This window comes from Endozoicomonas numazuensis, assembly GCF_000722635.1.
Taxonomy (GTDB): domain Bacteria; phylum Pseudomonadota; class Gammaproteobacteria; order Pseudomonadales; family Endozoicomonadaceae; genus Endozoicomonas_A; species Endozoicomonas_A numazuensis.
The window spans coordinates 634,019-686,518 of the sequence record NZ_JOKH01000001.1 but is presented as its reverse complement, the minus strand read 5'-3'; the positions used below and the strand labels follow the sequence as shown (position 1 = coordinate 686,518).

At 47.1% G+C, this 52,500-nt stretch carries 52 protein-coding genes, 1 tRNA gene, 3 rRNA genes and 1 pseudogene; 30 read left to right on the top strand and 27 right to left on the bottom strand.

What is annotated here, in order from left to right; translation table 11 throughout:
* Window positions 1-655: 655 nt before the first annotated feature.
* From GZ78_RS03055 to GZ78_RS03035, 5 genes are all read left to right on the top strand, one after another.
* Window positions 656-3,620: ribosomal RNA gene (locus tag GZ78_RS03055) — 23S ribosomal RNA — on the top strand.
* Between the two features lie 214 nt (window positions 3,621-3,834).
* Window positions 3,835-3,950: ribosomal RNA gene (gene rrf, locus GZ78_RS03050) — 5S ribosomal RNA — on the top strand.
* An 80-nt stretch (window positions 3,951-4,030) separates the two neighbouring features.
* Window positions 4,031-4,146 (top strand): 5S ribosomal RNA (gene rrf, locus GZ78_RS03045).
* Between the two features lie 706 nt (window positions 4,147-4,852).
* A complete protein-coding gene (locus tag GZ78_RS03040; protein ID WP_034832683.1) occupies window positions 4,853-5,440 on the top strand; it encodes an acetate uptake transporter in 588 nt (195 codons plus the stop codon).
* 121 nt (window positions 5,441-5,561) lie between these two features.
* A tRNA-His gene (locus GZ78_RS03035) sits at window positions 5,562-5,637 on the top strand.
* A 48-nt stretch (window positions 5,638-5,685) separates the two neighbouring features.
* Here the strand turns inward: GZ78_RS03035 and GZ78_RS03030 are convergent.
* The 3 genes and pseudogenes from GZ78_RS03030 to GZ78_RS03020 form a co-directional block, all read right to left on the bottom strand.
* Entirely contained in the window at window positions 5,686-6,720 is a 1,035-nt protein-coding gene (locus tag GZ78_RS03030; protein ID WP_051785760.1) for an FGGY-family carbohydrate kinase, read from the bottom strand.
* Between the two features lie 124 nt (window positions 6,721-6,844).
* Window positions 6,845-7,762 (bottom strand): annotated as a pseudogene (locus GZ78_RS03025) (IS1595 family transposase).
* Window positions 7,763-7,861: 99 nt separating this feature from the next.
* Entirely contained in the window at window positions 7,862-8,311 is a 450-nt protein-coding gene (locus GZ78_RS03020) for an acetate and sugar kinases/Hsc70/actin family protein (protein WP_034832682.1), read from the bottom strand.
* Window positions 8,312-8,491: 180 nt separating this feature from the next.
* On the opposite strand from GZ78_RS03020, the gene GZ78_RS03015 reads away from it, so the two are divergent.
* Window positions 8,492-9,205 carry a glycerophosphoryl diester phosphodiesterase gene (locus tag GZ78_RS03015; RefSeq protein WP_034832679.1) on the top strand — a complete coding sequence of 238 codons (714 nt, stop codon included), beginning with the start codon at window positions 8,492-8,494 and terminating at the stop codon, window positions 9,203-9,205.
* Between the two features lie 35 nt (window positions 9,206-9,240).
* On the opposite strand, the gene yjgA is transcribed toward GZ78_RS03015, so the two are convergent.
* A complete protein-coding gene (gene yjgA, locus GZ78_RS03010; protein ID WP_034832678.1) occupies window positions 9,241-9,768 on the bottom strand; it encodes a ribosome biogenesis factor YjgA in 528 nt (175 codons plus the stop codon).
* Between the two features lie 200 nt (window positions 9,769-9,968).
* On the opposite strand from yjgA, the gene pmbA reads away from it, so the two are divergent.
* Window positions 9,969-11,324 (top strand): metalloprotease PmbA, encoded by a 1,356-nt coding sequence (pmbA, locus tag GZ78_RS03005; protein ID WP_034832676.1) that lies wholly within the window; start codon window positions 9,969-9,971, stop codon window positions 11,322-11,324.
* Window positions 11,325-11,404: 80 nt separating this feature from the next.
* On the opposite strand, the gene GZ78_RS03000 is transcribed toward pmbA, so the two are convergent.
* The 7 genes from GZ78_RS03000 to GZ78_RS02970 all read right to left on the bottom strand — a co-directional run bounded on the left by GZ78_RS03000 (window position 11,405) and on the right by GZ78_RS02970 (window position 18,972).
* Window positions 11,405-12,979 carry a hypothetical protein gene (locus GZ78_RS03000; RefSeq protein WP_152558520.1) on the bottom strand — a complete coding sequence of 525 codons (1,575 nt, stop codon included), beginning with the start codon at window positions 12,977-12,979 and terminating at the stop codon, window positions 11,405-11,407.
* A gap of 352 nt (window positions 12,980-13,331) precedes the next feature.
* Window positions 13,332-14,690, bottom strand: a complete 1,359-nt coding sequence (mgtE, locus tag GZ78_RS02995; RefSeq protein WP_034834073.1) for a magnesium transporter — start codon at window positions 14,688-14,690, stop codon at window positions 13,332-13,334.
* 202 nt (window positions 14,691-14,892) lie between these two features.
* Window positions 14,893-15,162, bottom strand: coding sequence for an HPr family phosphocarrier protein (locus GZ78_RS02990; RefSeq protein ID WP_034832672.1), 270 nt, complete (start codon window positions 15,160-15,162; stop codon window positions 14,893-14,895).
* Window positions 15,162-16,019, bottom strand: coding sequence for an RNase adapter RapZ (rapZ, locus tag GZ78_RS02985; protein WP_034832670.1), 858 nt, complete (start codon window positions 16,017-16,019; stop codon window positions 15,162-15,164). The genes GZ78_RS02990 and rapZ overlap by 1 nt, the downstream gene beginning before the upstream one ends.
* Before the next feature lie 572 nt (window positions 16,020-16,591).
* On the bottom strand, window positions 16,592-17,044 hold the full coding sequence (locus tag GZ78_RS02980) for a PTS sugar transporter subunit IIA (RefSeq protein WP_034832668.1): 453 nt from the start codon (window positions 17,042-17,044) through the stop codon (window positions 16,592-16,594).
* Between the two features lie 14 nt (window positions 17,045-17,058).
* Window positions 17,059-17,370 carry a ribosome hibernation-promoting factor, HPF/YfiA family gene (hpf, locus tag GZ78_RS02975; protein ID WP_034832666.1) on the bottom strand — a complete coding sequence of 104 codons (312 nt, stop codon included), beginning with the start codon at window positions 17,368-17,370 and terminating at the stop codon, window positions 17,059-17,061.
* Window positions 17,371-17,517: 147 nt separating this feature from the next.
* Window positions 17,518-18,972 carry an RNA polymerase factor sigma-54 gene (locus tag GZ78_RS02970; protein WP_034832664.1) on the bottom strand — a complete coding sequence of 485 codons (1,455 nt, stop codon included), beginning with the start codon at window positions 18,970-18,972 and terminating at the stop codon, window positions 17,518-17,520.
* 402 nt (window positions 18,973-19,374) lie between these two features.
* On the opposite strand from GZ78_RS02970, the gene GZ78_RS02965 reads away from it, so the two are divergent.
* Together GZ78_RS02965 and GZ78_RS30575 are read left to right on the top strand one after the other, a co-directional pair.
* A complete protein-coding gene (locus GZ78_RS02965) occupies window positions 19,375-19,596 on the top strand; it encodes a hypothetical protein (RefSeq protein ID WP_034832662.1) in 222 nt (73 codons plus the stop codon).
* On the top strand, window positions 19,586-19,717 hold the full coding sequence (locus tag GZ78_RS30575) for a hypothetical protein (protein ID WP_269078730.1): 132 nt from the start codon (window positions 19,586-19,588) through the stop codon (window positions 19,715-19,717). The genes GZ78_RS02965 and GZ78_RS30575 overlap by 11 nt, the downstream gene beginning before the upstream one ends.
* A 206-nt stretch (window positions 19,718-19,923) precedes the next feature.
* Here GZ78_RS30575 and lptB read toward each other — a convergent pair whose 3' ends face one another.
* From lptB to GZ78_RS02925, 9 genes are all read right to left on the bottom strand, one after another.
* Entirely contained in the window at window positions 19,924-20,649 is a 726-nt protein-coding gene (lptB, locus tag GZ78_RS02960; RefSeq protein WP_034832661.1) for an LPS export ABC transporter ATP-binding protein, read from the bottom strand.
* A gap of 191 nt (window positions 20,650-20,840) precedes the next feature.
* Complete coding sequence (gene lptA / locus GZ78_RS02955) at window positions 20,841-21,428, bottom strand: lipopolysaccharide transport periplasmic protein LptA (protein ID WP_051785759.1); 588 nt, start codon at window positions 21,426-21,428, stop codon at window positions 20,841-20,843.
* Window positions 21,412-21,984 (bottom strand): LPS export ABC transporter periplasmic protein LptC, encoded by a 573-nt coding sequence (lptC, locus tag GZ78_RS02950; protein ID WP_034832659.1) that lies wholly within the window; start codon window positions 21,982-21,984, stop codon window positions 21,412-21,414. The genes lptA and lptC overlap by 17 nt, the downstream gene beginning before the upstream one ends.
* Before the next feature lie 354 nt (window positions 21,985-22,338).
* Window positions 22,339-22,875 (bottom strand): KdsC family phosphatase, encoded by a 537-nt coding sequence (locus GZ78_RS02945; protein WP_152558519.1) that lies wholly within the window; start codon window positions 22,873-22,875, stop codon window positions 22,339-22,341.
* A complete protein-coding gene (locus GZ78_RS02940; protein ID WP_034832657.1) occupies window positions 22,872-23,846 on the bottom strand; it encodes a KpsF/GutQ family sugar-phosphate isomerase in 975 nt (324 codons plus the stop codon). The genes GZ78_RS02945 and GZ78_RS02940 overlap by 4 nt, the downstream gene beginning before the upstream one ends.
* Window positions 23,847-24,129: 283 nt before the next feature.
* The gene (locus GZ78_RS30570; RefSeq protein ID WP_269078729.1) at window positions 24,130-24,261 is read right to left on the bottom strand and encodes a hypothetical protein; all 132 of its coding nucleotides are present in this window, start codon (window positions 24,259-24,261) and stop codon (window positions 24,130-24,132) included.
* 2 nt (window positions 24,262-24,263) lie between these two features.
* Window positions 24,264-24,761, bottom strand: coding sequence for a hypothetical protein (locus GZ78_RS02935; RefSeq protein ID WP_034832655.1), 498 nt, complete (start codon window positions 24,759-24,761; stop codon window positions 24,264-24,266).
* 17 nt (window positions 24,762-24,778) lie between these two features.
* Window positions 24,779-25,384: a hypothetical protein gene (locus tag GZ78_RS02930; protein ID WP_152558517.1), complete on the bottom strand. Its 606-nt coding sequence runs from the start codon at window positions 25,382-25,384 to the stop codon at window positions 24,779-24,781.
* Window positions 25,385-25,532: 148 nt separating this feature from the next.
* On the bottom strand, window positions 25,533-26,483 hold the full coding sequence (locus tag GZ78_RS02925; protein ID WP_034832651.1) for a calcium/sodium antiporter: 951 nt from the start codon (window positions 26,481-26,483) through the stop codon (window positions 25,533-25,535).
* 478 nt (window positions 26,484-26,961) lie between these two features.
* On the opposite strand from GZ78_RS02925, the gene GZ78_RS02920 reads away from it, so the two are divergent.
* From GZ78_RS02920 to hisG, 8 genes are all read left to right on the top strand, one after another.
* Window positions 26,962-27,777: an ATP-binding cassette domain-containing protein gene (locus tag GZ78_RS02920; protein WP_034832649.1), complete on the top strand. Its 816-nt coding sequence runs from the start codon at window positions 26,962-26,964 to the stop codon at window positions 27,775-27,777.
* A complete protein-coding gene (gene mlaE / locus GZ78_RS02915) occupies window positions 27,774-28,568 on the top strand; it encodes a lipid asymmetry maintenance ABC transporter permease subunit MlaE (RefSeq protein ID WP_034832648.1) in 795 nt (264 codons plus the stop codon). Before GZ78_RS02920 ends, mlaE begins: the two co-directional genes overlap by 4 nt.
* A 1-nt stretch (window position 28,569) precedes the next feature.
* A complete protein-coding gene (gene mlaD, locus GZ78_RS02910; protein WP_034832647.1) occupies window positions 28,570-29,034 on the top strand; it encodes an outer membrane lipid asymmetry maintenance protein MlaD in 465 nt (154 codons plus the stop codon).
* 91 nt (window positions 29,035-29,125) lie between these two features.
* Window positions 29,126-29,794, top strand: coding sequence for an MlaC/ttg2D family ABC transporter substrate-binding protein (locus tag GZ78_RS02905; protein WP_161787293.1), 669 nt, complete (start codon window positions 29,126-29,128; stop codon window positions 29,792-29,794).
* A gap of 188 nt (window positions 29,795-29,982) precedes the next feature.
* A complete protein-coding gene (locus GZ78_RS02900; protein ID WP_161787292.1) occupies window positions 29,983-30,294 on the top strand; it encodes an STAS domain-containing protein in 312 nt (103 codons plus the stop codon).
* Window positions 30,295-30,630: 336 nt separating this feature from the next.
* A complete protein-coding gene (locus tag GZ78_RS02890) occupies window positions 30,631-30,870 on the top strand; it encodes a BolA family protein (protein WP_034834068.1) in 240 nt (79 codons plus the stop codon).
* A 26-nt stretch (window positions 30,871-30,896) separates the two neighbouring features.
* Window positions 30,897-32,159 carry a UDP-N-acetylglucosamine 1-carboxyvinyltransferase gene (gene murA / locus GZ78_RS02885; protein ID WP_034834067.1) on the top strand — a complete coding sequence of 421 codons (1,263 nt, stop codon included), beginning with the start codon at window positions 30,897-30,899 and terminating at the stop codon, window positions 32,157-32,159.
* 185 nt (window positions 32,160-32,344) lie between these two features.
* Complete coding sequence (gene hisG / locus GZ78_RS02880; RefSeq protein ID WP_034832641.1) at window positions 32,345-32,989, top strand: ATP phosphoribosyltransferase; 645 nt, start codon at window positions 32,345-32,347, stop codon at window positions 32,987-32,989.
* On the opposite strand, the gene GZ78_RS02875 is transcribed toward hisG, so the two are convergent.
* A complete protein-coding gene (locus tag GZ78_RS02875) occupies window positions 32,986-33,402 on the bottom strand; it encodes a hypothetical protein (RefSeq protein ID WP_034832639.1) in 417 nt (138 codons plus the stop codon). The genes hisG and GZ78_RS02875 overlap by 4 nt on opposite strands.
* 94 nt (window positions 33,403-33,496) lie before the next feature.
* Between GZ78_RS02875 and hisD the strand changes: the two genes are divergently transcribed.
* A complete protein-coding gene (gene hisD, locus GZ78_RS02870) occupies window positions 33,497-34,801 on the top strand; it encodes a histidinol dehydrogenase (RefSeq protein ID WP_034832637.1) in 1,305 nt (434 codons plus the stop codon).
* A 232-nt stretch (window positions 34,802-35,033) separates the two neighbouring features.
* On the opposite strand, the gene GZ78_RS02865 is transcribed toward hisD, so the two are convergent.
* Window positions 35,034-35,444 carry a CBS domain-containing protein gene (locus GZ78_RS02865; RefSeq protein WP_034832635.1) on the bottom strand — a complete coding sequence of 137 codons (411 nt, stop codon included), beginning with the start codon at window positions 35,442-35,444 and terminating at the stop codon, window positions 35,034-35,036.
* Window positions 35,445-35,633: 189 nt separating this feature from the next.
* Between GZ78_RS02865 and GZ78_RS02855 the strand changes: the two genes are divergently transcribed.
* Window positions 35,634-36,326, top strand: coding sequence for a TVP38/TMEM64 family protein (locus GZ78_RS02855; RefSeq protein WP_034832632.1), 693 nt, complete (start codon window positions 35,634-35,636; stop codon window positions 36,324-36,326).
* Window positions 36,327-36,829: 503 nt separating this feature from the next.
* Here the strand turns inward: GZ78_RS02855 and GZ78_RS02845 are convergent.
* The gene (locus tag GZ78_RS02845) at window positions 36,830-37,957 is read right to left on the bottom strand and encodes a S1C family serine protease (RefSeq protein ID WP_034832629.1); all 1,128 of its coding nucleotides are present in this window, start codon (window positions 37,955-37,957) and stop codon (window positions 36,830-36,832) included.
* A 195-nt stretch (window positions 37,958-38,152) separates the two neighbouring features.
* On the opposite strand from GZ78_RS02845, the gene GZ78_RS02840 reads away from it, so the two are divergent.
* From GZ78_RS02840 to GZ78_RS02805, 7 genes are all read left to right on the top strand, one after another.
* A complete protein-coding gene (locus GZ78_RS02840) occupies window positions 38,153-38,914 on the top strand; it encodes a Nif3-like dinuclear metal center hexameric protein (protein WP_034832627.1) in 762 nt (253 codons plus the stop codon).
* Window positions 38,915-39,333: 419 nt separating this feature from the next.
* Window positions 39,334-40,290, top strand: a complete 957-nt coding sequence (gene cysD / locus GZ78_RS02830; RefSeq protein WP_051785758.1) for a sulfate adenylyltransferase subunit CysD — start codon at window positions 39,334-39,336, stop codon at window positions 40,288-40,290.
* Window positions 40,290-41,909: a sulfate adenylyltransferase subunit CysN gene (cysN, locus tag GZ78_RS02825; protein WP_034832623.1), complete on the top strand. Its 1,620-nt coding sequence runs from the start codon at window positions 40,290-40,292 to the stop codon at window positions 41,907-41,909. The genes cysD and cysN overlap by 1 nt, the downstream gene beginning before the upstream one ends.
* A gap of 84 nt (window positions 41,910-41,993) precedes the next feature.
* Window positions 41,994-42,266 (top strand): MarC family protein, encoded by a 273-nt coding sequence (locus GZ78_RS02820; protein ID WP_034832621.1) that lies wholly within the window; start codon window positions 41,994-41,996, stop codon window positions 42,264-42,266.
* Between the two features lie 228 nt (window positions 42,267-42,494).
* Entirely contained in the window at window positions 42,495-43,694 is a 1,200-nt protein-coding gene (locus GZ78_RS02815; protein WP_034834063.1) for a glycine C-acetyltransferase, read from the top strand.
* 81 nt (window positions 43,695-43,775) lie between these two features.
* The gene (gene tdh / locus GZ78_RS02810) at window positions 43,776-44,801 is read left to right on the top strand and encodes an L-threonine 3-dehydrogenase (RefSeq protein WP_034832615.1); all 1,026 of its coding nucleotides are present in this window, start codon (window positions 43,776-43,778) and stop codon (window positions 44,799-44,801) included.
* Between the two features lie 185 nt (window positions 44,802-44,986).
* The gene (locus tag GZ78_RS02805) at window positions 44,987-45,661 is read left to right on the top strand and encodes an HAD family hydrolase (protein WP_034832613.1); all 675 of its coding nucleotides are present in this window, start codon (window positions 44,987-44,989) and stop codon (window positions 45,659-45,661) included.
* A gap of 243 nt (window positions 45,662-45,904) precedes the next feature.
* On the opposite strand, the gene GZ78_RS02800 is transcribed toward GZ78_RS02805, so the two are convergent.
* Together GZ78_RS02800 and GZ78_RS02790 are read right to left on the bottom strand one after the other, a co-directional pair.
* Window positions 45,905-47,236 carry a transposase gene (locus GZ78_RS02800; protein ID WP_051785757.1) on the bottom strand — a complete coding sequence of 444 codons (1,332 nt, stop codon included), beginning with the start codon at window positions 47,234-47,236 and terminating at the stop codon, window positions 45,905-45,907.
* Window positions 47,237-47,817: 581 nt separating this feature from the next.
* Window positions 47,818-48,468, bottom strand: a complete 651-nt coding sequence (locus tag GZ78_RS02790; RefSeq protein ID WP_034832610.1) for a class I SAM-dependent methyltransferase — start codon at window positions 48,466-48,468, stop codon at window positions 47,818-47,820.
* A gap of 194 nt (window positions 48,469-48,662) precedes the next feature.
* On the opposite strand from GZ78_RS02790, the gene GZ78_RS02785 reads away from it, so the two are divergent.
* Window positions 48,663-48,980, top strand: a complete 318-nt coding sequence (locus GZ78_RS02785; protein WP_034832609.1) for a hypothetical protein — start codon at window positions 48,663-48,665, stop codon at window positions 48,978-48,980.
* Between the two features lie 387 nt (window positions 48,981-49,367).
* On the opposite strand, the gene GZ78_RS02780 is transcribed toward GZ78_RS02785, so the two are convergent.
* On the bottom strand, window positions 49,368-50,705 hold the full coding sequence (locus GZ78_RS02780) for an IS1380 family transposase (RefSeq protein WP_034832607.1): 1,338 nt from the start codon (window positions 50,703-50,705) through the stop codon (window positions 49,368-49,370).
* A 142-nt stretch (window positions 50,706-50,847) separates the two neighbouring features.
* Between GZ78_RS02780 and GZ78_RS02775 the strand changes: the two genes are divergently transcribed.
* Window positions 50,848-51,036 carry a VOC family protein gene (locus tag GZ78_RS02775; protein WP_201772639.1) on the top strand — a complete coding sequence of 63 codons (189 nt, stop codon included), beginning with the start codon at window positions 50,848-50,850 and terminating at the stop codon, window positions 51,034-51,036.
* Window positions 51,037-51,154: 118 nt separating this feature from the next.
* On the top strand, window positions 51,155-51,472 hold the full coding sequence (locus tag GZ78_RS02770) for a hypothetical protein (protein WP_034832605.1): 318 nt from the start codon (window positions 51,155-51,157) through the stop codon (window positions 51,470-51,472).
* Window positions 51,473-51,493: 21 nt separating this feature from the next.
* Here GZ78_RS02770 and GZ78_RS29300 read toward each other — a convergent pair whose 3' ends face one another.
* A complete protein-coding gene (locus GZ78_RS29300) occupies window positions 51,494-51,640 on the bottom strand; it encodes a hypothetical protein (protein WP_161787290.1) in 147 nt (48 codons plus the stop codon).
* Between the two features lie 313 nt (window positions 51,641-51,953).
* Between GZ78_RS29300 and tnpA the strand changes: the two genes are divergently transcribed.
* Complete coding sequence (gene tnpA, locus GZ78_RS02765; RefSeq protein ID WP_034833922.1) at window positions 51,954-52,388, top strand: IS200/IS605 family transposase; 435 nt, start codon at window positions 51,954-51,956, stop codon at window positions 52,386-52,388.
* Window positions 52,389-52,500: the final 112 nt, after the last annotated feature.

Here is a 52,500-nt window from a genome sequence, read left to right as displayed (position 1 = left end):
GACTGCGTACCTTTTGTATAATGGGTCAGCGACTTATTTTCTGTGGCAAGGTTAACCGAATAGGGAAGCCGTAGCGAAAGCGAGTCTTAATAGGGCGTAAAGTCTTTAACGAGACAAAGAGTCGCAGTGAATAGACCCGAAACCGGGCGATCTATCCATGAGCAGGTTGAAGATCAGGTAACACTGATTGGAGGACCGAACCCACTGTCGTTGAAAAGCCAGGGGATGACTTGTGGATAGGAGTGAAAGGCTAATCAAGCCCGGAGATAGCTGGTTCTCCTCGAAAGCTATTTAGGTAGCGCCTCGTGTCTCACCATTGGGGGTAGAGCACTGTTTGGGCTAGGGGGNATTAATGATGTGTCGTTTAATGAAATTCTTGCTGAGACACTCTCAAGTAACTAACCGAAAGGTTATTGCTAATGTGTATGGCGATCTGAACATTCCTCGGAATGGATCAGATAAAGATCGTTAAAGGTAGTTATAGGATTTTTATAGCACTTTAAACATCGAATTTGGCAAAGAGTTTTTGCGTTTAGGCAAGGCGCAGGCTGAACGACCGAGGGAGCATACTTCACGTATGTGACTGACCGAGTTCTGACTGTAACGCAGCATAAACCAAAAAATCGAAGCCCAATTAGATCGTTTTGGGTTATATGGTCAAGTGACTAAGCGTACACGGTGGATGCCTTGGCAGTCAGAGGCGATGAAGGACGTGGTAATCTGCGAAAAGTCTTGGGGAGCCGATAAACAGGCCCTGATCCAGGAATGTCCGAATGGGGAAACCCACTCACACAAGTGAGTATCCTTTACCTGAATACATAGGGTTTAGGAGGCGAACCCGGGGAACTGAAACATCTAAGTACCCGGAGGAAAAGAAATCAATTGAGATTCCCCTAGTAGCGGCGAGCGAACGGGGATTAGCCCTTAAGCAATTTACGGCGTTAGTGGAAGGCTCTGGAAAGTGCCGCCATAGTGGGTGATAGCCCCGTACACGAAAACCCGTTTAGTGTGAAATCGAGTAGGTCGGGACACGAGAAATCTTGACTGAACCGTCTTCGGACAAGGGGGGACCATCCTCCAAGGCTAAATACTCCTGACTGACCGATAGTGAACCAGTACCGTGAGGGAAAGGCGAAAAGAACCCCGTTGAGGGGAGTGAAATAGATCCTGAAACCGTGTACGTACAAGCAGTGGGAGCAGAAACTCTCTTTTAAGAGAATGTTCTGTGACTGCGTACCTTTTGTATAATGGGTCAGCGACTTATTTTCTGTGGCAAGGTTAACCGAATAGGGAAGCCGTAGCGAAAGCGAGTCTTAATAGGGCGTAAAGTCTTTAACGAGACAAAGAGTCGCAGTGAATAGACCCGAAACCGGGCGATCTATCCATGAGCAGGTTGAAGATCAGGTAACACTGATTGGAGGACCGAACCCACTGTCGTTGAAAAGCCAGGGGATGACTTGTGGATAGGAGTGAAAGGCTAATCAAGCCCGGAGATAGCTGGTTCTCCTCGAAAGCTATTTAGGTAGCGCCTCGTGTCTCACCATTGGGGGTAGAGCACTGTTTGGGCTAGGGGGTCATCCTGACTTACCAACCCCATGCAAACTCCGAATACCAATGAGTGCAATCACGGGAGACACACGGCGGGTGCTAACGTCCGTCGTGGAAAGGGAAACAACCCAGACCGTCAGCTAAGGTCCCAAAGTAATAGTTAAGTGGGAAACGATGTGAGAAGGCCCAGACAGCCAGGAGGTTGGCTTAGAAGCAGCCACCCTTTAAAGAAAGCGTAATAGCTCACTGGTCGAGTCGGCTCGCGCGGAAGATGTAACGGGGCTCAAACTATTCACCGAAGCTACGGGTTCAACACTTTGTGTTGAGCGGTAGAGGAGCGTTCTGTAAGCCGTTGAAGGTCAACCGGGAGGTGGGCTGGAGGTATCAGAAGTGCGAATGCTGACATGAGTAACGATAAAGGGAGTGAGATCCTCCCTCGCCGGAAGACCAAGGGTTCCTGCGCAACGCTAATCGGCGCAGGGTGAGTCGGCCCCTAAGGTGAGGTCGAAAGACGTAATCGATGGGAAACAGGTTAATATTCCTGTACCCCTTTTGACTGCGATGGAGTGACGGAGAAGGCTAGGCCAGCCCGGTGATGGTTATCCGGGTTTAAGGTGGTAGGCAAGGGAATCAGGTAAATCCGGTTCCCTCTTTCAGAGAGAATGCCGAGAACTGATGACGAACTGACTACGGTCAGGAAGTGGTTGATGCCATGCTTCCAGGAAAAACTTCTAAGCTTCAGGTCAAAAGGGACCGTACCCGAAACCGACACAGGTGGTCAGGTAGAGAATACCAAGGCGCTTGAGAGAACTTGGGTGAAGGAACTAGGCAAAATGGCACCGTAACTTCGGGAGAAGGTGCGCCGCTATTGGTGATCGGACAGCTCTTTATGGGCTAATGCTCCGTAAGCTGATGGCGGTCGAAGATACCAGGTGGCTGCGACTGTTTATTAAAAACACAGCACTGTGCTAACACGTAAGTGGACGTATACGGTGTGACGCCTGCCCGGTGCCGGAAGGTTAATTGATGGGGTTATCTTCGGAAAAGCTCTTGATCGAAGCCCCGGTAAACGGCGGCCGTAACTATAACGGTCCTAAGGTAGCGAAATTCCTTGTCGGGTAAGTTCCGACCTGCACGAATGGCGTAACGATGGCCACGCTGTCTCCACCCAAGACTCAGTGAAATTGAAATCGCTGTTAAGATGCAGTGTATCCGCGGCTAGACGGAAAGACCCCGTGAACCTTTACTACAGCTTCACAGTGGATCTTGATGTTGCTTGTGTAGGATAGGTGGGAGGCTTTGAAGTGTGAACGCCAGTTTGCATGGAGCCAACCTTGAAATACCACCCTGGCAATATTGAGGTTCTAACTCAGGTCCCTGATCGGGATCGAGGACATTGTGTGGTGGGTAGTTTGACTGGGGCGGTCTCCTCCCAAAGAGTAACGGAGGAGCACGAAGGTTGGCTAAGCACGGTCGGACATCGTGCGGTTAGTGTAATGGTACAAGCCAGCTTGACTGCGAGACGTACATGTCGAGCAGGTACGAAAGTAGGTCATAGTGATCCGGTGGTTCTGAATGGAAGGGCCATCGCTCAACGGATAAAAGGTACTCCGGGGATAACAGGCTGATACCGCCCAAGAGTTCACATCGACGGCGGTGTTTGGCACCTCGATGTCGGCTCATCACATCCTGGGGCTGAAGCCGGTCCCAAGGGTATGGCTGTTCGCCATTTAAAGTGGTACGCGAGCTGGGTTTAGAACGTCGTGAGACAGTTCGGTCCCTATCTGCCGTGGACGTTGGAAGTTTGAGGAGAGCTGCTCCTAGTACGAGAGGACCGGAGTGGACGAACCACTGGTGTTCGGGTTGTGTCGCCAGACGCATTGCCCGGTAGCTACGTTCGGACGGGATAACCGCTGAAAGCATCTAAGCGGGAAGCCCCCTTCAAGATGAGACTTCCCTGAGCCCTGAGGCTCCATAAGAGACGTTGAAGACTACGACGTTGATAGGCTGGGTGTGTAAGCGTTGTGAGGCGTTGAGCTAACCAGTACTAATGACTCGAGAGGCTTGACCATATAACGCCAAAGCGATTTATGCAGCGAAGCTGCGGGTTTTAAAGTTTTAAGGCTGTAAAGCTTTAAGGTTTTAAGACAAGCCATACATAAAGAGTGTACAGCAAGAAAACAGCTGATTAAGTACAGGATTCCAGAATCGAGTTCAAAGCGAACTTTACAGCCTTACAGCTTTAAAGCCTTACAGCTTTTGAACCTTCGGTTCAAACCAGTTTTGCCTGGTGACTATAGAGTATTGGAACCACCTGATCCCATCCCGAACTCAGTAGTGAAACGATACATCGCCGATGGTAGTGTGGGGTTTCCCCATGTGAGAGTAGGTCATCGCTAGGCATTAATTTAAAAAACGCTGGAAGTGCTCCAGCGTTTTTGTTTCAAAGCAATCGATAAGACTTTGAAACAAACAGAATTTGTCTGATAGCCACAGAGTATTGGAACCACCCGATCCCATCCCGAACTCGGAAGTGAAACGATACATCGCCGATGGTAGTGTGGGGCTTCCCCATGTGAGAGTAGGTCACTGTCAGGCATTAAATATAAAACCCCAGCAAGGAAACTTGCTGGGGTTTTTTTATTGGTTTTTTGAAAACATAGCTAATAAAGCATAACGCCTGTGTGATGAGTCTTTGGGAATTGTTGTGTAGCACATTCTGTTGCTTATTTGTACATAGCATTGGTTTCAGAATGGCCAGAAGATATGCCATTCCTGATAAAAGTTTGGCCTAGACATTAAGACTGATTAGGTCGCTCCCCCTCTATTTACCTCCCGGCGATTCAAAAATTTGGATTGCTTTGTTATTCATATGAAAGCTACATTCCTTGATAAAATATTCAGTTTTCGTCGTTTTCTTTATTGAAGCATATATTCTTCGAGAGAAAAGTTGTTTCTAGAAAGTAGCACTGATGTAACGGCTTAAAATCTCGGTGATCTGAGAAGCTATAGAAATCAGTCACTGTAGGATTGTTGAATGGCGGAGAGATCTTATCTCAAAAGGGAAAATTGCTTTGGGCACAACAGATATAACATCATAAAAACTGTGTCGGGTTTTCAGAAAATACTGCCATGAAACTGAGGCCGCAAATCAATAAGCAAAAAAAAGTTCCGTAATACCATAGCTAATGACTGATCAGAGTTCATTGGAGCGAATCTTTATTCAAAATTTATCCAAGCTGTGTGGTTCAAACGGCTAGTTTGTAGAGGGTCTGTTTGTAATTTATCCGAAGTAGCAAAAAACATGAATACACAAGTTGATGCGAAGGTTGTTGAACCCACTTATGCCAATCCCGCTCCTCTGGGGCTGATGGGGTTTGGTATGACCACAGTATTATTGAATATTCATAATGCCGGTTTTTATCCCCTGGCAGCAATGGTTCTTGCAATGGGGCTTGCATATGGTGGTGCGGCCCAAGTGATAGCCGGTATTCTGGAGTTCAAGAAGGGGAATACTTTTGGGCTGACGGCCTTTACTTCCTATGGGTTGTTTTGGATTAGCCTGGTGCTGCTTATTGTTTTTCCTGAACAGGGAATTGGGGAGCCAACACCGGTAGGTTACATGGGTTGGTATTTGTTGCTCTGGGGTGTTTTTACAGCACTGATGTTCTTTGGCACTCTGAAAACCAATCGGGTGCTTCAGTTTGTATTTCTATCTTTGGCCGTACTTTTCTTTCTGTTGGCCGCCAGAGATTTCACAGGCTCAACAGAGATCGGGCATTTTGCAGGCTGGGAAGGTATTGTTTGTGGGGCGAGCGCTATCTACCTGGCAATGGCAGAAGTGATTAACGAACAGCTGGGAAGAACGGTATTGCCTATCGGAGAAGTCTGAGAAGGGGCAAAAGGTTTCGGTTTTTACCTGAAGTGCTATTTTTTTCTTGCAAGGAGGCCGGCTTTCCTTATAATCAGCCGCGTCTTCAGGGATGACATCTCTTCCCCGAAGCAAAGAAGTGGTGGGCGTAGCTCAGTTGGTAGAGCCCCGGATTGTGATTCCGGTGGTCGTGGGTTCGAACCCCATCGTCCACCCCACTTTTAAAAAGCCTGACTTTTAAGTCAGGCTTTTTTTTTGTATCTGCACTACCTGTTCATTATCTTCCTGTACTTCTGCTGATCTTCATACAGTTCAAGAAAAAACCTGTATTTTCTGTCGTAATATTCTTTAAGTGATGTATCTGGGTAAACGGTTTCTTTTTGATGACTCATGACTTGTATCGCGTCTTCTATGGAAGCGAACACTCCACATGCTACGGATGCTACCAAAGCACTTGACAGTAACATGCAATCAGGCTCTTGAGGCATTTTAGCTTGAATGCCTGCTATATTGACGTGTTCTTGTATAAACAGCGGATTCTTAGCCAGTCCTCCACAGGGGCGTAGCTCCGTAAAATGGTAACCATGCTGTGTAAGAAGCTCTATATTGTGTCTGGCACCCAATGCAATGGCTTGAATGCAAGCCAGGTATGTTAGCGCGAGGTTTTCGATGCTCTTATCAAGTTCCAATCCAATTACCATCTCTTTCAGGCTCATATCCATTTTGGGGCAGCGGTTACCAGCAAAATAAGGTAAAAGATGGATGTCGTGAGTTAACATGGATAGGCTCTGGCCTTTTTCAGCCATGCTTTTCAGTGTTTCGTTGAGGTAATGGGAAATGGTTTGCTGCCTTTCTACTGATTCATCTATGGCGATAGCGTGGGCAGGATGGCTGCTGACAATATGATCAATCAATGCGCCTGCCGCAGATTGCCCTACGATGTTGTGATAAATACCACCCAGAGCAGAAGGTATAGGTCCCCATGCCCCTTCTATCGTTTTTGCCGATTGGCTGCTGGCTATATAAATGGTCGAAGTACCTACCACTATACTGAGCCTGTTTTCTATAGGAACGGGGTTAGACTTTGCTTGTAAGGGATCCAGTGATGCCAGACTGCCGCCTAAGCCATCAACAATGCCGGTAGCTATGGGAGTTCCAACGGGCAGTTCCATAGCGCTGGCTGAGGATGGATTCAAGCCACCAGGAATGGGTGCTCCTATAGGAAGCATTGTGCCTTGTCTTATTTCAGGCTTATAAACATCCAGTGTCTTTAGAATGTCTATCGAGTCCTGCATAACCATTGAGTATGAGGTTCTGGTCAGCTTTCCACTGGGCTTCCAGCAAAGGAAATCATAAAGGTCAAGAATTAAACCGCATTGCGACCAGAGATCAGGGTGCGTTTGCTTAAGCCAAAGTATTTCCTGATTACCACTGTGCCTCAGCTATCTTGAGGAGTCTTTCTGGTATAGGGCACGTTCGTGCAGCTATATAACTCAAGCGGGATAGCATGGCTTTCATATCGTATCGTCGATTAAACCGGTAGCAGAACTCTGCAAGGTATCGTGGTAGGTGCTTCGGATTGATGCTGTGGTAGCTACCCTTAAGTGAATTCTTAACGTTACCAATCATCGTATTAACCCAGGTAAACAGCTCGTTGGTGACCGATTCGTGGCCGCCACCTGTCACGATAGCTGTGTGCTGATGCCCCGTATCAGCAATGCCTTTGAAGGCTCCCAGACCATCACTGACTACTCAGCAAGGGCTACCGGCGAGGTGTTTCTGTGCCCACAGCTCCAGCTCTTTCTTACGAAAGCGGGTGACCATACTGAGTCGCATGTACTGTGGGTGCCCGTCATCGTTTGTCTGTACTGCTGCCACAAAGGGATGCTTGTTTTCTGAGCCTTGACTGCGTTTGCCGCCATGCTTTTCACCTCCCCAATAGGCATCATCGATTTGTACATCATCTGTGAGTGGATGGCTGTCGTCACGCTCTTTCATCACTTGCATGAGCTTATGTTTCAAGCGCCATGAAGCGTTGTAAGAGATGCCCAGCTGGCGTGACAATTCCAAGGCAGAGATTCCATTTTTGGTCTGTGTCATGAGAAACATGGCCAGAAACCAGGTTTTGAAAGAGAGCTTGGTCGATTCCATGATGGTGCCAGTGGTCAGAGAAGTCTGGTGATGACAGCGATTGCACTGGTACAGTTCACGAGTCTTGAGAACACAATGTTCTTTTGACTTGCACATTGGACACTCAAACCCGGTAGGCCAGCGCCACTGAAAGAACTGATCCCGACATTTCGATTCTTCATTATAAAGTTCGAAAAACTGAATCAGACTCAACCCTTACTGAAACTGAATCTTATTCTTGGCCATGACACACCTCATACAGGCCGGAAACCATTGTCGTCAGTTTAGACGGTTATCTGGTTTTTAGTGGGCTTAGGTAAGGTGGTAATCAGGAAGTATTTTGGAAAGGCTCATTTCAGGTATCTGTTTGCTTGGCAGATCCTGATGTGTGTGCGACTTGAACCGTTCATTAATGATCACAGACTGCGGCTGTGCACGGTGGTCCATCCAGCCAAGAATATTGGCTTCGGGGTTGCCGGGTAGATGGAGTGGTTTTAGCGAATGGTTGAGTAAAACCTGAGACGCCGTGGCATCAATACCTATGGCCAGGGTGCGAACAGGCTCAGGGTGTTGGGAAATCAGTTGTTTGACGGAAAGAATAGGGCTGTTAAAGATATTATCAGACGATTGTTCCATCCTACCCGAGGACTGCCATAACCTAAGAGGGTGGATATCAATGGCCAGTATATGGCAGAAAGGGGTAACCAGAGCAGATCGTAAGCTGGCTGTTCCTACATCAATACTGAGTAGAACTTCTTGCATCGTGAGACCCCCAATAACAATTGTTCATAGTGCAAACGTTTTTCTGCTGCAAAATAGCCATGAGAAAAAATATTTTTCTCTACCCTCGAATACGAAAAATGAGAAAGCAAAATATTCTTTACGGTAAATAAAAGGATAATATTAGACGAGTAAATCGGCTGGTTTTGGAGAGTAAAACGTATGTACATGGATTCAGTGATTGGGCATCGTGGAGTGGCGGCACTGGCTCCTGAAAATACATTAGCAGGTATACAAAAAGCTGCAGATCTCGGGCTGAAGTGGATAGAGCTGGATGTCACCCTGTTAGGTGATGGCTCAGCTGTGCTGTTTCATGACCCGAAAATGGATCGAACTACATCGGGACAAGGTCATCTTAAGAAAAAGAGTCTGGATCAGGTAGGGGAGCTGGACGCTGGGAGCTGGTTCTCTGAAGCATTCAAAGAAGAGAAGGTTCCGACCTTGATTGAAGCCCTGATGCTGATCAAACAGTTGAAGCTGGGGTTGAATCTTGAGTTAAAACCTAATCGTTGTGATTTAAAACTTCTGGTTGAAAAGGTGGTTGCAGCACTGGAAGCGGCGAGTTTTCCCGAAGAGCAGTTGCTGGTTTCCAGTTTTAATCATAAAGCACTGGTTTTGTATCGGGCGAGGGCTGCTAGCCGGATTGGGTGTCTGTTTGAATCCTTACCACGAAACTGGAAACATAAAGCCAGACAAGTAGGTGCAACAACCATTCATGTAAATGCTAAAAAACTGAAAGAGGAAAAGGCTGGTGAAGTGAGTAAGGCTGGGTACGAGTTGTATTGTTATACCGTTAATGACAAAGCACTGGCCAGTCAGTTGAAGAGCTGGGGCGTTTGTGGGGTTTTTACGGATAACCCGGGTGTTCTGGAGTAACAAGGTGTCTCCTGACACCCTGTTGGATTATCGGGTCAATGCTCTTCGTCCACTTCTCTCAGGTATTTGAACAGTTTTCTGGAAGCAGCAGGCGATTTCTCCTGTTTTGCTTCTTTCTGAGCGTTACGCACCAGCTGACGGATATGCTGATGATCGGCTGAAGGATATTTTTCCAGGTATTCTGTCAAAACATCATGGCCTTCGTTAATCAGGCGATCCCGCCAGCGTTCCAGCTGGTGAAAACGACGATTGTACTCTTCGCTGTTAGAATCGAGGCTGTCGAGAAATTTCTGAATGGGCTCCAGATCCTGATCTCGCATCAGCTTGCCAATGAAACCTAAATGCCGCTTGCGGGCATTGTAGCTTTTTATGCGTTTACTTTCATCGAGCGCTTCCCTGAGTCTGTCATTCAGGGGCAGCTTATCCAGCATGACTGGCTTCATTTCCATCAAGCGGGAGCCAATAGCTTTGAGCTCATCCATATCGCGCTTGAGCTCAGATTTGCTGACAAAAATAATTTCTTCAGCGTCATCTTCAAATTCGTAGGGGTCTTGATCTGACATGATTGGGGTCTATTCAAAGAGATGCTGCCATTTTACTCCAGTTAAGATCATTCAGCCATGAGTGGCGTAGAGTCTTCGTTCTTGCTAAATAATGAGGCGATTCTTTCAAGGCAGTACTTTCATGGTAAATCGTTTGTTTTTTTATGACTGTGCACGGCACAATAGGATATACACGAATAATTCTGGAAGGCAGGAAGTTCATGGGTGATAAAACCAAGGCTGTACTTGATCCCCGCTCTGAAGAGGGCCGTTTGAAGACCCTCGTCAGTGATATTCTGGATGAGGCTCGTCGCCAGGGGGCTGATGCTTGTGAAGTGGGTGTTAGCCTGGATGCAGGGCTTTCGGTCGGTGTTCGGATGGGGGATGTAGAGACGGTCGAGTTTAACCGGGATCAAGGGTTTGGTATCACCGTTTATCAGGGCAGGAAAAAAGGTTCTGCCAGTACTTCTGACAGTACGCCCGAAGCTATTAGAGAAACCGTAAAGGCTGCCTGTGATATCGCAGGGTATGCTTCCGATGACCCCTGTGCAGGTCTTGCAGATGCTGAACTGATGGCAACTGAACTGCCTGATTTGGATCTTTATCATCCTTGGGGCGTCGATGCAGAAGAAGCCATAGAGTTGGCTTTAAAATGTGAAGACGCAGGTAGAACGTTTAGCAACAAGATCAAGAATTCAGACGGTGCTAATGTCGGTACACACCAAGGTTGTCGTGTTTACGGCAACAGTCATGGTTTTATGGGCAGTTATATTTCCAGTCGTCATAGTCTCAGTTGTGTCCTGATCGGTGAGCAATCCGGTGATATGCAGAGAGATTATTGGTACACCGTCGCTCGTGATGGTAATGATCTGGAGTCTGCATCAGAGGTGGGCCGCAAGGCGGCTGAAAGAACAGTTGAGCGTCTCGGTGCCAGAAAAGTGCCCACAGGCCAGGTACCGGTTCTGTTTTCACCTGAAGTGGCTTCAGGTCTTGTTTCGCACCTTCTTGGAGCGATCAGTGGTGGTAGTTTGTATCGACAGGCTTCATTCTTGCTCGATCACCTGGGGAAGCAGATCTTTCCAGATTGGGTGCGTATCCATGAACAACCACATTTGAAGAAAGCCCTGGGGTCAGCCAGTTTTGATAATGATGGTCTTGCGACCCGGTCCAAGGACTTTATCTCTGAAGGGATTTTGACCCACTATCTCCTGGGCACTTATTCAGCCCGTAAGCTGGGGATGGAGAGCACAGCCAATTCAGGAGGTGTAAATAATCTATTTTTGGATAGCAATGCCGATGGTAAGGAAGAGCTGCTTAAACAGATGGGAACAGGTCTTCTGGTCACTGAATTGATGGGGCAGGGGGTCAATACTGTAACGGGTGATTACTCCAGAGGAGCAGGTGGTTACTGGGTCGAAAATGGCATAATCCAGTACCCGGTTTCAGAAGTGACTATTGCAGGCTCTCTTAAGGATATGTTTATGAATATTGTTGCCGCAGGTAATGATTACGATCGAAGAGGCAATATTCAGACAGGCTCTGTTCTGATCAGTGAGATGACTCTGGCTGGGAAATAATGCCCATGTATTTATGAGGCATATCCTGGATATGCCTCATACTGTTTTTAAAATGCTGTTGTTTTTCGGCCCCTTTTCTTCTATTTAAATTCAACTGTATCCCACTCTTTAGGCCAGTGCCAAAGCTGATAAATGAAAGAAGTATTGGAAGGGTTTAAATAAAGTATCTCATACTTGGACAAATCCAGTTCTTCCAGAAATGAATCTCTGGGTGCAAGCATCATTTTATTATTGAAGTTTGATACCAGCTTCTTTTCATCGATGTAAAGTTTGTTCTCATTGATAAACTCGTTACCTGCCTGAGTTGCTCTTAATGAGTCACTGGCCTGGTGCCAGCTGTTGTAGTTATGCTGGTTGATTGAGTTTTCTATCGCTATAAGCGCATTTTTTATTTGAACCAGTTCTTTAATAGAGCTGACATTCAGTAATGAGAATAAATAATTAATCAAATCAGGGTTGCTTTCAGCAATAGCGCTGTTGATCATATCGGAAAAAAAGTGTTGTGAGAGAAGCTCCTGAAGGGTGTCTGGAGAGCTGCCTAAAACAGGGTTGTAGAAAACAATGCTCTGCTCTTCTGACAAAGTAAATCTGGCTGCAGAGTGCCAAAGTGTGGCATTCTTTTTTTCGAACATTCGTCCCCAGCAACGATGATTAAAGTGCGGTAGGGCCTGTTGAGGAAAATTGTGTTGCTTCAGCTGAGCTAGTTGCAATACATGAGAGAAGTAGCCATGAACAAACTGCCCGCCCAGAATGTCGTAATCAAAAAAACCACCACTGCTGGCATATACGTCGGCTATTTCAGGCTCGATATGACCAACAAAGACAGGGAGAGGGTATCGATGCCAGTCTCTGAAGACAGAGCGATGGATGACATAGATCAGTTGTTCTGTAATATCTCTGGAAATATTGGGTGTGCTTTTTCGTTGCTCCAGACTTAATGAAACACCGGACTCTTTGGTCTCTGCCTCGGTTTCTACGGGAAGTCTTACATATCTGGGCGAAGTGATGTTTAAGTCATTCATCCAATCCGAAAAGGCTGTACTGATGATTGAGGTAGAATCTCTCTCTTCTGAACTCACGGCATAAACCGGATACAGATAAGTGAGTTCATGGGTATTGCTTAAAAAGAGTGGCGTGAAATGTGTATGATCATAGAGTCGTACCAGGTTTTGACCCAGCCTGGCTAGTAAAGGTAAATATTTCCTGACATCAGAAACGGCTATCACCCAGTCTTTAAAATGTTTTCTGCCAACTTCTTGTACGATATCTTCGCAGGCTTCAACATGCCCCTGGAATGCTTTGGAAAAGTAAGCTGCAGCCATCGGGTCAGACGTTTTTTCAGGAAATAACAAGGGCAGAAGCTTTGTGTAGTAAAAAAGTCTGTTCGCCGGGTTACGCAAGCTGATGAAGAGTTGATCTGGTTTTAAAAAATCTTCGCGATAAGCAGGGAGCTCTGATGAATTGGCACACTCTTCAGTATTGGTAACACAGGCAGATTTAAGGAACTGATTCAGAGTCTGGTTGAGCTTTTTATATCGATCCGAGTCTATTTCCAAAAGTTTGTAGGGTTTGGTTTGATTATCGTATATGTAATCAATAGTAACCATTTCTGAAACAGCAGAAAGAGAGATCAGAGCCAATATCAAACTCAGCAATAAGTTTCTGAAATAATGCATTTTTTTATTTTTTGCCTGGGCTTTAGATGAGGTTGTAAAGTGGCTTTGAGTATATAAGCACGATAAAGTTCAAAATGAATATAAATTATTGTTTGTATAATGGGCTGTAGAATTCTTACAAATACGAAGAAGGGGCGGGATAGTTAATTTAGGGAGCTGACACGTTACTAGGAGGCTGACCGAGAATAGACAGCCCGGCCTAAAATCCAGAAAGAACGGCCATCTTTTCCACTGAATTTGCTTAAATAGGTCAACTATTCGCACAAATTCAGTAAAAAAGCTGACTCGTTCTACTGAATTTTATGCTCGGACGCTATTCTCGGTCAGCCTCCTAGCTATAAAATAGAGTCGCCAAACCAAGAAAAGAAAGGAAGCCGACCACGTCAGAAACGGTAGTTAGTATTATGGTACCAGCTAAGGCGGGATCGATTTTCATAGACTTGAGAATCACTGGCAGACTGGCACCGACGATAACCGCTGTACTGAGATTAATAACCATTGCACAGGCGATGACCATTGAAATAATAGGGTCGCGAAACCATAAATATGCGATCAGCGAAACCAGTGCTGCCCAGAGTATGCCATTGAGAAACCCTGCCATTAGCTCACGACTGAGCAACCATTTCAGGTTGGTTCGACTGATCTGGCCAAGAGCCATCCCTCGTATCACGAGCGTTAGAGCCTGGCCGCCAGCGTTGCCGCCCATTCCTGCAACAATAGGCATGAGCACGGCTAATGCGACCACTTTGTCTATAGTCGCTTGAAACATGCCTATTACTGAAGCCGCTATAAATGCAGTAATAAGGTTGATGCCCAGCCAGACCGCGCGTCGACGGGCTGTTTTTAATGCAGGGGCAAAGGTGTCTTCATCATCATCCAGACCTGCCATGCTCATCATTGAGTGTTCGGCTTCTTCCCGGATAACATCGACAACGTCATCAATTGTAATACGCCCCAGTAACTGGCCATTTTCTGAAATGACGGGAGCGGATACCAGGTCTCGCCGTTCAAATACCTGGGCTACCTGACTGTCTTCCATGTCGGCTGCAATAGGTTTCAGGTCAGTTTGCATCACTTCAAAGACGGTTGCTGAGGGGTCCGTGGTCAGAAGCACTGATAAAGGCAGCGCACCAATGTATTCGTCCCTGCGGTTGACGACAAAAAGACTATCCGTCATTTCAGGTATATCCTGATGCCGCCTTAGATATCGCAGAACTACATCAAGGGTACTGCTAGGACGGATCGTGATGACATCGGTATTCATCAGGCCGCCAGCAGTATCTTCAGGATAAGAAAGGACTACTTCAACCCGTTGCCTATCCTGACTGTCCATAGAGTCCAGCACTTTACGGGTGATAGTGCCAGGCAGCTGTTGAAGGAGGTCAGCAATGTCATCGACATCCTGCCCTTCTGTAATGGCTTTCAGTTCGGCGACATTCATTCTGTCCAGGAAAAACTGCCGAACCTCATCACTCAGTTCCTGTAAAACATCGCCTTCCATCTCTCGATCGATGAGGCGCCAGAGCAGGCTTCGAAGTTTAGGGGGAGAGGATTCAAGCAAATGAGCTGCATCAGGGGCTGGGAGGCCGTTCAGCATACGCCTGAGTTCAGGAGAAACACCGTGCTCCAGGGCTTCATTAAGTTCCTGAAATGCCTTGTCTCCGATACTCAGTTGTAGCTGTTGTACCATAGATGCGTGCCCGGTTTTTTCGGCAGAAGTATCTGAGTATCGACCTTCTGTTCTGGAAACAATCAAGTCTGCATAGTCAGACTCAGGAAGTTGGTATGCAATGGTTCATTGTCTGTTTGCTTTCAGTTTAAAGGGTTTTCACAATCAGCCAAGACTGTGTGAGTTACCAGTATAAACTGAGATTGAATGTAGAGAAGGCTGGCTATTCACCTTCTTCAAAAAAATCATTGATCAGATTGCACAGAGCGGTACAGGCTTCTTCTTCATCATGGCCTTCGAAGGCTAAATCAAGGACAGAGCCTTTTCCTGCAGCCAACATCATCACTGCCATAATGCTTTTACCATCCACTTCCCGGCCATTGAAACTGACTTTTACTTGGCTGGCAAAAGCAGAAGTGGTGGAAACGAATTTGGATGCCGCACGTGCGTGTAGGCCGAGTTTATTAATTATGGTGATCTGCTTCTGGATCATTATTTGGAAAGCTCCCGATGCCTGACCTGTACACAGTCAAAACGCTCTTTGAGCCATTCGCCCAGTCGTTCGCTGACAAATACAGAACGGTGTTGTCCTCCAGTACATCCGATCGCTATGGTCAGATAACTGCGTTGCCCGGATTCAAACCGTGGTAACCATTTTTCCACGAATGAGCTGAGGTCTTCAAACATCTCGTCGACCATGGGTTCTGCTGACAGAAAGTCTTTAACAGGTTGATCCTGACCGGTATAGGGTCTCAGGGCTTCAACCCAGAAAGGATTAGGCAGGCAGCGAACATCAAATACGTAGTCGGCATCCACTGGCATGCCGTGTTTGAAACCAAAAGACTGAATCATCAGCGTCATGCTTTTGCTGTTGGAGCCACAGACCCGCTGACGAATTTGCTCTCGGATTTCATGAACGGACAGAGGAGAGGTGTCTAGCCTGATATCCGCTTCTTCGGCCAGAGGCGCCAATAGTTTCTTTTCCAGATTAATCGCTTCAGCCAGGGATACGTCATCATTGCTAAGAGGGTGGCGACGCCGCGTTGAGCTGTATCGTTTCATCAAGCTGTCGCCGTCTGCATCCAGAAAGACAACCTGGCACTCTACGCCTTGTTTTTTCAATTTATCCAATAGTTTTGGAAAGCGTTCCAGGGCGCCTGGTACATTACGGACATCCAGGCTGACTGCCATGCGAGGTGGTTCGCCCAGACTGCTCTTGAGATTGGTAGGCAGATCATTGAGCATGCTGGCGGGCAGGTTGTCTACACAGTAAAAACCTTCATCTTCCAGAGCGTGCAGGGCAGAGCTTTTTCCAGAGCCCGAACGTCCACTGATAATGATCAACTTCATGGTGTGTCCTTCCCGATTGTTTGACCGTGTAAACAGGTTGCCTGATTGTTTTTCATAATGGTGGCTGAGCTGAATCTGGTTTGCGTCGTGTTTTAATGACTGATATTGCCTGTTGGATACCTTTTAAGGTCGGCTATACCCATCGCCTTTCAAGATGCTACGTTGTTGCCAGCGTTCGCTCACCCTGATCACTTACTATTTGTAGGCTCACAGGGCTTCTTGTAGGCTCACAGGGCTTCGCTCACTTGTCGCCTAGTAGCATCTTGAAATCCAATGGGTATATATCGGTCATATTCTGACTCATGGGTATGCAGGATTATGGAAACTCCTGAACAGGCTTCTCACCTGATTCCGAGTGAGGCAAGTCTATCAAAACCCAATGAGATTAGAACCAGTCGCTTTCTTTTATTTCAAGCATAGTCCGGATCTGTCTATCGCATGCAGTTTTGACGGAGAAATATAGGTTGAGGTGTTGAACGGGTAGGGATAAAAAAGAGGTTTTACAGAGTGGAAAACATTTTGCCTGTCCCTGTTGTCAGAGGAACCTGCAAAATGTTTTTCACCTGCTTCCATTAGACAGGGCGACAGATGATGCTGTAAAGGGCTTGGGGGGTTTCTGCAGCCCGCATCTGGCTCAGTAAAACTTCTGAATGAAAGCGTTCAGCCAGAGCCTGCAGTATGTTCAAGTGCTCCTGAGTATTTTCTTCCGGGACTATGAGTGCAAACACGAGGTCTACAGGCTGCTTGTCCACAGAATCAAAGTCGATCGGTTCAGACAGCTTGATCAGAAGTCCGGTCGGATGCTGACAAGCACTGGAGCGACAGTGAGGCAGGGCAATACCTTTGCCTAACCCGGTAGTACCGAGTCGCTCTCTGTTGATCAGACTGTTAAATAGATCCTTGGTGTTTATAGCGGGAACATGTTCACTGATGATTTCCGCGATGGTTTCCAGGACTTTCTTTTTACTGGCCCCCTGCACACCGCAAAGGGTGCGCCCGGGGGTAAGGATGTTTTCGATAATCATACAGCGATTGATGCTTACAGGCGGCCGCTGGCACCCTGAAGCCGGTCAAGCGTCTTCTCTTTGTGTTTAACCAATTGTCGGTCTAGCTTGTCCGACATGTCATCGATGGCAGCGTACATATCTTCAGCCTCAGCGGTTGCATTGATATCCGCCCCACGTATGTGCAGAGTTGCTTCCACCTTGTGATTCAATTTCTCAACGCTCAGGGTGACTTGGACGTTAGTAATTTGATCAAAGTGGGCGGCAAGGCGGTCGAGTTTCTTGGTGACATAATCTTTCAGAGCTTCAGTCACCTCTACATGATGTCCACTGATGTTGACTTGCATGTAACGCTCTCCTGCTGATCCCGATTCTCGACATTGGACTGCCCCCGGGATTGTACGGGCAGCCATGATTGAAAGTCTATCACTGTCATTGACAGTTAGCGCTGTTCTGAGACAAAAAATCTACTGGTCGATTTGTGGTATAAAGGCTCAGATAAGTTGCTTGCGCTCATTTGAGGGCGGAATATTCATCGATTCGCGATATTTGGCGATGGTTCGTCTTGCAACTTTTATACCCTGATCTCCCAGTAGTCCGGCAATCTTGTTGTCACTCAAAGGTTTTTTAGAATTTTCCTCTGATACCAGTTTTTTGATCAGAGCTCTGATGGCTGTAGATGAACATTCTCCCCCTGAGTCAGTGCTGACATGGCTGGAGAAAAAGTATTTCAGCTCAAACACGCCTCTTGGCGTATGCATGTATTTTTGGGTCGTGACCCTTGAAATAGTGGATTCATGCATCTCTACAGCTTGAGCAATGTCTGCCAGTACCAAGGGCTTCATAGCCTGTTCACCCTGTTCCAGGAATTCTTTCTGGAACTCGACAATTTTACCAGCCACTTTAAGCAGGGTTTCATTGCGACTCTGCAAATTTTTGAGGAACCATCGGGCTTCCTGTAGCTGGTTTTTCATAAACACGTTGTCGCGGCTATTGTTTGCACGCTGCACCATAGAAGCGTAGCTGTTATTGATGCGAAGTCTGGGTAGAGATTCAGAATTCAACTCAACGACCCAGCGATCTTTAATTTTGCTAACCGATATATCCGGGGTGACGTATTCTGTTTCAGTCTGCCCAATCTCGGATCCAGGCCTTGGGTTGAGACTCTGAACCAGATTAAGTGCTTCTCTGAGCTGATGTTCCTTAAGGCGGGTTCGGCGCATGATTTGTGCGTAATCCCGGCTACCCAGAGCTTGCAGGTGGTTCTGAATTAACAGGCGGGCTTCTTTCAGGAAGTGGGTTTCTTCAGGTAGCTGGTTTAGTTGGACTTCAAGGCATTCTTTCAGGCTGGCACTGGCACAGCCAACCGGATCAAAATGAAGAATACGCCGCTGCATCACCTGAAGCTCTTCAAAATCCAGTTCTTCTATCTGTGCCTGTAATGACTGGTAAATATCTTGCAGGGGGTGGGTTAAATAGCCGTCGTTGCTGGTAGCTTCTATTATCGACAGTCCCATCAATCTGTCGCGGTCTGTCATAGGCGTCAGGTTTAACTGCCATTCCAGATAGTCTTGAAGAGATTCAGAGGCACGAGATCGAGCAAAAGGATCATGCTCTTCATCGCTTGAGGCTGGCAGGCTGGAATAGACGTCATCCCACCCGGAGTCTACTGGCAGATCGTTGGGAATGCTTTCAGTCCACTCAGGTTCTTCAGGCTCTGGCGTTTGTTCAGCTTTTTCATTGAAGTCAACGGGCTGCTCTCCCTCGTCACGGGATGCAGACGGTTCTTCTGCGGATTCTTCAGACTCCAGCATCGGATTGGATTCAAGAGCTTCCTGGATTTCCTGCTGAAGGTCCAGAGTGGAAAGTTGAAGAAGCCTTATGGCCTGTTGCAGCTGAGGAGTCATGGTCAGCTGCTGGCCCATTTTTAGCTGTAAGGATGGCTTCATAGGGCAACCGTATACCTTTACTTCGATGTCTGCACTGAGGGTGCCAGAATAGGTGGCATGAACCCTCGGCAGTTATTACTCAGTGCCTGCTCATTATTATGATTAGGCTACTCTCCATGTCATCGCGATTATAATCACATCTGAAGCTTCGGGGGAAGTGGATTCATCATGGCGACTATGAAAAGAAGCTTTATGTTGATGGCAGGTTTGCTCGTGTTTTAAAGGCTCGGATGAAAAAAGCGAAAGGGTTTTGTGTGTCATGCAGGCATGGCAAATCCTATAGAGGGAGTAGAGGGTCGATAAACAATTTTAGAGAAAGTCGATTATTTCAAAGGCTGTGTCGATGCATCTCATAGGTAGACACTGTTGAGCGATTTTCATGAATATAGGTGGGCCGGGGGGATGCAGCGTCGTCGACTTCCTCCTCAACTTCAAGCCAGCCAACTATGGCAACAGGACCCGCATACACATCGACTGCTGGGCAGATGGGGGCATGCCTTTAAGACAATCAGGATACCTGCTGGTAGCGATACAGGTCAGATACAGGAACTGGAAGCGCATCCTGAAGCTATGATTTTGCATCGTGGCAGCTCGATTATGGGGGCATTTCGTTATGCTGATTAATGACCGTGGTCGTTGGATTTTACTCGATAACGATCAAGAGCCGCTGGTGCTTGAGAATCCGGAGGATGTCCTGAGAGAGAATAAGCTTTATCCGTATCTGATTCATTACCGATTTGCTTGATAGGCAGTAAGGGTGACTTGTTTTAAGAGGGAATCTTCTACTGACAGGTCGCTTGCCAGTAGAAGTAAGGCTATGAAGAAAGAAGTGATTAGGGCTTGTCTCGAAATGATTTTCCGATTAAAACGTGGGCTCCGTTCACCCTGAGCTTCGACAGGCTCAGGCCGAACGGGTTTTGCTCAAAAAGAACGTTATTTCCTGACTATTCCTTAGAGGCTGAACTGATGCCCAAGGTATACGTCACGGACCTTTTGGTTGGTCAGTACGGTTTGACTGTCACCTTCAGCAATAATAGTGCCTTCGCTGACTATGTAGGCCTTCTCACAGATATCCAGGGTTTCCCGGACATTGTGGTCTGTGATCAGGACGCCAATACCCCGGGTTTTCAGGTGCGTAATAATAGCCTTGATATCACCAACAGAAATGGGGTCAACACCAGCGAAGGGCTCGTCCAGCAGAATAAATTGTGGGTCAGTGCATAGCGCACGGGCAATCTCCACTCGACGCTTTTCACCACCGGAAAGACTCATACCCAGGTTGTTTCTGATATGAGTAATATTGAACTCTTCCAGCAGGGACTCCATTTTGTCTATTCGATCTTTCTTGGAAAGATCGGGACGGGTTTCCAATATTGCAAGAAGGTTGTCAGTCACGGTTAACTTTCTGAAAATAGAAACTTCCTGCGGTAGGTAGCCAACGCCGGCTTTGGCACGGCCATGCATAGGCTTATGAGTCAAATCCTGACCGCTGAGATTGACATGGCCACCGTCAGCCTTAACAAGGCCTACAATCATATAGAAGCAGGTTGTTTTGCCTGCACCATTGGGACCCAGAAGTCCGACAATCTGGCCACTGTCAACAGCCAGAGATACATCTTTGACGACCTGTCTGCTCTTGTAACTTTTACTGAGATGTTCAGCCTTAAGCGTTGCCATCCGGAATCTGTTATCCTATTTAAAGGTAAACTGTCGTTTTCATGACAGCTATTTTAAACGTTTACTATAAAAAGGCAGCCTGTTCAGACTCTGTAGCTTTTTCCAGTTACGGAATGGGTAACATTGCCGATTCTTGACTGCTCGCCTGCCTGAGTGATTGAGCCGTATATGAGGTGGATGTCAGATACGATCTACTGTTTTTGTTCAGGCTTAGGCTGATAAATCATTTTTACGCGGCCATCAGGGCTGCTTTTGTTTTCACTGCTTTTGGCGTTTACAGTTTGTTTGGTCAGGTCGTAATCAATACGTTCACCTGTAAAGGTATCACCCTTTTGGGTCAACTGAGCCTGTTTGACCAGTTTAATCTTGTCGCCCGCCACTTGGTAGTCAATGGTATGACCCCAGGCCTGCAGAGTGCCTTGATCTTCGGGCTGCTGTTCTTCGTAGTAAGCTCTTTTCTTGTAGCCTTCTGCTACGATTTTTTGAACTTCCTGCTTAAAGGAGTAGACGGTTACCTTATCGCCGGTAATCCGTGTTGTGCCCTGAATCATAACGACATCACCTTTATAAATAGAGATGCCTTTTTTGTTGTCGATATCAGCCGTGTTAGACTCGATTTCAATAGGCTTTTGCCGGTCAGATGGCAGGGCCTGAGCCATGGTAGGAAGCAACAACATGGCTCCCAGCATCAGGTAATGTTCGACTCCTTTGCGTCGACTCCGTTTATCTGGCCGCGCATTCGGATCAAGGTGTTTGGTCTGTTCATGGCTTTGGCTCATGAAATCCTCTTACCCTAGACTTGAGTTTAACCAGACTCTCCTTGTAGAAAGCCTCCATTCCAATGGCGCGCGTACGGCCGGTATCGTTGGTGATGAGTACCGGTCGGTCGGTAACGGCCAGCCCCTTTTCAGAGTATATGGTGATGAAATCAGTGTCCATGCGCACCTTGCTGCCATTGTTGAGATCCGCCTGAGTCATCACTACATCATCCCAGAGCTCTATATCCTGATTGCCAGGCAACAGTTTGCCATTGAGTGCGTCTGCAACCAAAGGTTTCTGAGGGTCACTGAAACTTTCCACATGAGGGGTCTGCAGCAGTGTTGTATCGTTATGGGGGTAATGAGTAATGCTGTTGGAAGTCAAGATATAGTCCAGCTCGCCTGCTTTATCGTACTGGGTAATTTGCGTATCAATAAGGTAATAGTCAGCATTCTCCCGAACCAGAGGCGGCTTTTTCTGAGCCCCCACATGGAGGTTGCTGTCATAAGCCCAATAGCCAATACCGATCAGTGTCAGCATCAGGAAAGCAATCAGTATAGAGTTCCGATTGGGCATCAGGTATCAGGCTCCGGGTCACAATCAGGTCAGACATCTTAATATGTAGGGTCTGACTAAATAAGGCTACGGGGGAGGATTGGCAACACTCTGTCTCCCGGGAAAATGATGCTCAGTTTATGCTGTCGGCAGCATTTTCGTAGCAAATGAATACAGTCTATCATGATTTTTTTTGATCATCAGGGACTGCCAGCGAATGTTTTCAAATGCTAGACACTAGCTGTCGGCCTACTGTAATTAGAGTTGAACAATCGTACTTGGCTTGTCAGAAAACTTTTGAATATATCTGAATATAAAAGTGTCGCTGGAAATGCAGACAGGCAATACAGCGACACCTTTTAATAACCTGAAGTCTTATTTCAGATAGCTGGCCAGCATATCATCCAATTTGCCTTTGGCTGCCAGAATGAAGTCGCAGAACTCTCTTGCAGCTCCCTCGCCTCCACGATTCAGCGTTACAGCTGAAGAGTGTTCGCGGACATAATAATGCCCATTGGGTACCGTGCAACCAAAGCCTACCTGGCGTATGGCAGGAAGGTCAGGCAGGTCGTCACCGATGTAAGCGACTTCTTCCAGGGTGATACCCTGACCTTCTTCCTGCAGTAATTCGTTAAGAGCAACAAACTTGTCTTCACGGCCCTGATAAAGAAAGTCTACTCCCAGGTCAGAGGAACGCTTTTCAACAAAGACAGAGCGACGGCCTGTAATAATGGCAGTCTTGACCCCGGCTTGTTTGAGCATTTTCAGACCATGACCATCCAGAGTGTTGAATATTTTCAGCGCTTCACCGTTTTCACCAAACAGTAATTTACCGTCAGTGAGGACACCGTCGACATCAAAGACTGCCAGGCGAACATTGGCGGCGGCAGATTGTAAGGATGAACTGATCATACTACGCCTGCCTTCAGTAGGTCGTGCATATTGATAGCACCAATCAGTTTGTTCTCGTCATCGACACAGATCAGGGCGTTGATTTTCCGGTCATCCATGATCTTCAGTGCTTCTGCTGCAAGAATTTCGGGGTGGATGGTTTTGCAATGGCCGGTCATGACGTCATCAATACGGGTGGACTTGGGATCAACCCCTTTATCCAGGGCCCGGCGAAGATCACCGTCTGTGAAAATGCCAATGACATGACGCTGGTCATCGACAATGGCGGTCATGCCCAGACCTTTTCGAGTGACTTCCAGCAAGGCATCACCCATGGGGGTGCCCAGAGTGACTTCGGGGACCCGACTGCCGCTGTGCATAATGTCTTTGACTTTCAGAAGAAGTCGTTTGCCCAGAGAACCGCCAGGGTGTGAGAAAGCAAAGTCTTCGGCGGTAAATCCACGGGCTTCCAGCAAGGCAATTGCCAAAGCGTCTCCCATTACCAGAGCTGCAGTCGTGCTGGAGGTGGGAGCCAGATCTAGAGGACAGGCTTCTTTTTCAACACTGGTGTTGAGGTGGGCTTCAGCATCTTTGGCCAGTGTGGAATCCGGGTTGCCGGTCATGCTGATCAGGGGCGTTCCCAGTCTTTTCAGCAGAGGTAGCAGGGTAATGACTTCGCTGGTTTCGCCAGAATTGGAAAGCGCCAGAACCACGTCTTCCCTGGTGACCATTCCCATGTCACCATGACTGGCTTCCCCCGGGTGTACAAAGTAAGCGGGCGTTCCGGTGCTGGCAAGAGTGGCGGCGAGTTTACGGGCAATATGCCCTGACTTGCCCATGCCAACGACAATAACACGGCCACGGCACTCCAGCATGACCCGGCAGGCTTTGGCAAAGCTACTGTCGATCCTGTCGATCAGGCTCTGAACAGCTTCCAGTTCCATGGTAATGGTGCGGCGACCAATTGAGATAAACGGCTCGTCAGTAGTCATATTGCATACAGATTGGTTGTGACACGGCTATTCTATAGTGCCTTGTGCCACAGTAACAGCTTAGGGCACGATCTCGATTAATCATTGAACTCAGTTCTTTATGGATGTACTCAGGGCAAGGGTACAACAGTGCAGGAATACTGAGTGCTTTTCATTCTGTTGAAATACTGCAATGGGGGGCATAAAAGAGCCCTGACGGCAAATGTTAAGCCCGACCTTTAATAAAGAGTGCATTAGAGCCCTGATATGGCAATGAGTTCCCTGACTGAATGTCACTGGGGGCTTAAGGTCCCTTCAAGGAAATAGCTTCTTCAGCTGTGTTGGCTAAAAAGAGTACGGTTGCCACCAGACCAGGCCAGAGTTGTGCTACTGTCTGCTCTTGCCCCGAAACCCAGTGGTCGAATTGTTGTTGCATGGTCACATCCATGGGGCTTTGCACTCTTGGTTGAAAAAAACAGGGGGAGAGTCAGGGTCGTCATCCGGGGGCGAGCCGAAGGAGCAAACCAGAGGTTGGTTCAACGATTGTTTGCAGGCAGGATTGTCAATCATGTAAGTGCTTAATACGGCGGGTATGCAAGTATCTTCACTGCAGTGAGCCAGTTTGATTCGGCTGTGTAGCCGATAGTTATGAAGCCTGCTGGCTACCAGTAGCTTGATGCTGGAAATATCAGAAAGTGGCCAGCTGATATGATTGACGGTACAAACGGCTGCTCTCATATAAGGAAGAATGTCTTTTTCAACACCATTCCCCCAAGCTCTGATAACTTTTACGTTGTTTTTCAGGTGTTGAAGAACCTTGAATTTAAAATCTTCACCCTTATCGGGACAGCAGCGAGCTCGAGGCATTAAAATAGGGCCAGGAGGTAAACCGTGTTCTCTGAACCAGTCTCTTATAATATGTCTGTCTTCTTGCATTTTACCGGTCAGGAATACTACGAGCAATCCAGCTTGAATATCTGCATGAATGGCTCTGAAAACTGGGTCAAACGGGTCTCTGAGGTTTTTTGCTTTTTCGCTGCCAGTTTGTATTTGGCCTGGACGGTACCCCCTATGTCGTAAAAGACTGCTTGTCGGGCTTCGCCGTAAGGTAGAACGGTGACCAGTTGTCGACTTTCATGAACTCTATTGTGTCCTGTTAAACGGGTTCTGAACACGATTCGTTGCAGGTCGTTGCTGGGTGCGAGTTTGGGCAGGCTTACTTGAATATGACCTGTTGTTCCGGATCTTATACTCTCTTTATCGAACTCTGCATTGTACCAATGGGTTCCATCTGTGGACCATTCTATTTGACCCTCAATGGGCTGAAGCTCGGGCCCGTTAAGAATCATTAATACGGTGAGGTGTTCAGTTGCCAGATTTTTCTGGCTGACGAGCAGATCAGAGCCTGCAGAGTAAAATTCCATGCTTTTATCAGAAACAGTGCCGGGTGACAGCGTCATGAGCTGGTCAAGTAACTTGAGGTCGTTTTGGGGCCAAGCATTATTTATCATGATCAAGGCTGACAGTAATAGCCAGAGTGTACTTGTTATTAATTTCATCTGTCCGTAAAGGGCTCTTTGAGTTGGCCCGAATGTTTTAAAATCAGCTAAGCATAGACAGATATAAGCAGGTTGATGGAAAAAACAATCAGTTATGAAGAAAGGGAGGTGGTTGGAAGGGCTCAGGGTTGGCCCTCCCAAAAAGAAATCAGTGTTGAATAAAGAGCCAGGCCCCGTAAAGGCAATAAATCGATAGCAGAACAATGCCCGTCACTTTACCCAGATGTTTAGGCTTCTTACCTATCAGGCAGACCAGTGCCAGTAGGATTGTCATACCCAACATGACTGGATAGTCTCTCAAAATCACCGCTTGATCCAGTGCTCCTGGAGCGACCAGTCCTGGCATGGAGAGGACGGCCAGCAGATTGAATATGTTTGAGCCAATTACATTGCCCAGGGCAATATCATGGTGGCCTTTCAGGGCGCTGGTAACTGAAGCTGCCAGCTCGGGCAGGCTGGTACCAATGGCAACGATGGTCAGTCCGATCACCAGGTCGCTGATACCCATCATTTGAGCAATTTCGGTGGCTCCCCAAACCAGTAATTGTGAACTGCCTAACAGGAGTAAAAGACCGGAGCCCAGCATAAACCAGGCTTTTGAAGGAGATAATTCAGGAATATCTTCATCATCACCCACAGGCTCATCCGGGTGCTGCTTTTGCCAGCGAATCATCAGGTATAAAGTGATGATCAGCCCTGAGAGCAGGATCAGGCCATCTATTCTGCCCAGATAGCCATTAGCAATACAGACGCCAGCAATAATCGTAATAGCCAGAAGCAGGGGGATCTCTCTTTTAGCCAATGCAGCCTTGACGGGTAGGGGCGCTATAAGAGCTGTAACACCCAGTACCAGACCCATATTGGCGATATTGGAGCCCATGGCATTACCCACTGCGAGTCCCGGAAAGCCCTGCAGGGCTGACATCAGGGAGACCAGAATCTCAGGCGCAGAAGTGCCAATAGAGACGACTGTCAGGCCGATCAGCATTCTGGATACGTTCATGTTGCTGGCTGTGGCAGCTGCACCGGCTACGAAACGGTCAGCGCTCCAAGTCAGGATGATGAAGCCAACCAGAATGGCAGCAAGGGCGATGAGCATAGGGCAAATTCTCTTTTCTTATTCAGGGTGATTGGGTGAGATGTTATTTACATAAACAGCGGCAAAGTATTTATCTTCAGTAAGCAGTCATGGGCGAAGAAATATATTTTTCATGACCCCCACTCAGAAAAGGGAATACATAAAAAATGCTTTTCACGGTAAACACTGTGAAAAAACTGTCATTAGAAATGAAACAGTCATTCCCCAGGCGGACTAGTTTATTAGGCATTGTTCAAGCAATCCAGACTTAACCTGGAAATATACAGCTTAAGACTCTTGAGAGTGAAATAAGGGTAAATAGCCAGTAAATAACCGATAGATCATCCATTTGGATATCGAGACTCTAATAAGGATATGTTCTGATGGTTCAAAAGAAAGCCGAAAGCCGCCATAATTAGAAACAGGTCAGTAGTAAACTGTCAGGGAACAACAGTTACTAGTGAGTGCAGTCCATACAGATGCAAGGAATCGCCTTCCAATGACTGAGGCAAGTGATAATTTTATAGAGATTCGCGGTTTGACGTTTCATCGCGGCAATCGAACTATTTTTAATAATGTTGATATCACCATTCCCAGGGGGAAGGTGGTGGGCATCATGGGTCCATCTGGTACAGGTAAAACAACATTATTACGCTTGATTGGACGTCAGCTCCGGCCTGATTCCGGACAGATCTTTGTTGATGGGCAAAATCTTGATCTGCTTTCCCGCGAAGAACTGTTTCGTACCCGCCGTAAAATGGGCATGCTTTTTCAGAGTGGCGCGCTTTTTACCGATCTGTCGGTATTTGAGAATGTTGCTTTTCCTTTACGTATCCATACCCAGCTGGCTGAGCCGATGATCAGGGACATCGTTTTTATGAAGCTGGAAGCGGTAGGGCTGAGGGGGGCATGGTCTTTAATGCCTGCTGAATTGTCGGGAGGCATGAATCGTCGAGTGGCGCTGGCCAGGGGGATTGCGTTGGATCCGGCCATGGTGATGTACGACGAGCCTTTTGTAGGGCAGGACCCTATTGCAATGGGCGTTCTTGTGAAGCTGATCAGAATGTTGAATGACGCACTGAATATCACCAGTGTCGTGGTTTCTCATGATCTGCATGAAACGGCGTCGATTTCGGACTATCTCTATCTTATTGCGGATGGAGAAGTGATTGGACAGGGGGATCCTGACAGTTTGATGAGTTCGAATGATTCCCGGGTTAAACAGTTTATGAACGGGCTGTCCGATGGTCCGGTGCCATTCCACTACCCGGCACCCGATTATAAAGAAGCATTGCTGGGTGGGGAGATCGGATGAGTACAGGTATTCTTGACAGGGTTGCGCAACTGGGTCGTTTTGGGCTGGATCAGATTCAGTCTATCGGTCGTGCAGGTGTCTTTCTGATACTGGCTATTTTTTCCAGAGCCGGGTTTAGCAATCGATTCTCCCTGTTGATACAGCAGCTCTACAGTGTCGGCGTTATGTCGCTGATTATTGTCACAGTGTCAGGGTTGTTTATCGGGATGGTTCTAGCATTGCAGGGCTATAACATTCTGATTCGATACGGTTCTGAAGACGCGGTTGGTCAGATGGTCGCTCTTAGTCTTTTGAGAGAACTGGGGCCGGTTGTAACGGCGTTGTTGTTTGCCGGACGAGCAGGTTCTGCCCTGACGGCTGAAATTGGATTGATGAAAACCACCGAACAGCTTTCCAGTATGGAAATGATTGGTGTTGATCCGCTTAAAAGAGTGATTGCCCCACGGTTCTGGGCGGGCGTTATCTCTATGCCGTTGCTGGCCGCTATTTTCAGTCTGGTTGGTATATTAGGGGCTGTTATGGTCGGTGTTGACTGGCTGGGTATTTACGAAGGTTCTTTCTGGGCCAGTATGCAGGCTTCGGTCAATCTGGTGGCGGATATCGGAAATGGCCTGATTAAAAGTCTTGTTTTTGGTTTTGTGGTGACCTGGATAGCTGTATTTCAGGGGTATGATGCCATTCCCACGTCCGAAGGGGTCAGTCGGGCCACAACAAGGACTGTTGTTTATTCTTCGCTGGCCATTCTGGGGCTGGATTTCATTTTGACCGCTGTCATGTTTGGAGAACTCTAAGATGCGGATGAGAACTATAGAGATAAGTGTCGGCGGTTTTATGTTGGCCGGGATGCTGGCGCTGGTGGTTCTGGCACTGAAAGTCAGTGGTCTCTCACTGGAAAGTGGTCAGCAGACTTATACAGTCAGTGCCATGTTTGATAACACCGGAACACTCAAGCCCAGAGCCAAAGTGGCCCTGGCCGGGGTTATTATTGGCAGGGTGACCAGGGTTGAACTTGATAAACAGACCTATATGGCCAAGGTCGAGATGGAAATTGATTCCCATGTTGATAACATTCCTCTGGACAGTACGGCGTCTATCGTGACAGCAGGCCTGTTAGGTGAGAAATATATTGGTATCAGCATTGGAGGCGATATTGATTACATCAAGGACGGTGGTCGTTTCGAAGACACTCAGTCAGCCGTTATACTGGAAGAGTTGATTGGCAAGTTCCTTCTGGGTTCAGTCAATAATGACGAATAAAGAAGGTCTGAAAACCGCATGGGTTTTATAGAGTGCAGTGCAAAGCAGTACAAACCTGGATAAAAGCCTGCATAGGAGGATGGAAGCAAGAATGAAAATGGTAAAGTCTGTTCAACCGTTTCTGATAGCTCTGGCATGCCTGATGATGGCGGCCGTGTCTTATGCTGCACCTGTGTTGCAGCCACCTGAAGAAGAAGTTAAAAAAATCACTACTGAGCTGTTGGATACGTTCAATAAGAACAAGGAACAGTACAAGAAAAACCCCGATGGTTTTTTCAAAGAAGTGGATCGTCTTTTATCACCGGTAGTGGCTTTTGATCAGGTAGGTCGATATGTCATGGGCAAATATGCCCACCGTAACCCAGATCAGGTTGTTAAATTTGAATCGGAATTCAAAGACAGTCTGATTCGTTTTTACGGGAAGGCATTGTTGTCACTGGATGACACCAGTCTGATTATTGACAGTGTGGATAAAACCTCTCCTGAGCTATTGAAGAAATATCAGGAAGGTAAAACCAGTCGTATACCCGTTAAAATGAAGATTCGTACCAGCAACAGTACTGTAGAGATCTTTTACTCTATGGTGCATGTTGATGGTCGCTGGAAGTTGCGCAATGTGACCATTGAAGGGATCAATATTGCCAAGCAGTTCCAGAGTCAGTTTGCTGATGCCGTCGACAGACACAAAAAAGTGCCTTATGTGGTGGAGAATTGGACAGCGATCATGTCGTCTTCTACCGATAAAGGCAGCAAGAAGTAATCTTTCCCATTTTTTATTGGCTAAGGATTTGTCTCGAAATAAATTCCCGATTAAAACGTAGGTTCCGTTCACCCTGAGGCTGTCGAAGGGTGATGGTTCTGGTCTTCGACAGACTCGGCGAGAACGGGGTTGGGTCAAAGGAAACTATTTCCGGACTTTTCATTAAGGGCTTTCAGGAATCCGCTATTATGCAGCTTGAACGATTGGCACCAGGACACTTTTCCCTAAACGGAATTGTCAACTTTGATAATGCGGTTGAGGTCGAAAGCGAGGGGCGAAAGTTACTGGAAAAAGACATCAGCCCTGACGGTGTCCTGAAAGTCAGTCTCGGCAATCTGCTTAAAGGTGACAGCTCGACTCTTTCCGTTTGCCTGTCCTGGATTCGGTTAGCTCAAGATAAAGGGGGGCATCTTTGCCTTTCTGATATGCCTGAGGAACTTGCTGCCTTAGCCAAGGTCTGTGGTATAGCACCTATTCTGCAGGAAAATTCTTGCTCGTAAGCTTTGTGAGCTATTGGTGAGACACACTGCAGGCTGTCTATTTGCGACCAGTCCCATTGCTGGGGGTGGTCAGTGCAGTCAATGTCCGATATGATTCATCGGTTTGCCCGCAAGCACACTCGAGTGGTGTCAGCTTGTTGAATGGCTGTTGGCTAAGACTTGGTGGCCAAGGGGAGCAGAGCGTCATGCTCAAAAGCATGAGTCCGGCAGGCTCCTGATTGCCATCATATCCACTATTTTTTTCATGGAAATACCGCTGTTCGGCGGTGTTTTTGTGTTTATGCTTTAGGCATGGGGCGGCTTCTCCGCCTTATGACTGTTTTGAGAGGTGAATGCATGCAAGCCACCGAAGTGAAGGCGCTGCTGGAAGAGAGTATCCCCGGATCAGAGGTTCTGGTAGAAGGGGAAGGCTGTGACTTTCGGCTGACCATTATCAGTGACCAGTTTGAAGGGGCTCTGCCTGTCAAACGTCAGCAGATGGTGTACAAGCACCTGAATGAACTGATCGCCAGTGGTGCCATTCATGCGGTGACCATGACCACCCTGACACCTTCAGAAGCCCAACGCCAGGCCTAACCAGCGGATCACAGGTGAATATTATGATGGATAAACTGATCATCACTGGTGGTACGCGTCTGGATGGCGAGATCCGTATCTCTGGTGCTAAAAACTCTGCACTGCCTATTCTGGCAGCAACCCTGCTGGCGGATGACCCTGTCACCGTTTGCAACCTTCCTCATTTGCACGACATTACCACCATGTTTGAGCTGTTTGGCTGCATGGGTATTGATCTGATGGTGGATGAGCGGATGAACGTAGAAGTTCATGCCAGTACTATCAAGCAGTTGAGAGCCCCGTATGAACTGGTGAAAACCATGAGGGCTTCCATTCTGGTATTGGGTCCGCTACTGGCTCGGTTCGGTCGGGCAGAAGTCTCTCTTCCAGGTGGTTGTGCCATTGGCAGCCGTCCGGTCGATCTGCACATTCGTGGCCTGCAGGCCATGGGGGCAGATATTGTCGTTGAAGATGGTTATATCAAGGCCAGCGTCAAAGATCGCCTGAAAGGGGCTCGTATCTTTATGGATACCGTCACAGTAACCGGTACTGAGAACATTCTCATGGCGGCTTGTCTGGCTGATGGCGAGACCATTATTGAGAATGCTGCCCGTGAGCCCGAAGTGGTGGATCTGGCGGAATGCCTGATGACCATGGGCGCCAAAATAGAAGGTGCCGGCACGGATGTTATCCGGGTTCAGGGTGTTGAGCGTCTTCATGGGTGTACTTACTCTGTTCTGCCTGACCGTATTGAAACCGGTACTTACCTGATTGCTGCTGCAGCAACCGGAGGTCGCGTTCGACTCAAGGATACTCAGCCCGATCTGCTGGACGCCATTCTGATCAAACTTCGCGAGGCAGGAGCTTCTGTTGAGTGGGGTGAAGACTGGATTGAGCTGGATATGAGAGGAAAGCGTCCGGGTTCTATTGACCTGAGAACCGCACCTTATCCAGCCATGCCTACCGATATACAGGCTCAGTTCACTGCTCTGAATCTGATTGCAGAAGGTGTAGGCAGTATTACTGAAACCGTCTTTGAAAACCGTTTCATGCACGTACAGGAAATGAGGCGCATGGGCGCTGACGTGAAAGTGGAAGGCAACACGGTTGTGATCAAGGGGGTTGATTCTCTGAAAGCTGCGCCGGTTATGGCAACGGACCTCAGAGCATCTGCCAGTCTGGTTATTGCTGGTTTGATTGCTGAAGGTGATACGGTGGTTGAGCGGATCTACCACATCGATCGTGGTTACGAATGTATTGAAGAAAAGCTTCAGCAGCTGGGTGCGAAAATTCGTCGTGTCCCTGCCTGATTGATTGACTTTTTTGGGGGGGCTGTTTCAGCCTCCCATTGCTTCTGATTCCCCTTCTTCACCTTTTCCTGATGTTTTTCCTGATTAAATTGCAAAATTCCCTGTCTGCGCTGGCTTGTACCCCCTCACGTTATCTTCTGTTTGGTGTAAACTACGCACCTTAACGCGAAGGAAGCCTGTCCCAGATGTCCAGCCAGATCACAATAGCGCTTTCCAAAGGGCGCATACTTAAAGATACGTTACCTCTGCTCAAGGCAGCCGGTATTGAATTAGCTGAAGATCCTGCCAAGAGTCGGAAACTGATCATTCCAACGACTCATGCAGACGTCAATCTGCTGATTGTCAGAGCCAGTGATGTGCCTACCTATGTTGAATATGGTGCGGCGGATGTGGGTGTGGCAGGAAAAGACGTGCTGCTGGAACATGGCTCGACAGAACTTTATGAGCCACTGGATCTTCAGATTGCACAATGCAAACTGATGACAGCAGGTAAAACCGGGTATGAAGAGCCGGCAACGGGTCGGGTTAAGGTCGCTACCAAATTTGTGAATGTCGCCAAACGTTACTATGCCTCCCAGGGGCGTCAGGCTGATATTATCAAGCTCTATGGCTCAATGGAGTTGGCACCTCTGGTCGGCCTGGCAGACATCATTATTGATGTTGTAGATACCGGTAATACACTCAGGGCCAATGGACTTGAGCCAAGAGACCTGATCACCGATATTTCTTCCAGACTGGTTGTAAATAAAGCTTCTATGAAAGTGAAATTTGAAGCCATTAATGCATTGATTCAGCAGCTGAGTGCTGCAGTAGATGCCCAGACTAATTAAACAGCCATGAGCGGAAAATGCTGCTCATCCCAAAACATGAAAATGGCTACAAAGTCTGTTATAGCTGCATTTTCATAGTAAACAGCCATGAGCGCAAAGTGCTGCTCATCCCAAAACATGAAAATGGCTACAGAGACTGAATAAGCGGCATTTTCATAGTAAACAGCCATGAGCGGAAAATGCAGCTCATACCGAAATATGAAAATGACTACAGAGCCTGAATAAGCGGCATTTTCATAGTAAACAGCCATGAGCGGAAAATGCAGCTCATACCGAAATATGAAAATGACTACAGAGCCTGAATAAGCGGCATTTTCATAGTAAACAGCCATGAGCGGAAAATGCAGCTCATACCGAAATATGAAAATGACTACAGAGCCTGAATAAGCGGCATTTTCATAGTAAACAGCCATGAGCGGAAAATGCAGCTCATACCGAAATATGAAAATGACTACAGAGCCTGAATAAGCGGCATTTTCATAGTAAATAGTGCGACGGAGTAATTCGATGACTGTGAACCCTGTACAACTGAGCTACGAGAACCAGGATTTCAATGAGCAGCTGGATCATCTGCTGGCCTGGGACAGTGTCTCAGATGAAGAGGTTCAGCATCGGGTTAAGCATATTATTGCGCAAGTGCGTGCCCGGGGAGACGAGGCTTTAATCGAATTCACTCATCGCTTCGACCGCCTTTCAGTATCGAGTATGAAAGAGCTGACGCTGGGAGAAGATCAACTTCAGAAAGCTCTGGAAACTATCCCCCAGGAGCAAAGACAGGCTCTTGAAGTGGCTGCCAGCAGAATCAGAAGTTATCACGAGCGTCAGGTGCAATCTTCCTGGACCTACGAGGAAGAGGACGGAACCTTACTTGGGCAACAGGTGTTGCCTATGGATCGTGTGGGTCTCTATGTACCGGGTGGTAAGGCTTCCTACCCTTCATCTGTCTTGATGAATGCCATCCCTGCTCATGTTGCGGGTGTGAAAGAAATTATCATGGTGGTGCCTACTCCGGATGGTGTCGTCAATGACATGGTTCTGGCTGCTGCTGCGGTGGCTGGTGTTAAGAAAGTATTTACTGTGGGTGGTGCCCAGGCAGTAGCCGCTTTGGCTTATGGTACAGAAACCGTTCCAGGCGTAGACAAAATTGTTGGCCCGGGCAATATCTATGTTGCTACCGCCAAGCGTGAAGTATTTGGTCAGGTGGGTATCGATATGATCGCAGGCCCATCTGAAATTATGGTAGTGTGCGATGGTCGTACAGATCCAGACTGGATTGCCATGGATCTGTTCTCCCAGGCCGAACATGATGAAGACGCTCAGGCGATTCTGGTGTCTCCGGATAAGGCATTTCTTGATCAGGTTCAGGAAAGCATGCGTCGATTACTGCCTGAAATGGAGCGTAAGAAGATCATTGCCGAATCTGTGAACAACAGAGGTATTATGATCCATGTTCCGGATATGAAGGCCGCCTGTGAAGTCACCAATCGAATTGCTCCTGAACACCTGGAGTTGTCAGTAGAAGACCCCAAGGCTCTGCTGGCGGATATTCGTCATGCGGGCGCTATTTTCATGGGGCGTTACACTGCAGAAGCTCTGGGTGATTACTGTGCCGGCCCGAACCACGTATTACCTACTTCCGGTACTGCCCGGTTTTCTTCCCCGCTGGGTGTTTACGATTTCCAGAAGCGCTCTTCACTGATTCACTTCTCACCAGAAGGCGCTTCAGAAATGGGTAAAGTGGCTTCTGTACTGGCGCGAGGGGAGTCCCTGACGGCTCACGCCCGTTCAGCAGAGTACCGTATAAAAAAATAAACGATGTAAAGTAATCGGCTTTGGAGGCTGCTGTATTCAGTGGTCTCTGGGCGTTTTCTGTTAATGAGTAGTACCGATTCTATAAGTCATCGAATGCTGTCCCAGTAGAGACCTTACTTCAAAATCAGCTTTTCCTGAAAGGAAGAAGCCACCATGACCCATTGACCAGAAGAGCTTATATTATTCGTCCTGCTTCAAGACTTTGAATAATATAAACTTCTGGTTTTTCATCTTAGGCATGACTCGGGCTATCAATGCGCTCCATGATTTCGGCAAGAACCTTGGTTCGTGTTAGCAGCCCCACAACTTTTCCCGATTCTACCACGGGTAGTACACGACGCTTGTTATCCAGCATGATTTTGGCCGCACTGACCAGGTCGGTATCGGGTGTAACGGTGCAGACTGTTGTGCTCATCCGGTGGCTGACCAGTTCGCCAATTTGTTCAAAATAGCCTCCGAGCAGTGTGCCTTTCATGCAGTCAGCTTCTGAGAGAATACCCTGAAGTTCTCCCTCATCATTAACAACGGGTGCTGCGGAGAGCCCCTTCTTTAGCAATTGTCTGAGGGCAACGATAACTCCGATGTTGGCGCTGACAGTAAGGGGCTGGTGGTCCATTAAGTCGTTAACTTGAAGTGAGTTCATGTACGCCTTCCTTAAAAGTATCTCTGCTCTGACTTGGTGCATGGATTTCGTGTTGCACCGTTTTTAAGCGCGTTATTATTCTGAATGATCTGAAATTGGGCGCTATGACAGATACTTTGCACAAAGAGTGCCAGTTTGGTTCCACCCCTGGATCTGTTAGTCTGTCGTTTTATAGAATCTTCTCTCCACATGTCGTTTTCATCCATTCTCAGGGAAAACAGAAAGTCTGTTATTGGTGCCGGTTTACTGAGCAGTATTCCTTTACTTTTCAGTTCCTGGACAGTCTCTCTGTTAATTCAGTATCAGGCAGATTTATCCGCTTTAAGTATTGGGCAGTGGCTTCCTTTTTTTATCCTGAGCGCATTGACTATGGCTCTGGCTTTGACACCCAGCACGTTTATTGCTTTGGTGGCAGGTTTTTTTCTGGGCTGGAAAGCTATCCCATATATGTTACCAGCCTATCTGTTGGCATCGGCTATGGGCTATCTGGTGGGGGCGATTTTGGATGGCGGACACTTGATGCATTCCATTCAAAACAGCCCACGAGTCAAAAAAGCACTGGAAGTCCTCAATGCCAGTAGTTGGAGCTTGATGTTTCTGGTCAGGCTGTCACCCGTTCTGCCTTTTGCATTAATGAATCTGTTAATGCCTGCACTGAAAGTCCGTTTTTCGGTTTTCCTGCTGGGTGGGTTCCTGGGTATGCTCCCCAGAACCCTGTTTTCCATCTGGCTGGGGCTCAAAGCTCAGGACATTGTTTCCCTGATGAATGGCGAAGTGTCAGCGCCTCACTCAAGCTGGCTGGTGATACTACTGATCATCGTATCTGTTGGGGGGCTGTTCTATCTGTTGAATCGTGCTTTAAAACAGGCGCTGACTGTCTAACTGGGCAGTTAACAGACAAGTTCACTGAACAACTGCTATGTTTTTCTGTCTGAGTTCAACAGATTGAGGCAAGCATGTGCAGAGTAGTTCGGTGGTCATTGTCTGCGAGTGTATATCTGATTTTGCTCTGTCTCAGTGCCTGGGCTGTGGGGGATCCTGAAACAGAAGCGGTTTGTCATGCTTCCGGCAAGAAAGTCTGTGTTTCAGTGGAACAGTCTGTGTATGAAAAATGGCTGTGGTTTTCCACGGAATGCAACTCTGACTGTGGTTTCTATCACGACTCCTTTGTTGATCAGTTTTTTCCTATTGAGCATCTGGCCGATTTTAATGGCTTTGGCTTTGGCTTCAGTCTTCGCAACAAGACAGAAGGCAGAATGGTCTTGAGCCATTATCAACTGGGCAAGCAAAGTAAAAAGCAGGCATTGGCTGCTGCAGCTGATAAAAATGAAACAGTCAGCCTGAAAATCATGAGCAGATATTCTGCTTTCAGGCTTGAACCGCAATCAGTTGACCATATTGGGACGAGTGGCGACCACCGCCTTCATTTCCAGCGGTTTGTTGTTTCGCAGAATCTGTAAGGTGACTTCACTGCCCGGTGGCTCCTGAGCAACCATGTTCATGACTTTCTTGCCATCACTGGTGCTGATGTTATTAATAGCTGTCAGAATGTCCCCACGTCTCAGGCCTGCTTTATCGGCAGGGCCATTGTCGTAGACTCCAGAAATCAGAATACCTGCATTGTTTTCTACCCCGTAAGCTTCTGCCAGCTGGCTGGTGAGGGGTTGTGACTCGATCCCCAGCCATCCCCTGACAACACGACCGTATTTGATGATGGACTGAGTAACAAATCGAGCCATGCTGGACGGAATAGCAAAGCCAACACCTTCGTTGCCACCGCCTCTGGAAAACAGCAGAGTATTGATGCCCAGTAACTCACCCCGTGCACTGATCAAGGCTCCACCAGAGTTTCCGACATTGATGGCGGCATCTGTTTGAATAAAATCTTCGTAGGTATTCAGGCTCAGGTCATTCCTGCCGGTGGCGCTGATAATTCCCATGGTGACGGTCTGGCCCAGTCCAAATGGGTTGCCTATAGCCAGTACCACATCACCCACCTCGGTTTGGCCAGAGTCTACCAGGTCCAGGCTGGGAAGGTCTTTCAGGTCGATCTTTAAAACTGCCAGGTCCGTTTCCGGATCCCTGCCGACTATGGAGGCCGATACTTCCCGGCCATCTTTCAGAACCGCAACGATTCTATCGGCTCCTTCAATAACGTGATTGTTGGTCAGCAGGTAGCCGTCATCGCTGATAATGACACCGGAACCCAGACTGGTTTCTACCTTGGCACGGCCAAGGTTATTTTCTGTGAAGGGGCTCTTGGGCATTCTGGAACGGCTGGACTCATTCACCAGAGTTGCCGTAGCAATGTTAACCACTGCAGGTGCGGCAATCTTGACGGCTGAGCTATAGGAGACCTGACCAATGCCCAGCAGCTGTTCTCCTTTGTTGAGCACATTATTGAAGTTCAGTTGGGGTAAGCCCAGCCAGTTCGGAGCCAGCATTATTACCAGAAAGGCCACAATCAGACCAGACAGGGCGGGGTAGATGAACTGATTGAGGAATTTCTTCATGGTTTGCTTATCGATGATTGTGGGCAGAGATTTTGTTGTTGCTGGAAATAAAAACTCTTGAAACCCGAAAACCAGCAGTATAATCCCTTAATATACCTGTATTTTGTGGCTGATAGATAGCCCCCGAACCTGCAAGAAGCGGGTCATGATCATGATGAGGCAGGCTCTCGGATTTGATAAACAGTGGAGTGTAAGATGAGCGTCACCCTGAAACAGCTGGTGAAAATTCTGGAAGATGAACTACAGCCCGGGCTGTTCAAAGATTACTGCCCTAACGGTCTTCAGGTCGAAGGTACTAGCCAGGTCAAACGCCTGGTCACCGGCGTAACGGCTTGCCAGGCTCTGATCGATAAGGCTGTAGAGCTGAAAGCGGACGCCATACTGGTTCACCATGGTTACTTCTGGAAGGGTGAAGATTCGGCCATTGTCGGTATGAAGAAGCGCAGGATTGAAACTCTTCTCAAGCATAATATCAGTTTGATCAGTTATCACTTGCCTCTGGATGGGCATCTGGAACTGGGTAACAATGCTCAGTTAGCCAAACTCCTGGGCTGGAAAACAGAGGGCGGAATGGAGCCCGGTAAAGCACGCTCTGTAGGCAGCTGGGGCAGACCTCAGGCTCCTGTTTCTCTGGAAGAGCTAGGAGGTCAGATTGAAGAGAAACTGGGACGTAAGCCCTTGCTGATTTCAGGCGGTGATCACAAAATAAAAACTCTGGCCTGGTGTACAGGCGGTGCTCAGCGCATGATTGATCTGGCTCTTGATCTGAATGTAGATGCTTATGTCAGTGGCGAAATCTCCGAATCCACGGTTCATTTTGCCCGCGAAAATGGTATTCACTACATCAGTGCCGGACACCACGCGACGGAACGTTATGGTGCCAAAGCGTTAGGGGAGTGGCTACAGGCCAAGTATGGTATTGAGCATACTTTTGTCGATATCGATTCTCCAGTCTGATTGATGCGGCCAGCTTCCCGCTGGCCCCTTCCATGTCCAACACTTTATCTCTTTGATCTTTTTTTGCTGTTGATGTAACAGATATGATAATGAACCTGGGATGAAACATCGTGGATGCAATAGGTGGTGCAGGAAAAGCTCATGGTTCGGAAAACAGCTTTCAGCTGCGTCAGACTATGAAAGTATTGATCCCATTTATGACACTATCCCTGAGCAAAATGTGGCGGAGAGGGAGACATCTAATTCTGAAAAGCCCAGAAGCGGCTTGCGCGGTAGATTCTTTGGACGTGGGCGTAAGGACAGGTAACGATCAATATAATGTTATGAATTATTGATATAGTTTTATTGTTTTATATTCCATTAGTGCTGCTAGTATTCGAACTAAGAACAATTCTAAGCCAGCTTCGGGTCTAGCATTCATGTCTGAAACAGTCACCCAGGAGAGCACCCAAGAGCGTGCTAACGAACTTTCTGGAGAGCGCCTCAACCATTTGAAGCAGCTCGAAGCAGAAAGCATCCAGATAATCAGGGAAGTCGCTGCCGAGTTTGATAACCCGGTTATGCTTTATTCCATCGGTAAAGATTCAGCAGTCATGCTGCATCTGGCCATGAAAGCCTTTTATCCAGGTAAACCTCCTTTCCCACTTATGCATGTGGACACCACATGGAAATTCCGTGAAATGATTCAGTTCCGTGATCAGATGGTTGACGATTTGGGTCTTGAATTGATTGTCCATATCAACCAGGAAGGGGTCGAGCAAGGTGTGGGGCCTTTCTCTCACGGCAGTGCCAAGCATACCGACATTATGAAAACCCAGGGCTTGAAACAGGCGCTGAACAAGCACGGTTTTGACGCTGCATTTGGCGGAGCCCGTCGTGATGAAGAAAAGTCTCGGGCCAAGGAACGTGTTTATTCCTTCAGGGATAAGAACCATCGCTGGGATCCCAAGAATCAGCGCCCAGAGCTCTGGAATATCTATAACAGCGAAGTGGAAAAGGGTGAGAGTATTCGAGTCTTTCCTCTTTCCAACTGGACTGAGCTGGATATCTGGCAGTATATCTATCGCGAGAATATTCCCATTGTGCCTCTTTATCTTTCAAAAGAGCGTCCAGTCGTAGAGCGTGATGGCAACCTGATTATGGTTGACGATGAACGTATGCCTTTGGAACCGGGTGAGAAACCGGTAATGAAAAAAGTTCGCTTTCGGACATTGGGCTGCTATCCCTTGACCGGAGCTGTGGAGTCAGAAGCAGACACACTGCCTGATGTTATTCAGGAAATGCTGCTCACTAAAACTTCTGAACGACAGGGGCGTGTTATTGATCATGACAGTTCCGGTTCCATGGAGAAGAAAAAACAAGAGGGGTATTTCTAATGTCTCATCAATCTGATCTGATTGCTTCCGATATTCAGGAATACCTTCACCGTCATGAACAGAAAGAAATTCTGCGTTTTCTGACCTGTGGTAGTGTGGATGATGGTAAAAGTACCCTGATTGGCCGACTTTTACATGACACCAGCATGATTTATGAAGATCAGCTGGCTTCTGTTGAAAACGACAGTAAACGGGTAGGAACCCAGGGTGAAAAGGTCGATCTGGCGCTGCTGGTGGATGGCTTGCAGGCCGAACGTGAGCAGGGCATTACTATTGATGTGGCCTACCGTTACTTTTCTACAGAAAACAGAAAGTACATCATTGCCGATACTCCGGGGCACGAACAATACACCCGAAATATGGCAACCGGTGCATCTACCTGTGATATGGCCATTATTCTGGTGGATGCCCGTCAAGGGGTTTTGACTCAGACTCGTCGTCACACTTATATAGCCAGCCTGCTGGGTATCAAACATCTGGTCGTGGCTATTAACAAGATGGACCTGGTGGGTTTTAGTCAGGAACGTTTTGAAGAGATTCGAAATCAGTATCTGGATTTTTCAGAGTCGCTGAATCTGGGAGATGTTCGGTTTGTGCCTGTTTCTGCACTGGATGGCGATAACGTGGTCCATCGCAGTGAACAGGCCGACTGGTATACCGGTCAGACCCTCATGGAGGTGATGGAGAGTGTTGAGGTGGCTAATGACCGCAACCTTGATGATTTCCGACTTCCGGTACAGTACGTAAGCCGACCCGATCTGGATTTCCGGGGCTATGCGGGAACCATTGCCTCAGGCGTAGTGAAGCCCGGCGATCGAGTAAAAGTATTACCTTCAGGGCTGGAAAGTGCTGTTGAAAGAGTAGTGACGTACGACGGTGATCTGGCAAAAGGTTTTGCGGGTCAGGCTGTCACATTAACACTGGAAGACGAGATCGATATCAGTCGTGGTGACATGCTGGTGCATGCACAAGACGATATTTCCGTGTCTTCTCACCTGAATGCCAGTGTTGTCTGGATGGCCGAGCAGTCCATGAAGCCCGGGCGCCAGTATCTGATCAAGTTCGCAACCGCTAAAGTGGCAGGCAGCTTCTCGGGTATTAACCACAGGGTGGATATCAACACTCTGGAGCAACAGGATGCCAATGAGCTGGCTCTTAATGAAATTGGCTCCTGCCAACTGGTTCTGACACAGCCTGTGGTCTTTGACCGTTATCAGGATAACCGTCAGACCGGTGCATTTATCGTGATTGATCGTCTGAGTAACGCGACGGTTGCGGCTGGAATGGTTGAATCCGCAGTCAATGATGGCGATACGGTCGATCAGGTTCGTGCCAGTGACAGAGCCAATCGTCTTGGTCAGCAGTCTGCAGTCGTCCTGGTAGACGGCGCTGACGGATACCTTCAGAAAGTTGAACGTCACTTGTTTGATAGTGGTCTGCTGCCAGTGGTGGTTGATCAGCAAGATCAATACTGGATTCAGAAAGCACAAGCCTTACTTCTTGCTGGTCTGGTTGTTCTGGTTGCAAAGACCGAGCTGAAAGATCTGGACGTTGAGGTGGTTCACAGTATTAATGAGTCTGACAGTCTGTCGACTTTGGTGAATTCTCTGTCTCTATAACAGAGATGGGCTATCGCAGAACTCCGGCTGCGATAGCCTTTTTACAATGAAAATGCAGCTCTATCAGCTCATGTAGTCATTTTCATGTTTCGGGGTGAATCGCATTTCCCGCTTTTTCTTTCTGTAACACGCCATTTTTCACAAGCAGAAAAAACATCCCTGGCGAACCCGGGTGGACTGACTGTGATCATTACCTGGGTTCTGTTTCGTCTGGCTGACTATACCTGCAAAGTACTGAGAGTGAACGGAACCAACGTTCTTGTCAGGATTATAGGGCTACTGATTACAGCCCTCTCAGTGGAAATCTGTATTGAAGGACTGGCCACCCTTGGCTGGTTGCCTTTGCCACCTGAATGAAACAAGGTATTAGGGAATGCAGGTGAAATAGGTACAAATGCTGGTACAGAGTCGCGACTCCCTGATTCACTATTGCATTTCTTCTACAATGGGGTATTGGTACTTTATTCAGCCTGATATAGGTTTGGAGGCTGAATCAGGACTGCTTCCCTCAGAGTCTGACCGAGATAGCGCATGAGCTGTGTGTCCTGGTTGGTCTCCTCATATCCTTTGTTTCCTGGAGCCGAAATGAAAGCCGACTTTTACGCTGGACTGCGTGAGCAGCTGGAAGACCTTAAAAAAGAAGGTTTGTATAAAAGCGAGCGTGTTATTACTTCCCAGCAGCAGGCTGATATCACTGTTAAAACCGGTGAGGAGGTTATTAACTTCTGTGCCAACAACTACCTTGGACTGGCCAACTCGCCAGAGCTGATAGAAGCAGGCAAGCAGGCACTGGATAAGTACGGCTATGGCATGGCTTCTGTACGTTTTATCTGTGGTACCCAGGATGTTCACAAAGTGCTGGAAAAGCGTATTTCTGAATTTCTGGGCATGAACGACACTATCCTGTACTCCTCCTGCTTTGACGCCAATGCCGGTCTGTTCGAAACCCTGCTGGGGCCAGAAGATGCGATCATCAGTGACTCTCTGAACCATGCCAGCATCATTGATGGTGTACGCCTGTGCAAAGCCAAACGTTTTCGTTATGCCAACAACGATATGGCCGATCTGGAAGCCAGGCTGAAAGAAGCCACAGAAGCTGGAGCCCGATACAAGCTGATTGCGACTGATGGGGTGTTCTCCATGGATGGCGTAATTGCCAATCTTGAAGGTGTCTGTGACCTGGCAGACAAGTACGATGCCATGGTGATGGTAGACGATTCCCACGCAGTAGGCTTTGTCGGTGAAAATGGTCGGGGTACCCACGAATACTGTGGAGTCATGGACCGTGTAGACATTATTACCGGTACGCTGGGTAAGGCTCTGGGCGGAGCGTCTGGTGGCTATACATCCGCCCGTAGCCCGGAAGTGATCGACTGGCTGCGTAATCGTTCTCGTCCTTACCTGTTCTCCAACACCCTGAGCCCAACCATTGCCAGCGCATCCATCAAGGTTCTGGATATGCTCGAATCCGGTGGAGAGCTTCGGGAAAAGCTGCGTCACAACTCTGAATACTTCCGCACCGAGATGGAAAAACTGGGCTTTACCCTGGCCGGTAACGGCCATGCCATTATTCCTGTAATGTTGGGTGATGCTTCGCTGGCTTCCGAGTTCGCGGAACGAATGCTGAAAGAGGGAATCTATGTAGTAGGGTTCTCTTTCCCTGTGGTACCAAGGGGCGCAGCCCGAATTCGTACCCAGATGTCGGCTGCTCATAATCAGGAGCATATGGAGCGCGTGATAGCGGCCTTTGCCAAAGTGGGTCGTGAACTGGGCGTGCTCTCCTGAAGAGCCTCCTGAAAGGCTGGTTAAAGCCGCTTGAGAAAGTCGCCTGAGAGCGTCTGCGAGCTAAGTGTATAGGAACCTGACATGAAAACCCTGGCAAAACTGAAAGCTGAAAAAGGCATCTGGCTGGCCGACAAGCCCAAGCCAGAACCTGGTTATAACGATGTTCTGATCAAGATACGCAAAACAGCGATCTGTGGAACAGACATGCACATCTATAACTGGGATGAGTGGTCTCAAAAAACCATTCCTGTCGGTATGCATGTGGGCCACGAATTTATTGGTGAAATCGTGGAAATGGGTGAGGGTGTACGTGGCTTTGAAATTGGCCAGCGTGTGTCCGGCGAAGGTCATATTACCTGTGGTCACTGCCGCAACTGCCGTGCCGGCCGCCGTCATTTATGTAACTTTACCGTAGGTGTGGGCGTTAATCGCGACGGAGCCTTTGCAGAATATTTGTGCATTCCGGCAACCAATGCGTTTCCGATTCCTGATGACATCAGTGATGAACTGGCTTCCATCTTCGACCCGTTTGGTAATGCGGTACATACTGCATTGTCGTTTGATCTGGTGGGTGAAGACATTTTGATCACTGGTGCTGGTCCTATCGGCATCATGGCGGTAGCGATTTGTAAGCATGTCGGTGCCCGTAATGTCGTCATTACCGATGTGAATGAATACCGTCTGGATCTGGCTCGTAAAATGGGCGCTACCCGTGCCGTTAATGTAGCCACCGAAGACCTGAAAGTCGTGATGGAAGAGCTGGGGATGGTAGAAGGCTTTGACGTGGGCCTGGAAATGTCTGGTAATGGTCGTGCTTTCCAGCAAATGCTGGAATGTATGAACTATGGCGGCAAGGTGTCTTTGCTGGGTATTCCTTCCAGCGACACCACCATTGACTGGAACCAGGTGATTTTCAAAGGTCTGGTGATAAAGGGTATTTATGGCCGTGAGATGTATGAGACCTGGTATAAAATGGTCAGCATGCTTCAGTCTGGCCTGGATATCTCTCCAGTGATTACTCACCGAATGTCAGTGGATGAGTTCAAGGACGGTTTTGAAGTCATGGGTTCCGGTCAGTCCGGCAAAGTGATTCTCGACTGGGGCTGATCTCACTTCTACCTATGTTAAGGGTCTTTCTGATTCTTAACATAGGTCTGTCAATTCCATAGTCGACTTTGCTGACTGCGACTATATTTATCCAGCAAAGTCGTCAATCTGTGAAACAACACTCAACCAATTCCCAACTGATAGATGCTGTCCCACCTATAGGTGCCAGGGAGTGAGGAAGACCGATGCCTGCGAATTTAGAAGCTGTGTTATTCGACATGGACGGAGTGATTGTGGATAACAATGACTATCACAGAAAAGCCTGGCAGTTATTTCTCAAGCGCCATGGAATGGATATCTCTAGTGAAGAATACAATCGCCGTATATCAGGCAGAGTGAATTCTGAACTGGTTGCCATGCTGTTTGGTAGTCATCTGAATGAAGTCGAAGTGAAAAGGCTGGGGGAAGAAAAAGAACAGATTTTCAGAGATCTCTACGAACATCATCTCAGACCCATCAGTGGACTCCATGATTTTCTGAAGTTACTGAAAAAAGCGGGTATTCGTCTCGCAGTGGGCACATCCGCCCCGGTTTCAAATCTGGATTTTATTCTGGATGGTCTGGGCATCAGAGGCAACTTTGATGTGCTGGTGCATCAGGGAATGATTGAAAGAGGGAAGCCTGATCCTCAAATTTATCAGACCTGTATGGAGCAACTTGGTGTTCAACCCGATGAAAGCCTGGTGTTTGAAGACTCTCTCGCTGGAATACAGTCTGGCCTGGCAGCAGGAGCAAGAGTCGTCGGAGTAACAACCACCCATCCTGCCAAAGAGTTGAAAGGAACCCTCTGTAATATTGGGCATTATCGTGATGAACAGTTGGAAAGTGTCTTTCCAGAAATTCTGAAAGATGATCAATAGCATCGAGAACAGCCAAGCGTTATACCCCATACCGTTCATCCTTTGACAGGCTCAGGATGAACAGGTTTTTTATGGTAATTAACGCTTGGATGCACTCAGCAATTCCCGCTGACCATTAATAAATGTTCGATCCAATAGATTATTTTGATGCCATTTATTCGGGCCGAACAACACCCGACTGCTTAATCAGTCAATCTGTCAGCAAGTTCTAAACACAGGAAATCAGGGCCACCAGTATCTTTGCTACGTGGTATCAACTACTAGGTGCTTTAAGCTGGCACTCCTGCCTTCAGTAATCGCTGCAAACACGTCTTCCCAGTTTTCGATGGTGAACCAGTCAAATAATCCCCTGATCGCATGCCATAGCGCTTTTTTGGACTTCTTTGCTTCAAGAGCCTGCTGGAAGAACTTGCAAGCCAGCTGCTCTATCTGGTCGATGAGGAAGGCGCTGAACGTCAGGCAGGCCAGATTGGTCGCCAGATGTTGCTTTCCGTGCCCGTAATTGTGTTCGAGGTGGTAGCCCTGTGTTTTTAGCGTGTTAAAGGTTTCGTTCTCAATTTTCCACTTAGCGCGGCCTCCTCGCATGACTTTCGCCACATTCTCCTGAGTGAGTTGAATATCGGTTATCCATGTGTTGACGTATTTTTTGCCTTTCGGATCAGTTTCGACGTATTCGAGGTAGTTGACCAGTGTCTTTTTATGAGACTTATTGATGGAGACGTTGTTCACGAACCGGAACCAATGCTTATGACCCTTTTCATCGGTAAACTGATAGCGTTTCACTTTGTCAGCCTTATCCAGTTCGTCAACCGATTCATAAAGCGACGTATGCGAAGTGTCCTTTGCCACCATGATGAAGCTGTATCCGTGGGATTTCACCAGCTTGATGGTCGGGCCGTCGGAGTAAAGATCGTCGAAGTTCAGAACCAGCTTAAGGTGTGGGTGCTCTCTGGATATGTTTGACAGAAGTCGTTTCAACGCCGTTTTTTCACAGTCATTCTTTGAGGCATCCACCTGCTGAATAATGGGTTCCGGCATTAAAGGGAGTACTTCCTTTTTGCCCGGCTTTACCAGACAGCAAGCTAATAGCTGGTGATAGTACTGAGGATTCTTGCTACCTGGCTTTTTTACGCAGCATTCCGGGCAGTCAATTTTACCTGAGCTGAAATGTCCAGTTCCATCAATTGGCGCGAGATAGCCTTCGTCAAAATATTCGAACTGCCTGAGGCGCCCGGAGCGTTGAACAAAAGCAAACAGCCGGGTAAAGAACTTGCGGAAATAGCGAGTTTCAATGGGGTCAAGCATCTCCCGAAGGTAGGTGTCACAAGGGACTTGTCCAACTCTGTATAACGATTTCAGGTTACGTAACTTATCCGGTTTTTTTACACAATCACGGTCAAACTGAAGCAGTGACGGATACTTCAAGTGCATGACGGCAAGACCGCTCATGATGGCGTCATGAAGTGGAATTGAATCCTCATTGATTCTTTTGCGAAAATCAGGAATTTTCGAAGCTTCTTTAGAGACAATGGTGATCAGTTTTTCAGCAACAGTCTTTCGATTGGATGGCGGCACAGTAAAATAACAACACACATAAAATCTGGAATAATCTTGTTGAAAGTTTACAATTTCCTGATTGTCGAGTCAGCCTTAATCCCTTGGTACTATTGATCGGAATCAATTAAGCGGGAATTGCTGGGATGCACTAAGCAATTAATAGCAAAAATTTTTCGCACTTTTCCTGTAGATTTAAGAGTCTTTCATTGCCCTTCTTCAGAAGGGCTACTCTACGAAAAAGCACACTAAGAATTTGTCCTGAAATAACATAGGATTTGTCTTGAAATAACTTCCCGATTAAAACATGAACTCCGTTCACCTTGAGCCTATCGAAGGTTGGTGGCATTGGGCTTCAACAGCTCAGTCCGAGCAGATTTTGTGTGGATTTGAATAAGGAAGTAATTTTGGCATCAGATCAGAGTCTTCAATCTTAAGTGTCTTTCATATTAGTATTTCGGGTTTATTAATTATTTGTGTTATTAATAATCCTTTATTTAAATTAGCTTGTTTGATGATTTTTTTTGAAAGTATGAATCATGAAACCATAACTTTAAATGAACCGATTTTTTAAAAATAATTTTAAAATACGCTGTTTCTAGTTAACGTATGAATTTCAAAGCATAGCCTTTAAATTCCTGATCAAGGTAATCTGTGTGAGTAGGCTTTTGATGCGTTGATTTAAAACCAAATGATTCCATACGTGTACTTAATTTATTTTTTCTTCCTCGTCCTGGATCAACAATAATAACTTCACAGCTTGGATTTGAGTGAGATTCAATAAAATTGGCCAGCAAATCAATATGAGAGTCTTCGTACAATAAATCACTGCCGATAATCAGATCAAAAAGTCCCAGGCTATCGTCTTTGTTAGCCCAGTCTGTTTGCTCAAAGTCAATAGCTTTGTCATTGTTAAGAGAGGTGTTTCTCTCTAAAAATTTGCTCACTTCCGGATGGTAATCAGTAGCTGTTATATCGGCATTTTTCTTGTTCAGTAGCAAGCTGGAGAGCGCCATGCCACAGCCGACTTCCAGTATGCGTTTTGAAGTGGTTTGGTAGTCAGAAATATAGTGAGCAAGTACCAGGCTGGATGGCCAGACCACGCCAAAAATAGGCCAGGAGGCGGAGCAAATACCGAGTTTCTCTGCAATGCCAGCAGGGTCATGAAACTCCTGTTTATTGCGCAAAGTACAAAGATGGATATCTGTTTTTCCAAACTCTACAGTTTGGTAACACAAACGAAGATCTGTCATTCCTTGGCCTTATTATTTTAGCGCTGAGTCAGCTATCGACGTCTGATAAATGACAAAATGTGAGTGTGCTATTAGGGTAAAGGATTTAGATATTAAGGCAAGAAATTTAACTTCATCAGCAGGAAATCTGGCAGAATAGGCTGTTATAACCCGGATTGTCTTGTAGATTTAATTAGGATAAAAAGGTCACTTCCATGACAGGAATATCAAATAAAAATATATGGTTTTTGATCAATTTTATTGTTTTTTCAGTGGGAGCACTATTTAGTTCATATAGAGCATGCAAAGTTGAATCTATTTGTGTAATAACAGGTGGTATAAGGACGATTGAAATCCCTCTTTTTCTATTAACTCTTTTCTTGATATGGGTTTTCTCTTGGGGCTTGATATGTAAAATTTTTTCTATTGAACTAAAAGGTGGTGAGTCGGTGAATGATAAAAAAGCCTATGTATCATATGTTCTCTCGTTTCTATGTGGCTTTATTTATCCTTATATTATGGCTGGAGGATAAGTGGACTTTGTAAGGGCTGAATAAATGGGGTTCATCTGGTTTTTCGTGATTTTCTGAGAGTGTTTCCTGACTGTTTTCCTGACTGTTTTCTTGACCTTACAATTAAAGGTGCTCCTGTGATTGACCACTTTGAAATAAAAACAATTAACTTTGAGTCGTGTAAATCATTCTATGACCTGAATCAGTGAGTTCTTAATTAATCTCGAGAAAATCGTGTAATTTAAGCTCCAACCTTACCGCAAATCACTTTATTACTACTTTGATCAGGAAATAACAGAACAATCCAGCAAAGAACCCAGCTGTTTTTGTCATTATTTTGAAATTCAGGCGATGCATCACCTACCAAGACCTGGCATTCATTTCAGAAAGACAGAATAATATTGATGGCTAACAAAGCATTTTTTCTGGATAAAGCCCCATAAACACTTGGAGTGCCGGGCTATATCGGCCAAATCGTAGTATTTTGCGACGGCCTGCCTCCAAAAAGCGGGCAGCCTGATAAATCAACTCCTGCATGACGGTTTTTATTCTTCTCCTTGCTGCCTGATGACGAACAGGTGACTGCGGCCCCAGCAAACAAGATTGCCCCATGTAACGCAGCATATTATAAGTTAATGCGCCCAGACACATTACTAAATCATTAGTATCGAACTTTCCAGAAGGAAGCCTTTCCAGATCCATATCGGTTTTTAATTCACTGTGAAATTGCTCACTGGTGGCGTGATTCTCATACAGCAGAATAACGTCGTTATCGCTGTATTCTTCTTCATTCAATGTTGTCCACCAACCTTCCAGCTCGTAGTCTGGAGTTAGAAACATCTGACCAACGGCATCTGACGTTCGTCTGACCATTTTGATAATCAGTCGCTGATGACCATAGTGAGCTCCATGGTTAATAGTCAAAGTCGCATAGTGCTTACCTGCTCGTAGCTCATGCCACTCTACCTTCGCTGCTTCAAACTTAGGTAGCCAGGCCTTGGAGGTGTACTGTTGGCGAGGATTCAATTTAATTATGTGGTCAACGTTAGCATGTTGAGCAACGGCCATGCGGGTATCTTCAGCATCGTGAGCACTATCGAGCCGAAGCAATATCGGCTGTTGCGTTATACGACGTACTCTCTGTAAAACGGCACCCAGGAATGGGATGAAATCATTTTGCGAGTGTTGCGAACCTGGTCGCAACTCACACCCCATGCACCAGCCTTCTTGCCCAAGGTAAGCCATAATGGGGGAGTAGCCGAAAAAGTGTTTATATGTCCAACTCACTCCTTCTTTCTTGGAGTTGCTATTGTCTTGAGGCGTGACATCCATATCTAATGGTATATGCTGTTGGCGATCAAGTTCTTTTGGAAGTGGTGTAAGCGGAGCATCAAGTTCTATAAGCAACTCAGCAAGACTTTCCTCAATCAGCGGAATAAGCTGGGTAGCATCTTCATTAAAGCGCTGGCGCAATCGACTGGCAGATGGCATCTGTTTTATTCCCATGCATTGCTGGAACCAATCGTCATGGCGAAGGGTGTCAATGGCGTCAAAGTCATTTTTGCCGAGGGCCAGCAAGCCAACATAAGCACGCACTAAATCAATATTGGCGATTCCATGTCGCTTCTTAATCTTACGGAGTGATTTTTTGAGGGATGTTTTTTTATTGAGGGCGTGACCAATAAAGGCAAGGCCAGCAAATGGTGTATAGAATTCCGTATCAGACTGCTCAAAATGGAGTTCCACAAAAATTCACCTATTCAGTGAAAAAACGAGTAGGTCGTATTTTAGCCTACACCCCTTTCGGTGGATGGCTTTAAGGCTTTTTTATTGCTGATGAAGTCACGGATTCAGGATTGAAACTGTACTTGAGCCTTTGGAGGTTGAGTTGAAGTGGGCTGATGATGGGGCTGCAACCAGTAAGGCTGCTGTTGAACAATTTCATCAGGCAGGTATCAGTGGTGGGTTCCAGTGCAATGGAGAGCCCGGAGTCCGAGAGCAGTATGCACCAGGCTACTATGCGGCATTTCTACTGGACCCTGATGGGAATAATGTAGAAGCTGTTGTTTATCTTTAAGGTTGAGTTTCAAATTGATGGGCTTTTACATTTAAGATGTTAAGTCAAATGCAGTATATCTACGCAATCTGAATTTTAGGCACCGTGATAAAATGGACGTTTTCAGGTGCTCTTCTGCATGATTAAAGCGTATCGCAAGTACCGGCTGACGATGGACATCTTGGTCAGTCTTTTCCTGATAGGTGTTGCAATAGCGGTCGTAGCTATGAAGTACAACCCACAGGGCACAATTGAGTTTATCGCTATCGATTTTCTTGAGCCTGTTCTGCGGCTTTTTGCCAGTGCTCCAGTGATTGTCAGCTGCTCCATTGCTGCTGTTTTAACCATCCTTGCCTGTCTGAAGTTTGTTCGTGCCTGTCTTGACTACAAAACAGATCCTTTTCAAAGCAAACCTGTTGCCGTGGCCAGTGGTTTAAACGCTCAAAAAGCAGGCTAATACTTTTTCCAGATTTCATTTCTACGAGACAAGCGCTTTTCTTATGATGAAAAGGGCTTGTTCCCTGAGTGCCATCCTTCCTGTTGCTGTTCCATCTTTCTTCCAACGACCTGCCATGGCGTAGTCAGGGGCTTTAATACCCAGAATGTCATTGTGAGAATTTCCCATAAATCCATCGCTAATGAGTAGGGGGTTATATCGGTCAGCAACCCAAAAATCGACACGGTAGAAAGGCTCAGGCTTCAAAGAAGGACAGAAAACTAAAGTAATCGGAGTGGGTAGTCACCCAAATCTACTTAGTGATTGTTTACTTTGCCTCATCCGGTGTCGTTCCAGTTTGACGACTCTTCTCTTTTAATGCATCGTGAAAATCCACGTCCTATGGACGTGGTCATGAATGGTTGGCTCCGCCTGCCATGAACTACCCATGCTACTCCTTATCTCTGAGTTGTCCCCACAACTACTAGAGATAGGAAGTAACATGAGTAGATTTGAGAAGTTAACGCATGTCATCTGGCATTGCCAATACCACATAGTTTGGGTACCAAAGTATCGGTTTCGTGTCTTAACCGGAGCTGTAAAAGCTGATGTTCACAACAGCATTCAGGTATTTTGTAGTCAGCTTGGTTGTACGGTAGTTGAGCTGAACATCCAAAATGACCATGTACATTTGCTGGTGAAGGTACCTCCGAAGGTTTCGATTTCAACGCTTTTGGGAACGGTGAAGGGTCGTACGGCTCTGAGGCTGTTTTCGAAATTCCCGTATTTGAAGAAGAGGCCATATTGGGGCAATCACTTTTGGGCTAAGGGATATTGTGTTGATACCGTTGGTGTTGATGCAGAAATGATACGCAAATATGTGAAGTATCAGGAGAAAAGAGAGCGTCTCCAGCAGGAGATAGATTTCAGGAAATAATTTTCAATCTTGGGACAACTCTCACCAGCCTTCTCTGAAGGCTGGCGGTATTAGCCCCCTTTTAGGGGGCATAAAGCAAAACCACGTTCTATGAACGTGGATCATTTACTTT

Bases quoted from the DNA above. Each gene is read 5' to 3' on its own strand.
- GZ78_RS03040 (WP_034832683.1), top strand. From the start codon at position 4,853: ATGAATACACAAGTTGATGCGAAGGTTGTTGAACCCACTTATGCCAAT.
- GZ78_RS03030 (WP_051785760.1), bottom strand. From the start codon at position 6,720: ATGGTTATGCAGGACTCGATAGACATTCTAAAGACACTGGATGTTTAT.
- GZ78_RS03020 (WP_034832682.1), bottom strand. From the start codon at position 8,311: ATGCAAGAAGTTCTACTCAGTATTGATGTAGGAACAGCCAGCTTACGA.
- GZ78_RS03015 (WP_034832679.1), top strand. From the start codon at position 8,492: ATGTACATGGATTCAGTGATTGGGCATCGTGGAGTGGCGGCACTGGCT.
- yjgA (WP_034832678.1), bottom strand. From the start codon at position 9,768: ATGTCAGATCAAGACCCCTACGAATTTGAAGATGACGCTGAAGAAATT.
- pmbA (WP_034832676.1), top strand. From the start codon at position 9,969: ATGGGTGATAAAACCAAGGCTGTACTTGATCCCCGCTCTGAAGAGGGC.
- mgtE (WP_034834073.1), bottom strand. From the start codon at position 14,690: ATGGTACAACAGCTACAACTGAGTATCGGAGACAAGGCATTTCAGGAA.
- GZ78_RS02990 (WP_034832672.1), bottom strand. From the start codon at position 15,162: ATGATCCAGAAGCAGATCACCATAATTAATAAACTCGGCCTACACGCA.
- rapZ (WP_034832670.1), bottom strand. From the start codon at position 16,019: ATGAAGTTGATCATTATCAGTGGACGTTCGGGCTCTGGAAAAAGCTCT.
- GZ78_RS02980 (WP_034832668.1), bottom strand. From the start codon at position 17,044: ATGATTATCGAAAACATCCTTACCCCCGGGCGCACCCTTTGCGGTGTG.
- hpf (WP_034832666.1), bottom strand. From the start codon at position 17,370: ATGCAAGTCAACATCAGTGGACATCATGTAGAGGTGACTGAAGCTCTG.
- GZ78_RS02970 (WP_034832664.1), bottom strand. From the start codon at position 18,972: ATGAAGCCATCCTTACAGCTAAAAATGGGCCAGCAGCTGACCATGACT.
- GZ78_RS02965 (WP_034832662.1), top strand. From the start codon at position 19,375: ATGCAGCGTCGTCGACTTCCTCCTCAACTTCAAGCCAGCCAACTATGG.
- GZ78_RS30575 (WP_269078730.1), top strand. From the start codon at position 19,586: ATGCTGATTAATGACCGTGGTCGTTGGATTTTACTCGATAACGATCAA.
- lptB (WP_034832661.1), bottom strand. From the start codon at position 20,649: ATGGCAACGCTTAAGGCTGAACATCTCAGTAAAAGTTACAAGAGCAGA.
- lptA (WP_051785759.1), bottom strand. From the start codon at position 21,428: ATGAGCCAAAGCCATGAACAGACCAAACACCTTGATCCGAATGCGCGG.
- lptC (WP_034832659.1), bottom strand. From the start codon at position 21,984: ATGCCCAATCGGAACTCTATACTGATTGCTTTCCTGATGCTGACACTG.
- GZ78_RS02945 (WP_152558519.1), bottom strand. From the start codon at position 22,875: ATGATCAGTTCATCCTTACAATCTGCCGCCGCCAATGTTCGCCTGGCA.
- GZ78_RS02940 (WP_034832657.1), bottom strand. From the start codon at position 23,846: ATGACTACTGACGAGCCGTTTATCTCAATTGGTCGCCGCACCATTACC.
- GZ78_RS30570 (WP_269078729.1), bottom strand. From the start codon at position 24,261: ATGCAACAACAATTCGACCACTGGGTTTCGGGGCAAGAGCAGACAGTA.
- GZ78_RS02935 (WP_034832655.1), bottom strand. From the start codon at position 24,761: ATGCAAGAAGACAGACATATTATAAGAGACTGGTTCAGAGAACACGGT.
- GZ78_RS02930 (WP_152558517.1), bottom strand. From the start codon at position 25,384: ATGAAATTAATAACAAGTACACTCTGGCTATTACTGTCAGCCTTGATC.
- GZ78_RS02925 (WP_034832651.1), bottom strand. From the start codon at position 26,483: ATGCTCATCGCCCTTGCTGCCATTCTGGTTGGCTTCATCATCCTGACT.
- GZ78_RS02920 (WP_034832649.1), top strand. From the start codon at position 26,962: ATGACTGAGGCAAGTGATAATTTTATAGAGATTCGCGGTTTGACGTTT.
- mlaE (WP_034832648.1), top strand. From the start codon at position 27,774: ATGAGTACAGGTATTCTTGACAGGGTTGCGCAACTGGGTCGTTTTGGG.
- mlaD (WP_034832647.1), top strand. From the start codon at position 28,570: ATGCGGATGAGAACTATAGAGATAAGTGTCGGCGGTTTTATGTTGGCC.
- GZ78_RS02905 (WP_161787293.1), top strand. From the start codon at position 29,126: ATGAAAATGGTAAAGTCTGTTCAACCGTTTCTGATAGCTCTGGCATGC.
- GZ78_RS02900 (WP_161787292.1), top strand. From the start codon at position 29,983: ATGCAGCTTGAACGATTGGCACCAGGACACTTTTCCCTAAACGGAATT.
- GZ78_RS02890 (WP_034834068.1), top strand. From the start codon at position 30,631: ATGCAAGCCACCGAAGTGAAGGCGCTGCTGGAAGAGAGTATCCCCGGA.
- murA (WP_034834067.1), top strand. From the start codon at position 30,897: ATGGATAAACTGATCATCACTGGTGGTACGCGTCTGGATGGCGAGATC.
- hisG (WP_034832641.1), top strand. From the start codon at position 32,345: ATGTCCAGCCAGATCACAATAGCGCTTTCCAAAGGGCGCATACTTAAA.
- GZ78_RS02875 (WP_034832639.1), bottom strand. From the start codon at position 33,402: ATGGCTGTTTACTATGAAAATGCCGCTTATTCAGGCTCTGTAGTCATT.
- hisD (WP_034832637.1), top strand. From the start codon at position 33,497: ATGACTGTGAACCCTGTACAACTGAGCTACGAGAACCAGGATTTCAAT.
- GZ78_RS02865 (WP_034832635.1), bottom strand. From the start codon at position 35,444: ATGAACTCACTTCAAGTTAACGACTTAATGGACCACCAGCCCCTTACT.
- GZ78_RS02855 (WP_034832632.1), top strand. From the start codon at position 35,634: ATGTCGTTTTCATCCATTCTCAGGGAAAACAGAAAGTCTGTTATTGGT.
- GZ78_RS02845 (WP_034832629.1), bottom strand. From the start codon at position 37,957: ATGAAGAAATTCCTCAATCAGTTCATCTACCCCGCCCTGTCTGGTCTG.
- GZ78_RS02840 (WP_034832627.1), top strand. From the start codon at position 38,153: ATGAGCGTCACCCTGAAACAGCTGGTGAAAATTCTGGAAGATGAACTA.
- cysD (WP_051785758.1), top strand. From the start codon at position 39,334: ATGTCTGAAACAGTCACCCAGGAGAGCACCCAAGAGCGTGCTAACGAA.
- cysN (WP_034832623.1), top strand. From the start codon at position 40,290: ATGTCTCATCAATCTGATCTGATTGCTTCCGATATTCAGGAATACCTT.
- GZ78_RS02820 (WP_034832621.1), top strand. From the start codon at position 41,994: ATGTTTCGGGGTGAATCGCATTTCCCGCTTTTTCTTTCTGTAACACGC.
- GZ78_RS02815 (WP_034834063.1), top strand. From the start codon at position 42,495: ATGAAAGCCGACTTTTACGCTGGACTGCGTGAGCAGCTGGAAGACCTT.
- tdh (WP_034832615.1), top strand. From the start codon at position 43,776: ATGAAAACCCTGGCAAAACTGAAAGCTGAAAAAGGCATCTGGCTGGCC.
- GZ78_RS02805 (WP_034832613.1), top strand. From the start codon at position 44,987: ATGCCTGCGAATTTAGAAGCTGTGTTATTCGACATGGACGGAGTGATT.
- GZ78_RS02790 (WP_034832610.1), bottom strand. From the start codon at position 48,468: ATGACAGATCTTCGTTTGTGTTACCAAACTGTAGAGTTTGGAAAAACA.
- GZ78_RS02785 (WP_034832609.1), top strand. From the start codon at position 48,663: ATGACAGGAATATCAAATAAAAATATATGGTTTTTGATCAATTTTATT.
- GZ78_RS02770 (WP_034832605.1), top strand. From the start codon at position 51,155: ATGATTAAAGCGTATCGCAAGTACCGGCTGACGATGGACATCTTGGTC.
- GZ78_RS29300 (WP_161787290.1), bottom strand. From the start codon at position 51,640: ATGGGAAATTCTCACAATGACATTCTGGGTATTAAAGCCCCTGACTAC.
- tnpA (WP_034833922.1), top strand. From the start codon at position 51,954: ATGAGTAGATTTGAGAAGTTAACGCATGTCATCTGGCATTGCCAATAC.